Source organism: Pseudomonas sp. QE6, from assembly GCF_041379005.1.
Lineage (GTDB): Bacteria > Pseudomonadota > Gammaproteobacteria > Pseudomonadales > Pseudomonadaceae > Pseudomonas.
The window spans coordinates 2551370-2605330 of record NZ_CP166873.1 but is presented as its reverse complement, the minus strand read 5'-3'; the positions used below and the strand labels follow the sequence as shown (position 1 = coordinate 2605330).

56 protein-coding genes and 1 pseudogene (2 of these 57 only partly in view) are annotated in these 53961 nt (G+C 65.1%); 26 read left to right on the top strand and 31 right to left on the bottom strand.

The features are described 5' to 3' along the window. Positions 1 to 1023: the 3' end of an RNA polymerase-associated protein RapA gene (gene rapA, locus ACAW63_RS12020; RefSeq protein WP_371233898.1), read on the top strand. It extends 1830 nt beyond the left edge of the window; 1023 of the gene's 2853 nt are visible here — the last part of the coding sequence; its start codon lies off the left edge, out of view; the stop codon is at positions 1021 to 1023. Between the two features lie 223 nt (positions 1024 to 1246). After that, a complete protein-coding gene (locus ACAW63_RS12015; RefSeq protein WP_371233897.1) occupies positions 1247 to 1699 on the top strand; it encodes a universal stress protein in 453 nt (150 codons plus the stop codon). A 69-nt stretch (positions 1700 to 1768) separates the two neighbouring features. Here ACAW63_RS12015 and ACAW63_RS12010 read toward each other — a convergent pair whose 3' ends face one another. Beyond that, positions 1769 to 3427: a phosphoethanolamine transferase gene (locus tag ACAW63_RS12010; protein WP_371233895.1), complete on the bottom strand. Its 1659-nt coding sequence runs from the start codon at positions 3425 to 3427 to the stop codon at positions 1769 to 1771. Between the two features lie 299 nt (positions 3428 to 3726). Between ACAW63_RS12010 and ACAW63_RS12005 the strand changes: the two genes are divergently transcribed. Beyond that, positions 3727 to 5889, top strand: a complete 2163-nt coding sequence (locus ACAW63_RS12005) for a putative bifunctional diguanylate cyclase/phosphodiesterase (RefSeq protein ID WP_371233894.1) — start codon at positions 3727 to 3729, stop codon at positions 5887 to 5889. On the opposite strand, the gene ACAW63_RS12000 is transcribed toward ACAW63_RS12005, so the two are convergent. Both ACAW63_RS12000 and ACAW63_RS11995 read right to left on the bottom strand, forming a co-directional pair. Next, positions 5872 to 6660 (bottom strand): hydroxypyruvate isomerase family protein, encoded by a 789-nt coding sequence (locus ACAW63_RS12000; protein WP_371233893.1) that lies wholly within the window; start codon positions 6658 to 6660, stop codon positions 5872 to 5874. The two genes, ACAW63_RS12005 and ACAW63_RS12000, sit on opposite strands and share 18 nt — an antisense overlap. Continuing rightward, on the bottom strand, positions 6657 to 7553 hold the full coding sequence (locus ACAW63_RS11995; RefSeq protein WP_371233892.1) for an NAD(P)-dependent oxidoreductase: 897 nt from the start codon (positions 7551 to 7553) through the stop codon (positions 6657 to 6659). The genes ACAW63_RS12000 and ACAW63_RS11995 overlap by 4 nt, the downstream gene beginning before the upstream one ends. A 309-nt stretch (positions 7554 to 7862) precedes the next feature. Here ACAW63_RS11995 and ACAW63_RS11990 point away from each other — a divergent pair, with 309 nt between their 5' ends. The 4 genes from ACAW63_RS11990 to phnE are packed head-to-tail and all read left to right on the top strand — an operon-like array spanning position 7863 to position 11126. Beyond that, entirely contained in the window at positions 7863 to 8720 is an 858-nt protein-coding gene (locus tag ACAW63_RS11990; protein ID WP_275610680.1) for a putative selenate ABC transporter substrate-binding protein, read from the top strand. Beyond that, positions 8717 to 9523 carry a phosphonate ABC transporter ATP-binding protein gene (locus ACAW63_RS11985; RefSeq protein ID WP_371233891.1) on the top strand — a complete coding sequence of 269 codons (807 nt, stop codon included), beginning with the start codon at positions 8717 to 8719 and terminating at the stop codon, positions 9521 to 9523. Before ACAW63_RS11990 ends, ACAW63_RS11985 begins: the two co-directional genes overlap by 4 nt. Next, positions 9517 to 10359 carry a PhnE/PtxC family ABC transporter permease gene (locus ACAW63_RS11980; protein ID WP_371233889.1) on the top strand — a complete coding sequence of 281 codons (843 nt, stop codon included), beginning with the start codon at positions 9517 to 9519 and terminating at the stop codon, positions 10357 to 10359. The genes ACAW63_RS11985 and ACAW63_RS11980 overlap by 7 nt, the downstream gene beginning before the upstream one ends. Further along, positions 10356 to 11126 carry a phosphonate ABC transporter, permease protein PhnE gene (phnE, locus tag ACAW63_RS11975; RefSeq protein WP_371233888.1) on the top strand — a complete coding sequence of 257 codons (771 nt, stop codon included), beginning with the start codon at positions 10356 to 10358 and terminating at the stop codon, positions 11124 to 11126. The genes ACAW63_RS11980 and phnE overlap by 4 nt, the downstream gene beginning before the upstream one ends. A gap of 267 nt (positions 11127 to 11393) precedes the next feature. Here the strand turns inward: phnE and ACAW63_RS11970 are convergent, their stop codons facing one another. Continuing rightward, a complete protein-coding gene (locus tag ACAW63_RS11970; protein ID WP_275610676.1) occupies positions 11394 to 11750 on the bottom strand; it encodes a DUF5064 family protein in 357 nt (118 codons plus the stop codon). Positions 11751 to 11816: 66 nt separating this feature from the next. Then, entirely contained in the window at positions 11817 to 12134 is a 318-nt protein-coding gene (locus ACAW63_RS11965; protein ID WP_371233887.1) for a DUF2288 domain-containing protein, read from the bottom strand. 307 nt (positions 12135 to 12441) lie between these two features. Here ACAW63_RS11965 and ACAW63_RS11960 point away from each other — a divergent pair, with 307 nt between their 5' ends. The 5 genes from ACAW63_RS11960 (at position 12442) to ACAW63_RS11940 (ending at position 17325) form a co-directional block, all read left to right on the top strand. Next, the gene (locus ACAW63_RS11960) at positions 12442 to 13563 is read left to right on the top strand and encodes a branched-chain amino acid ABC transporter substrate-binding protein (RefSeq protein WP_371233886.1); all 1122 of its coding nucleotides are present in this window, start codon (positions 12442 to 12444) and stop codon (positions 13561 to 13563) included. A gap of 116 nt (positions 13564 to 13679) precedes the next feature. Next, positions 13680 to 14603: a high-affinity branched-chain amino acid ABC transporter permease LivH gene (gene livH, locus ACAW63_RS11955; protein WP_371233885.1), complete on the top strand. Its 924-nt coding sequence runs from the start codon at positions 13680 to 13682 to the stop codon at positions 14601 to 14603. After that, positions 14600 to 15856 (top strand): high-affinity branched-chain amino acid ABC transporter permease LivM, encoded by a 1257-nt coding sequence (locus tag ACAW63_RS11950; protein WP_371233884.1) that lies wholly within the window; start codon positions 14600 to 14602, stop codon positions 15854 to 15856. The genes livH and ACAW63_RS11950 overlap by 4 nt, the downstream gene beginning before the upstream one ends. Continuing rightward, positions 15853 to 16620 carry a high-affinity branched-chain amino acid ABC transporter ATP-binding protein LivG gene (livG, locus tag ACAW63_RS11945; protein WP_371233882.1) on the top strand — a complete coding sequence of 256 codons (768 nt, stop codon included), beginning with the start codon at positions 15853 to 15855 and terminating at the stop codon, positions 16618 to 16620. The genes ACAW63_RS11950 and livG overlap by 4 nt, the downstream gene beginning before the upstream one ends. Positions 16621 to 16623: 3 nt before the next feature. Next, on the top strand, positions 16624 to 17325 hold the full coding sequence (locus tag ACAW63_RS11940; protein WP_275610671.1) for an ABC transporter ATP-binding protein: 702 nt from the start codon (positions 16624 to 16626) through the stop codon (positions 17323 to 17325). Between the two features lie 147 nt (positions 17326 to 17472). Here the strand turns inward: ACAW63_RS11940 and ACAW63_RS11935 are convergent, their stop codons facing one another. Both ACAW63_RS11935 and ACAW63_RS11930 read right to left on the bottom strand, forming a co-directional pair. Next, positions 17473 to 18147 carry a GntR family transcriptional regulator gene (locus tag ACAW63_RS11935; RefSeq protein ID WP_371233880.1) on the bottom strand — a complete coding sequence of 225 codons (675 nt, stop codon included), beginning with the start codon at positions 18145 to 18147 and terminating at the stop codon, positions 17473 to 17475. Positions 18148 to 18229: 82 nt separating this feature from the next. Next, positions 18230 to 18964, bottom strand: a complete 735-nt coding sequence (locus ACAW63_RS11930; RefSeq protein WP_343574196.1) for an SDR family oxidoreductase — start codon at positions 18962 to 18964, stop codon at positions 18230 to 18232. Between the two features lie 277 nt (positions 18965 to 19241). Here ACAW63_RS11930 and ACAW63_RS11925 point away from each other — a divergent pair, with 277 nt between their 5' ends. From ACAW63_RS11925 to ACAW63_RS11915, 3 genes are all read left to right on the top strand, one after another. Next, the gene (locus tag ACAW63_RS11925; RefSeq protein ID WP_275610668.1) at positions 19242 to 20270 is read left to right on the top strand and encodes an ABC transporter substrate-binding protein; all 1029 of its coding nucleotides are present in this window, start codon (positions 19242 to 19244) and stop codon (positions 20268 to 20270) included. A 95-nt stretch (positions 20271 to 20365) separates the two neighbouring features. After that, positions 20366 to 21439, top strand: a complete 1074-nt coding sequence (locus tag ACAW63_RS11920) for a phosphotransferase (protein ID WP_371233877.1) — start codon at positions 20366 to 20368, stop codon at positions 21437 to 21439. Beyond that, positions 21436 to 22758 carry an aspartate aminotransferase family protein gene (locus ACAW63_RS11915; protein WP_371233874.1) on the top strand — a complete coding sequence of 441 codons (1323 nt, stop codon included), beginning with the start codon at positions 21436 to 21438 and terminating at the stop codon, positions 22756 to 22758. The genes ACAW63_RS11920 and ACAW63_RS11915 overlap by 4 nt, the downstream gene beginning before the upstream one ends. 79 nt (positions 22759 to 22837) lie before the next feature. Here the strand turns inward: ACAW63_RS11915 and ACAW63_RS11910 are convergent, their stop codons facing one another. After that, a complete protein-coding gene (locus ACAW63_RS11910; protein ID WP_371233872.1) occupies positions 22838 to 23302 on the bottom strand; it encodes a sn-glycerol-3-phosphate transporter in 465 nt (154 codons plus the stop codon). Positions 23303 to 23418: 116 nt separating this feature from the next. After that, positions 23419 to 24348, bottom strand: coding sequence for a LysR family transcriptional regulator (locus tag ACAW63_RS11905; protein ID WP_371233869.1), 930 nt, complete (start codon positions 24346 to 24348; stop codon positions 23419 to 23421). Between the two features lie 98 nt (positions 24349 to 24446). Here ACAW63_RS11905 and ACAW63_RS11900 point away from each other — a divergent pair, with 98 nt between their 5' ends. Beyond that, on the top strand, positions 24447 to 25046 hold the full coding sequence (locus ACAW63_RS11900; protein ID WP_371233868.1) for a short chain dehydrogenase: 600 nt from the start codon (positions 24447 to 24449) through the stop codon (positions 25044 to 25046). 178 nt (positions 25047 to 25224) lie between these two features. Here ACAW63_RS11900 and ACAW63_RS11895 read toward each other — a convergent pair whose 3' ends face one another. Next, on the bottom strand, positions 25225 to 25623 hold the full coding sequence (locus ACAW63_RS11895) for a DUF488 domain-containing protein (RefSeq protein ID WP_371233866.1): 399 nt from the start codon (positions 25621 to 25623) through the stop codon (positions 25225 to 25227). An 86-nt stretch (positions 25624 to 25709) separates the two neighbouring features. Here ACAW63_RS11895 and ACAW63_RS11890 point away from each other — a divergent pair, with 86 nt between their 5' ends. After that, positions 25710 to 26378 (top strand): COG3650 family protein, encoded by a 669-nt coding sequence (locus tag ACAW63_RS11890; RefSeq protein WP_371233864.1) that lies wholly within the window; start codon positions 25710 to 25712, stop codon positions 26376 to 26378. Between the two features lie 16 nt (positions 26379 to 26394). Here ACAW63_RS11890 and ACAW63_RS11885 read toward each other — a convergent pair. The 11 genes and pseudogenes from ACAW63_RS11885 to ACAW63_RS11835 all read right to left on the bottom strand — a co-directional run bounded on the left by ACAW63_RS11885 (position 26395) and on the right by ACAW63_RS11835 (position 35996). Further along, positions 26395 to 26638 (bottom strand): annotated as a pseudogene (locus tag ACAW63_RS11885) (hypothetical protein). Positions 26639 to 26651: 13 nt separating this feature from the next. Continuing rightward, complete coding sequence (locus ACAW63_RS11880; RefSeq protein ID WP_371233863.1) at positions 26652 to 27341, bottom strand: aspartate/glutamate racemase family protein; 690 nt, start codon at positions 27339 to 27341, stop codon at positions 26652 to 26654. A 4-nt stretch (positions 27342 to 27345) separates the two neighbouring features. Further along, entirely contained in the window at positions 27346 to 28446 is a 1101-nt protein-coding gene (locus tag ACAW63_RS11875; protein ID WP_371233860.1) for a PLP-dependent cysteine synthase family protein, read from the bottom strand. A 27-nt stretch (positions 28447 to 28473) separates the two neighbouring features. Continuing rightward, entirely contained in the window at positions 28474 to 29334 is an 861-nt protein-coding gene (locus ACAW63_RS11870) for a DMT family transporter (protein ID WP_371234650.1), read from the bottom strand. Between the two features lie 218 nt (positions 29335 to 29552). Then, on the bottom strand, positions 29553 to 29888 hold the full coding sequence (locus tag ACAW63_RS11865) for a Na+/H+ antiporter subunit G (protein WP_371233858.1): 336 nt from the start codon (positions 29886 to 29888) through the stop codon (positions 29553 to 29555). Beyond that, positions 29885 to 30154: a K+/H+ antiporter subunit F gene (locus ACAW63_RS11860; protein ID WP_371233857.1), complete on the bottom strand. Its 270-nt coding sequence runs from the start codon at positions 30152 to 30154 to the stop codon at positions 29885 to 29887. Before ACAW63_RS11860 ends, ACAW63_RS11865 begins: the two co-directional genes overlap by 4 nt. After that, positions 30139 to 30639: a Na+/H+ antiporter subunit E gene (locus ACAW63_RS11855; RefSeq protein WP_371233855.1), complete on the bottom strand. Its 501-nt coding sequence runs from the start codon at positions 30637 to 30639 to the stop codon at positions 30139 to 30141. Before ACAW63_RS11855 ends, ACAW63_RS11860 begins: the two co-directional genes overlap by 16 nt. Then, positions 30636 to 32141, bottom strand: coding sequence for a monovalent cation/H+ antiporter subunit D (locus ACAW63_RS11850; protein ID WP_371233854.1), 1506 nt, complete (start codon positions 32139 to 32141; stop codon positions 30636 to 30638). Before ACAW63_RS11850 ends, ACAW63_RS11855 begins: the two co-directional genes overlap by 4 nt. Further along, complete coding sequence (locus tag ACAW63_RS11845) at positions 32138 to 32479, bottom strand: Na+/H+ antiporter subunit C (RefSeq protein WP_371233852.1); 342 nt, start codon at positions 32477 to 32479, stop codon at positions 32138 to 32140. The genes ACAW63_RS11850 and ACAW63_RS11845 overlap by 4 nt, the downstream gene beginning before the upstream one ends. Beyond that, positions 32479 to 35280, bottom strand: coding sequence for a monovalent cation/H+ antiporter subunit A (locus ACAW63_RS11840; RefSeq protein WP_371233851.1), 2802 nt, complete (start codon positions 35278 to 35280; stop codon positions 32479 to 32481). The genes ACAW63_RS11845 and ACAW63_RS11840 overlap by 1 nt, the downstream gene beginning before the upstream one ends. Positions 35281 to 35531: 251 nt before the next feature. Further along, on the bottom strand, positions 35532 to 35996 hold the full coding sequence (locus ACAW63_RS11835; protein ID WP_207885162.1) for a glycine zipper 2TM domain-containing protein: 465 nt from the start codon (positions 35994 to 35996) through the stop codon (positions 35532 to 35534). 194 nt (positions 35997 to 36190) lie between these two features. Between ACAW63_RS11835 and ACAW63_RS11830 the strand changes: the two genes are divergently transcribed. Beyond that, positions 36191 to 36427: a hypothetical protein gene (locus ACAW63_RS11830; RefSeq protein WP_371233850.1), complete on the top strand. Its 237-nt coding sequence runs from the start codon at positions 36191 to 36193 to the stop codon at positions 36425 to 36427. Here ACAW63_RS11830 and ACAW63_RS11825 read toward each other — a convergent pair. The 6 genes from ACAW63_RS11825 to dinG all read right to left on the bottom strand — a co-directional run bounded on the left by ACAW63_RS11825 (position 36412) and on the right by dinG (position 45235). Then, positions 36412 to 37551 carry a glycerate kinase gene (locus tag ACAW63_RS11825; RefSeq protein WP_371233849.1) on the bottom strand — a complete coding sequence of 380 codons (1140 nt, stop codon included), beginning with the start codon at positions 37549 to 37551 and terminating at the stop codon, positions 36412 to 36414. The genes ACAW63_RS11830 and ACAW63_RS11825 overlap by 16 nt on opposite strands. Before the next feature lie 164 nt (positions 37552 to 37715). After that, positions 37716 to 38363 (bottom strand): pyridoxamine 5'-phosphate oxidase, encoded by a 648-nt coding sequence (gene pdxH, locus ACAW63_RS11820; protein ID WP_343574230.1) that lies wholly within the window; start codon positions 38361 to 38363, stop codon positions 37716 to 37718. A gap of 108 nt (positions 38364 to 38471) precedes the next feature. Next, positions 38472 to 39245, bottom strand: coding sequence for an OmpA family protein (locus tag ACAW63_RS11815; protein ID WP_371233848.1), 774 nt, complete (start codon positions 39243 to 39245; stop codon positions 38472 to 38474). Between the two features lie 228 nt (positions 39246 to 39473). Next, entirely contained in the window at positions 39474 to 40619 is a 1146-nt protein-coding gene (locus tag ACAW63_RS11810) for a serine hydrolase domain-containing protein (protein ID WP_371233846.1), read from the bottom strand. Between the two features lie 112 nt (positions 40620 to 40731). Then, complete coding sequence (locus tag ACAW63_RS11805) at positions 40732 to 43008, bottom strand: beta-galactosidase (protein WP_371233844.1); 2277 nt, start codon at positions 43006 to 43008, stop codon at positions 40732 to 40734. Positions 43009 to 43090: 82 nt separating this feature from the next. Next, complete coding sequence (gene dinG, locus ACAW63_RS11800; protein WP_371233843.1) at positions 43091 to 45235, bottom strand: ATP-dependent DNA helicase DinG; 2145 nt, start codon at positions 45233 to 45235, stop codon at positions 43091 to 43093. Between the two features lie 122 nt (positions 45236 to 45357). On the opposite strand from dinG, the gene ACAW63_RS11795 reads away from it, so the two are divergent. Beyond that, on the top strand, positions 45358 to 45822 hold the full coding sequence (locus ACAW63_RS11795) for a CopD family protein (RefSeq protein WP_331316378.1): 465 nt from the start codon (positions 45358 to 45360) through the stop codon (positions 45820 to 45822). Positions 45823 to 45873: 51 nt separating this feature from the next. Here ACAW63_RS11795 and ACAW63_RS11790 read toward each other — a convergent pair whose 3' ends face one another. The 3 genes from ACAW63_RS11790 to ACAW63_RS11780 all read right to left on the bottom strand — a co-directional run bounded on the left by ACAW63_RS11790 (position 45874) and on the right by ACAW63_RS11780 (position 47672). Continuing rightward, positions 45874 to 46638 (bottom strand): collagen-like protein, encoded by a 765-nt coding sequence (locus ACAW63_RS11790; RefSeq protein WP_371233842.1) that lies wholly within the window; start codon positions 46636 to 46638, stop codon positions 45874 to 45876. Next, positions 46631 to 46918, bottom strand: coding sequence for a DUF1145 domain-containing protein (locus ACAW63_RS11785; RefSeq protein ID WP_371233840.1), 288 nt, complete (start codon positions 46916 to 46918; stop codon positions 46631 to 46633). Before ACAW63_RS11785 ends, ACAW63_RS11790 begins: the two co-directional genes overlap by 8 nt. Before the next feature lie 121 nt (positions 46919 to 47039). Further along, positions 47040 to 47672 carry an OmpA family protein gene (locus ACAW63_RS11780; protein WP_275610642.1) on the bottom strand — a complete coding sequence of 211 codons (633 nt, stop codon included), beginning with the start codon at positions 47670 to 47672 and terminating at the stop codon, positions 47040 to 47042. A gap of 140 nt (positions 47673 to 47812) precedes the next feature. Between ACAW63_RS11780 and ACAW63_RS11775 the strand changes: the two genes are divergently transcribed. The 5 genes from ACAW63_RS11775 (at position 47813) to ACAW63_RS11755 (ending at position 52672) form a co-directional block, all read left to right on the top strand. Continuing rightward, positions 47813 to 48301, top strand: coding sequence for a DUF6231 family protein (locus tag ACAW63_RS11775; RefSeq protein WP_371233837.1), 489 nt, complete (start codon positions 47813 to 47815; stop codon positions 48299 to 48301). 620 nt (positions 48302 to 48921) lie between these two features. Next, a complete protein-coding gene (locus ACAW63_RS11770; RefSeq protein WP_371233835.1) occupies positions 48922 to 50418 on the top strand; it encodes an amino acid permease in 1497 nt (498 codons plus the stop codon). 183 nt (positions 50419 to 50601) lie between these two features. Then, positions 50602 to 51063, top strand: coding sequence for an Lrp/AsnC family transcriptional regulator (locus ACAW63_RS11765; protein WP_371233834.1), 462 nt, complete (start codon positions 50602 to 50604; stop codon positions 51061 to 51063). A gap of 342 nt (positions 51064 to 51405) precedes the next feature. Beyond that, a complete protein-coding gene (locus tag ACAW63_RS11760) occupies positions 51406 to 51879 on the top strand; it encodes a YchJ family protein (protein WP_371233832.1) in 474 nt (157 codons plus the stop codon). A gap of 166 nt (positions 51880 to 52045) precedes the next feature. After that, the gene (locus tag ACAW63_RS11755) at positions 52046 to 52672 is read left to right on the top strand and encodes a trimeric intracellular cation channel family protein (protein ID WP_152221280.1); all 627 of its coding nucleotides are present in this window, start codon (positions 52046 to 52048) and stop codon (positions 52670 to 52672) included. On the opposite strand, the gene ACAW63_RS11750 is transcribed toward ACAW63_RS11755, so the two are convergent. Continuing rightward, the gene (locus ACAW63_RS11750) at positions 52673 to 53206 is read right to left on the bottom strand and encodes a hypothetical protein (protein ID WP_371233830.1); all 534 of its coding nucleotides are present in this window, start codon (positions 53204 to 53206) and stop codon (positions 52673 to 52675) included. A 122-nt stretch (positions 53207 to 53328) separates the two neighbouring features. On the opposite strand from ACAW63_RS11750, the gene ACAW63_RS11745 reads away from it, so the two are divergent. Together ACAW63_RS11745 and ACAW63_RS11740 are read left to right on the top strand one after the other, a co-directional pair. Beyond that, positions 53329 to 53814 carry an LEA type 2 family protein gene (locus tag ACAW63_RS11745; protein ID WP_275610636.1) on the top strand — a complete coding sequence of 162 codons (486 nt, stop codon included), beginning with the start codon at positions 53329 to 53331 and terminating at the stop codon, positions 53812 to 53814. An 8-nt stretch (positions 53815 to 53822) separates the two neighbouring features. Continuing rightward, positions 53823 to 53961, top strand: the 5' portion of a protein-coding gene (locus ACAW63_RS11740; protein ID WP_207885179.1) for an SEC-C metal-binding domain-containing protein. The gene runs 62 nt beyond the window's last position; only the first 139 of its 201 coding nucleotides appear in the window; it begins with the start codon at positions 53823 to 53825; the stop codon falls past the right edge of the window.

Sequence of the window (53961 nt, the reverse complement as noted above, 5' to 3'; positions counted from 1 at the left end):
CACCAGGCGCTGAACGCCTTCCTCAACACCTGCCCCACCGGCAACGCCCTGCAGCACCGCTTCGGCCCGCGCCTGGTGGAGTTGCTCGACGGCGGCGACGACGAGGCCTTCGCCAGCCTGCTCAGCGAAGGCAAGGCCGCCCGCGAAGCGCTGGAAGCCGAGATGCACAGCGGTCGCGACCGCCTGCTGGAGCTGAACTCCGGCGGCGCCGGGGAAGGCGAGGCGCTGGTGGAGGAGATCGAGGAGCAGGACGACCAATTCGCCCTGCCGATCTACATGGAGCGCCTGTTCGACACCTACGGCATCCACAGCGAGGACCACTCGGAGAACGCGCTGATCCTGCGTCCGAGCGAGAAGATGCTCGACGCCAGCTTCCCGCTGGGCGACGACGAAGGCGTGACCATCACCTACGACCGCGCCCAGGCCCTGGCTCGCGAGGACATGCAGTTCCTCACCTGGGAACACCCCATGGTGCAGGGCGGCATGGACCTGGTGCTTTCCGGCTCGCTGGGCAACACCTCGGTGGCGCTGATCAAGAACAAGGCGCTCAAGCCCGGCACCGTGCTGCTGGAGCTGCTGTTCGTCAGCGAGGCCGTGGCGCCGCGCAAGCTGCAACTCGGCCGCTTCCTGCCGCCAGTGGCGCTGCGCTGCCTGATGGACGCCAACGGCAACGACCTGTCCGCCCGCGTGTCCTTCGAAACCCTCAACGACCAGCTGGAAAGCGTGCCGCGCGCCAGCGCCAACAAGTTCGTGCAGGCCCAGCGCGACGTGTTGGCCAAGCAGTTCGCCCTGGCCGAGACCAAGATCACCCCGCGCCATGCGGAGCGCGTGGAGCAGGCTCGCCAGCAGCTGACCGCCACCCTGGACGAGGAACTGGCCCGCCTGACCGCGCTCAAGGCCGTCAACCCCAGCGTGCGCGACAGCGAACTGGAAGCCCTGCGCAAGCAGCGCGACGACAGCCTGGCGATGCTCGACAAGGCGTCGCTGCGCCTGGAGGCGATTCGCGTGCTGGTCGCTGGCTGATCCGGAACCCGCGCAATGAAGAAGCCGCCACGGGGTGACCTGTGGCGGCTTTTTTCATGCTTGGCGGCGCATAGCGCACAACCCGCCCTAGGGCAACAGTGCGTTACACCGCTCTATTCCCGGAATTTTCAGACACACCGACTACCATTGACGCTGCGCAAGGGAATCTCGCCCTCGGAGGGATAGAGTTTTCTTACCAAGCCCACTGATTGAGGAACACATCATGTACGAGCGCATTCTGGTAGCGGTGGACGGCAGTCCGGTTTCCGACCGTGCCCTGGTCGAAGCAGCCAAGCTGGCCAAGCTGAGCGGAGGCGAGCTGCGCGTCATCACCATCGTCGACAGCCCGTTGCGGCACCTGCCCGACTACGCCGTGTACTACAACCCCGAGCCGCTGCGCGAAGCCGCACTGAAGGCCGCCGACGACATCCTGGCCAAGGCCAAGGAGCAGGTCGCCGATTTCCCGGTCAAGGCGGTGTTCGAGCGGGTCTGCCAGGAACGCGCCAGCGAAGAGATCGCCGAGCGCATCGAGATCGAAGCCGATGCCTCCAAGGCGGATGTGATCGTCATGGGCACCCACGGCCGTCGTGGCGTGCGCCGCCTGATGCTGGGCAGCGTGGCCGAAGGCCTGATCCGCGTCAGCAACCGCCCGGTGCTGCTGGTACGCGACAAGTAACTCAGGCCCCGGAAATGCAAAGGCCCTGCGGCGTTCGCCGCGGGGCCTTTCTTTTTGCTCCGCTCCTGCCTACTGGGCGGCGGTCATGTTGCGCCGGCAGGAATGGAAGATGTCCAGGTCCGGCTGGTAGAGACTGGTGCGCACGTCATACAGGCCAAGCACCGAGTGGAACAGGTTGTCGTGGCTCAGCTCGTCGGCCTTGGCCTTGGTCTCCAGGCAGCTACGATCGATGCCCAGGTCGCCCAGCGCGCCGTTGCCGAACCACATCACCATCGGCACATGGGTCTGCGCCTTCGGGGCAATGGCGTAGGGCGCGGCGTGCAGGTAGACGCCGTTCTCGCCCAGCGACTCGCCGTGGTCGGAGACATAGAGCATCGAGGTGTCGAAACGGCCTTCGTTGCGCTTGAGCAGTTCCACCACCTTGGACAGGAAGAAGTCGGTGTAGAGGATGGTGTTGTCGTAGACGTTCACCAGTTCCTCGCTGCTGCAGCTGCCCAGCTGGTTGGTGTGGCACACCGGCTTGAAGCGCTCCAGGGACTTCGGATAGCGGTCGTAGTACTCCGGACCATGGCTGCCGTCGGCATGCAGCACGATGATGGCGTTATCCTTCAGGCCGTCGATGTAGGCCTGCAGGTCCTGCAGCAGGGCTTCGTCCAGGCAGTTCTTGCCATCGCAGAACGGGCCGGGCTGGGTCTTGGGAATGTCGCGATTCGGCACGCGCAGGCAGGTGCCCTTGCAGTCGCTGTTGTTGTCCAGCCAGAGCACGGACACGCCGACCCTCTGGAGAACGTCGAGCAGCCCCTGGTAGGTCTTGCCCTTCTTGTCGCTGTAGTCCTCGCGGGGGAACTTGGAGAACATGCAGGGCACCGATACGGCGGTGGAGGTGCCGCAGGAGCTGACGTTGGCGAAGTTGATGATGTCGAGCTTCGCCAGTTCCGGGTTGGTCTCGCGGGCATAGCCATTGAGGGAGAAATGGTCCGCGCGGGCGGTTTCACCGACCACCAAGATCATCAGCGACTTCTTGCCGTCGGCGCGTACGCGCTGGGTCTGCACGGCGTCCTCGCCGATCGGCTGCACCACCAGGTTTTCCTTGATGCCCAGACGCTGCTTGGTGTACTTGCCCACCGCGTAGATGTAGTTGGTCGGGTTGATGAAGTGGGTCAGCTTGTCTTCCTGGCGGAACACCGGCGCGTAGGTGGAATAGAAGCTACCCACCGAGACCGCCACCACCGCCACGCAAGCGACGATCACCAGGACCTTGTTGAGCAGGCCGCGGAAGAACGGGCGATAGCTCACCGGGGTCAGCCAGACGATTGTCGCCGGCAGGACGCCCAGCACCAGCAGATAGCCGACCATCCGCGCACTGAACAGGGCCGCGGCTTCGCCCGGGTTGGTCTCGAACACGTTCTGCACCATCACCGTGTCGATCACCACGCCATAGGTGTTCATGAAGTAGGCCGCACCGGCGGAGACCAGCGCCACCAGGGTCAACGCCGGCTTGAGCAGCGGACGGAACGACACCAGCGTCAGCAGCAGGGTGAAGGCAGCCCAGAGGAAGAACGCGAAGGAGAGGAAGAATCCGGCCCCCTTCATACCCTCCAGCGGTACCAGGTTGTTCAGCGCCTTCCAGGTCGCGACGTTGTAGAACAGCACCAGGGCCAGGGAAAACAGCAGGACCAGCCGTGTGGAACTGACCTGCGGGATGAGGCGGCGTTTGCCCTCGGCCATCGAGTGCACTCCTTGAACTGCAAAAGTCGAATTGGAAACGTTAGTTGAGAAGGCCTCCCGGCCAGCGGCGGTACTCTAGCGGCAAGTTAGTCAAAAAAGCGTCAAGTCCGCTACATCTGCTGACACATGGGCAGGAGTGGAGAGGTGGTTGCCATCACGCGCTACCGTACGTCGGCAGCACTCCTTCACTTTGTCGGAATCCCCGGTCATGGCTTGCAGGGCAATCGTCGCCCCCTAGACTGACATCAAAGTGATATCTACTCGTGCTCGCCCCGTCTCGACACTTGGAGCTCCCAGCTATGGAATGGCAGAAGGACGCCGTACCCGACGCTGTGCTGTTGGAGTGCACCCACAATCCCGGTCTGGTGCTGCTGTCCATCCTGATCGCCTGTGCCGCCAGCTATGTTGCACTGAGCATCGCCGGACTGATGCTCCGCTCGCCCCAGCATGCGCGGCGCTGGCAGTGGGTGGGAGGCATCTGCCTGGGTAGCGGTATCTGGTCGATGCACTTCGTCGCCATGCTCGCCTTCCGCCCAGCCGTGCCGGTGCACTTCAGCAGCGGCCTGACCCTGCTATCGCTGCTCATCGCCATTGGCACCTCGGTCGTCGCGATGCGCCTGCTCATCCGCGCCGGGCTCAGCCCGCTGCAACACCTGCTGGCTGCCTGTTGCATCGGCACAAGCATCGCCGGCATGCACTACACCGGGATGGCGGCCATTCAGGCGCCGCCGATGCAGCACTACGACCCGTCGCTGGTGGCGCTGTCGGTACTGATCGCGATACTGGTGGCCTACACCGCGCTGGTCCTGACCCCCGTCCTCAACCGACAGCCCGCGGAACGCCAGTGGCTCTACCAGATCCTCGCCAGCCTGCTGCTCGGCGGCGCCATCGCCGGCATGCATTTCACCGGCATGGCGGCGCTGACCCTGACATTGCCCAGTTGGGTCGTGCCGGTGGCCGATGCCGCCCAGGGCAATGCCATCCAGCTCGGCCTGATGGTCGGCCTTCTGGCCCTGGCCGTGGTACTCGCCGGGCTCTGGGCTGCCTGGATCGACGAAAGCCTGACCAGCAAGGAAAGCGAGCTGAACCGCGTCAACACCCTGCTCAGCCAACTTGACCACGCCAATGCCTCCTTGCAGCAACTGGCCCGCTTCGACGGCCTGACCGGCCTGCACAACCGCACGGCGCTGAACGAAGAGTTCGCCCTGCGCCTGGAGCGCAACCGCAAGAAAGGCCAGGGCATGGCGGTGATCCTGCTGGACCTGGACCACTTCAAGCGGGTCAACGACTCCCTCGGCCACGCGGCCGGCGACGAGCTGCTGTGCATCGTTTCCGGGCGCATCCGCAGCGCCCTGCGCGGCTCCGATCTGCTGGCCCGCTTCGGTGGCGACGAGTTCTGCATCCTCGCCGACCTTGGAGAGGATCACGAAGCGCGCATCCTTGCCCAGCGCCTGATGCAACGCATGAAGGAGCCCATCACCACCGCCGGGCGCAACCTGGTGATGACCCTGAGCGTGGGCATCAGCCTGTTCCCCAATGACGGAGAGCAGGCGGAGGAGCTGCTCAAGCATGCCGACCTTGCCCTGTACCAGTCAAAGGGCAACGGGCGCAACGTCACCCACTTCTTCAGCCCGCACCTCAAGACCAAGGCCACCCAGGAGCTGCAGCTGGAAGAGGAACTGCGCAAGGCGCTGTGGGACGACGAGCTGGTGCTCTATTACCAACCGATCCTGCGCATCGACCATGGCGGAGTGGAGCAACTGGAGGCGCTGGTGCGCTGGAAGCACCCGGTCCACGGCCTACTGTCACCGGACCGTTTCATCAACCTGGCGGTCGCCAACGGCCTGATCGGCGCGCTGGATGCCTGGGTGCTCCGCCATGCCTGCAAGGACTTGCGCCGCCTGCATGACCTGGGCTTCGGCGACCTGCGGGTGGCAGTGAACTGCTGCGCCAGCAATCTGGGACGCGACAGCCTGGTGGAGGAAGTGCAGCGCACCCTGGATGATGCCGCCCTGGAGGCCCGCTACCTGGAGCTGGAGGTCACCGAGAATGCGGTAATGGCCAACATCGACCGGGCCATCCCGCTGCTCAATCGCCTGCGTGAACTGGGCGTGAGCCTGTCGATCGACGATTTCGGCACCGGCTATTCGTCGCTGTCGTACCTGCGCCAGCTGCCGCTGGACGCCTTGAAGGTGGATCGCTCCTTCATCTGCGACGTGCCCCAGTCCCAACGCGACAGCGAAATCGCCCAGGCGATCATCGCCATGGCGCAGAAGCTGCACCTGAAGGTGATCGCCGAAGGCGTCGAATACCCGCAGCAGTTGGCCTTCCTGCGCGAAAACCACTGCGAACTGGCACAGGGCTACCTGTTCAGCCGTCCCCTGCCCTTCTCCGCGCTGGTGGACTTCCTCGACGCCTACCACGCGGACAGCGATTCAGCACTGTTACGCAATCAGGCCTGAGCGCCAGCGCGGCAACCAGCGCAGTGAGTCGGCGGTGGTGCCGGTGGGGCGGTATTCCGCGCCCAGCCAGCCGTCGTAGCCGACATCGCCGAGCACCTGCAGCGGCACCTCGAAATCCATCTCGCCGGAGCCCGGCTCGCCGCGCTCGGGATAGTCGGCGAACTGCACGTGGCCGATCTGGCCCATCAGCGCGTAAATGCAATCCACCAGTTCCAGGCCCATGCGCGCCATGTGGTAGAGGTCCAGCTGCGCGCGCAGGTTCTCCCGCGCCACGCGCTCGAGCATGTCCTGCAGGTGCTCCGGGGTGTTGAGCAGGAAGCCCTTCATGTCGTGGCAGTTGATGGCCTCCAGCAGCACGTCGGTGCCGCTGCCGGCGAAGGCGTCACAGGTGGCGCGCAGCCGCTCGGCCAGGGTCTGCAGGGCGACCTCGCGCTCCAGTCCCTCGACCAGGCGGCCAGCCAGCACGTTCACATGTTGCGGCTTGACGATGCGCGCATAGTCCAGCGCCTGGGCCAGCGCCGCCTCGAACTCGGCAGCACATTCCGGCACGGCGGCGATACCCGGGCCGCCCTGCATCAGGTCACCGGCGGGCAGATTGATCAGCACCAGCGGCAGGCCGGCGGCGTCCAGCGCGGCTTTCAGGTCCTGCGCGAGCACGTCATAAGGGAACTGGATCTCCACGCCCTCGAAGCCGGCCTTGGCGGCGGCGTCGATACGCTGCAGCAGCGGGACTTCGGTGAACAGCAGGGACAGGTTGGCGCAGAGTTTCATGCTCGGGGTTCCTCCGACTGACGGTATTGCTCGACCAGGGTAGCCGGGTCGCGTTCGAGATTGCCCTGGCTGCCGTGCAGGCGCATCAGTTGCGCGGCAAGGCCGCTCATGGGTGTGGCCGAGCCTTCCTCGCGGGACAGCTTGACGGCGGTATCCAGGTCCTTGAGCAGCGTGCGCACGTGCCACTTCACCGGTTCGAAGCGACTTTCGGCCATCTGCGGGGCGAGGATCTGCAGGGGTTTGGAATCGGCGAAGCCACCGGCCAGCGCCGGGGCAATCAGGCTGGCGTCGACACCGGACTTCTCCGCCAGCGCCACCACCTCGGCGATCACCAGCGCGTTGCAGGCAACGATCATCTGGTTGCACACCTTGGTCACCTGCCCGGCGCCGACATCCCCCATGCGCGTCAGGCGTTGCCCCAGGTTGGCCAGGATCGGCCGAACGCGCTCGATGTCCTCGACCCGCCCGCCGGCCATGATCGCCAGGGTACCGGCCTCGGCGCCCGGCGTGCCGCCGGACACCGGCGCGTCGACCCAACGCATGCCGGTGCGGGCTTCCAGTTCGGCGGCCATTTCGCGGGTAGCGGCCGGCTCCAGGCTGGAGAAGTCCACCAGCACCTGGCCGGCGCGGGCGCTCTCGACAATGCCGCCTGCGCCGAATACTACCTCGCGCACGGCGGCGGTATCGGCCAGGCAGAGCATCACCACCTCGGCGTCTGTACACAGCTGCGCCGGCGTTTCCACGGTCAGGGCACCCTCCCCGGCGAGCAGCTCGCGCTTGCCGGCGGAGCGGTTCCATACGGTCAGCGGATAACCGGCGGCGAGCAGGCGGCGGGACATGGGCACGCCCATCAGGCCGAGGCCGGCGAAGGCGATGGAAGGCAGGGCAGACATCGGTAACTCCTGTGAGGCAAAATAGCGGGCACGGGGGCGACCATCTTAACCCCCGCGAAGGCAAAGAGCCTGCTGAGGATCTCGCGAGCTAGCGCAGAACAAGGCGAGAAGGGACGAGGAGCGGAGTTTACGAGAGTAAATGAGCATCCGAGGCCATTCTCAACGCTGTTCTGCCGACGCGCAGCAGATCATCAGCCGGCTCGAAGGCCGAGCCTGCCGGCAGTGCGTGCTCCCTAGGTCGGGGAATACGCGGGCAGACAGCCGCTAAACTTCCCAGGCTTTTTCCGCTATTGAACCGGAGACTGCTCCATGCTGAAACGCACCCTGGCGCTCGCCGCCTGCTTTGCGCTGTCCTTTGCTGCGTCCGTTACTCATGCCGAAGCCCTGAAAGAACTGAAGGTCTCGGCGATCCCCGATGAAGCCCCCACCGAGCTGCTGCGCAAGTTCAAGCCGCTGGGCGCCTACCTGGAAGAACAACTGGGCATGCCCGTGAAGTTCATCCCGGTATCCGACTACGCCGGCGTGGTCGAGGCCCTGGCCTCGGATCGCCTGGACATGGCCTGGCTGGGCGGCTTCACCTTCGTCCAGGCGCGCCTGAAGACCGGCAACGCCATCCCGCTGGTACAGCGCGAGCAGGACCAGCAGTTCACCAGCAAATTCATCACCGCCGACCCGAACGTGAAGTCGATCCAGGACCTCAAGGGCAAGACCTTCGCCTTCGGTTCCGTGTCGTCCACCTCCGGCAGCCTGATGCCGCGCTACTTCATGCAGAAGGATGGCGTGGTGCCCGAGCAGTTCTTCTCCCGCGTGGCCTACTCCGGCGCCCACGACGCCACCGTCGCCTGGGTCCAGGCCGGCAAGGTCGACGCCGGCGTGCTGAACGCCTCCGTGTGGCAGAAGCTGGTGGACGCCGGCAAGGTCGACACCAACAAAGTGAAGGTCTTCGCCACCACCCCGACCTACTACGACTACAACTGGACCGTACGCGGCAACCTCGACCCGGCTCTGGCCGAGAAGATCAAGAAGGCCTTCCTCGCCCTCGACCCGAGCAAGCCGCGCGACAAGGAAATCCTCGACCTGCAGGCGGCCAGCCGCTTCATCGAGACCCAGCCGGAGAACTACAAGGGCATCGAGGAGTCGGCGCGCGCCGCAGGCCTCCTGAAGTGACCCTGAAACTGACCGGCGTGGAGCACGTCCACGCCAACGGCCAGCATTCACTCGTCGGCATCGACCTTGCGGTCGAAGCCGGCGAACGGGTGGCGATCATCGGTCCTTCGGGTGCCGGCAAGACCACCCTGCTGCGCATCCTGGCCACCGCCCTGAAACCCTCGGCGGGTAGCTTCGAACTGCTCGGCGCCCAGCCCTGGGCGTTGGGCGACGCCGCACGCCAACGCCTGCGCGCCCGCGTCGCGCTGGTGCACCAGGCTCCGCCGCTGCCACCGCGGCAACGGGTGGTCACCGCCGTGCTCGCCGGCCGCCTTGGCCAGTGGTCGCTGGGCAAAAGCCTCGCCAGTCTGCTTTACCCCGTCGACAGCGCCGGTGCCCACGCCGAACTGCAACGCCTGGACCTGGGCGACAAGCTGTTCGAACGCTGCGACCAGCTTTCCGGCGGCCAACTGCAACGGGTCGGCATCGCCCGGGCGCTGTACCAGCAGGCCGAAGTGCTGCTGGCGGACGAGCCGGTCTCGGCCATGGACCCGGTACTCGCCAGCCATACCCTGGCGGTGCTCAGCCGCGAGGCGCAGAACCGAGGCGTGACGCTGTTGGCCAGCCTGCATGCGGTGGACCTGGCGCTGGAACACTTCCCACGCATCGTCGGTATCCGCGACGGCCGCATCGCCTTCGACAAGCCGGCGGAACGGGTCACCCCGGACGACTTGCGGGCGCTCTACGCCAATGAGCAACTCGGCCGCCAGGACAGCGCCTCGCCAGTGGGCAAGCCGATGGTGGTGCAGATTCCGCGATGTTGAACCCTGCCCTCTCGAAAAGCCCGCCCCGCGACCCCGCCGCGCTGCCGCGCCTGCTGCTCACGCTGCTCGCCGTAGCCCTGCTCTGGCCGGGCCTGCGCCTCTCCGAGCTGGACATCGCCGGCCTGTTCAGCGGCGACAACGCGCGGACCATGGCCAGCTTCCTCGGCGGTTTCTGGCCGCCAGCCCATGACCGTGAGTTTCTCGGCCTGCTCGGCCGCGCCACCCTGGAAACCCTCGCCATCGCCACCGCCGGCATGGCCCTGGCCTGGCTGATCGCCTTCCCCGCCTCGCTGCTAGCCACCCGCGCGCTGTCGATCTCCGCCCTGCCCCGCGGCGGCCTGCCCGCCTGGTGGGCCCGCGCGTTGCGCTGGCCGGTGCGTGGCCTGCTGATCCTGCTGCGCAGCGTGCCGGAAATCGTCTGGGCCCTGCTGTTCGTCCGCGCCGTGGGCCTGGGTCCCACTGCCGGCGTGCTGGCCATCGCCATCACTTACGGCGGCATGCTCGGCAAGGTCTATGCGGAAATCTTCGAATCGGTGGACCCGCGCCCGACCCGAGCCGTGCTGCTGGGTGGCGGCTCGCGCCTGCAAGCCTTCGCCTACGGCGTGCTGCCCTCGGCGGCGCCGGAACTGATTTCCTACACCGTCTACCGCTGGGAATGCGCGATCCGCGCCTCGGTGGTGATGGGCTTCGTCGGCGCCGGCGGCCTCGGCCAGCAGATCGACCTGTCGCTGCGCATGTTCGCCGGCGGCGAGGTGGCGAGCATCCTGCTGACCTTCCTGGTGCTGGTGCTCGGCGCCGACCTGCTCAGCCGCTTCCTGCGCGGGAGGCTCGAATGAGCGGATTGCTGCGCAGCCTGGCCTGGCTGCTTGCGGTGGTGATCGCCGTGGTCGCCTCGTTCGGCTATCTGGAAATGGATACCGGCGGACTGTTCAGCGCGCGTGGGGCCGGGCAGATGCTCGACTACGCCAAGGACTTCCTCTCCCCGGACCTGTCCACCTCGCACCTCACCGCCATTGGCCGCGGCGCGCTGGAAACCCTGGCCATGTCGGCCATCGGCACCCTGCTCGCGGCGCTGCTCGGCATGCTGCTGGCATTGCCGGCAGCCGGGCGTTTCGGCCGCGTCGGCCAGAGCCTGTCCCGGCTGCTGCTCAACGCCCTGCGCGCGGTGCCTGAGCTGGTGTGGGGCGCGCTGATGGTGCTGGCCGCCGGGCTGGGACCGAACGCCGGCACCCTGGCCCTGGCGCTGCACACCGGCGGCGTGCTCGGCCGGCTGTTTGCCGAGGCGCTGGAGAATACCCCGACCGCTCCCGCCGAGGCCGTGCGCCTGGCTGGCGGAGGACGAGTCGCCGCGTTTGCCTACGGCACCCTGCCGGCGGTCTGGCCGCAACTGGTGGCCTACATGCTGTACCGCTGGGAGAACAACATCCGCATGGCCAGCGTGCTGGGCTTTGTCGGCGCCGGCGGCCTGGGGCAGATGCTCTATTTCAGCCTCAGCCTGTTCCAGCAGGCCCAGGCGGCGACGGTGATCCTCGCCATGCTGTTGCTGGTGCTGGGCGTCGATACGCTGAGTGCCTGGGCGCGGCAGCGCTGGGTGAGCCATTGAGACGACTCTTGTAGAGCAACTGTCTGCGAATTCGTAGGGCGTACAACCGTTCGCGGTTGTACGCCGACTCACCCGGATCGGCAGTTGACGCATTGGTCGAGGGTGACAGTTGCCAGGCGAAGCCCGTGCGGCCGGCAGCCAAGGTCAGACGGCGTATAACGTCGAACGTTATACGCCCTACGCTCCCGGTCAGGCTGTTGTAGGAAACAGCGCGCCAAAAAAAAAGCCCGGCACATGGCCGGGCTTTTACATTCTGTCCGCTTCGCCTCAACGAATGACCTCATCGAGGTCCACCGGGTCGCCATAGTGCGTACCCAGTTTCTGACGGATGTCCTCGAACATCGCGTCGTATTCCTTGTGATTGCGCACCACGGCGCCAAAGCGCGGGTGCAGGCCATGCTTTTGCGCAATGCGGGTCGCATCGCTGGCGAAGTTGAAGGCCTGTTCCTTGGGCATGTCCCACTCTTCGCTGAAGGCATTGCGGTCGATTTCGCCTTTCATGGTGAAGTGCACATAGGTGCCCTTCTCCGCATCCTTGCGAATTTCGTAGTAGATGTGAGCGTCAATTTCCTGCTGGTCCAGCCCCGGCATGGCCTGGAGGTGCAGATGGCCCGGTTCGAACATGGCGAATCTCCTTCTATGGAATCCAGACAGTCTAGCGCGCCTTGATGAATTGGAAATCGTCTTGTGTCAGTGCAGGACGTCTTTTCGAACTCTTTCCTGGACCAGCACCCAGGGTGCGATCACCACGGCCCAGAGCTCCGGATCACGGTTGAGGAAATCCTCCGCCTGGATTTCATCGACCTTGCTCAGCTCACCGCTGGCCAGCCACGCAGCAACCTTCGCCTTGTCATCCTCGGCCACGCCCACCGCGACCTCCACCAGATCGGCGCCAGCCCCGACCTTGAGCAGGTTGCCGCGGGCGAAGAAGGGCGCGAGCTCCTGCCAGGAAATCTTCGCGGTTTCGCCAAGCAACTTGGCATAGAGGGTGCTAGCTTGTTCAGTCATGAATCTCACCTGGAAAACGATCGGCGCCATGATAGCGCCGAGGCCGCGCCAGGCAAGGTTCGGACGGCACTTTCAGGATGACGGAACCCTCAGGGGGAAAAATCAGAGAGGCGCCGTTTTTCTGTACGTTTGTGTCAATGTTGCGACATGCGCTCGGCCAGCCCGCCGCCCCCCGCTTTTCAAGCGGTAAAGCGGCACTCTACACTGTACCGGTACAGTTGCCGGTGGGCCTGCCGGGGCAATCCCGGTCCGGACGTCCAGGCGACCAGGACTACAAAAACGAATAACACAAGAAGAGTGGAGCACTATGAAAAAGGGTACTCAGCGTCTTTCCCAGCTGTTCACCGCCATGGCACTCGCCGGCGTTGCCAGCTACTCCATGGCCGCCGACACCATCAAGATCGCTCTGGCCGGCCCGGTGACCGGCGCCGTCGCCCAGTATGGGGAGATGCAGTTCGTTGGCGCGAAAATGGCCATTGAGCAGATCAACAAGGCGGGCGGCGTAGACGGCAAGCAACTGGAAGGCGTGGTCTACGACGACGCGTGCGATCCGAAACAAGCCGTGGCCGTTGCCAACAAAGTCGTCAACGATGGCATCAAGTTCGTGGTTGGCCACCTCTGCTCCAGCTCCACTCAACCGGCATCCGACATCTACGAAGACGAAGGCGTGATCATGATCACCCCGGCGTCCACCAGCCCGGACATCACCTCCCGCGGCTACAAGCTGATCTTCCGCACCATCGGCCTGGACAGCCTGCAGGGCCCGACCGCCGGCAAGTTCATCGCCGAGCACATCAAGCCCAAGTCCGTGGCCGTGATCCACGACAAGCAGCAGTACGGCGAAGGCATCGCCACTGCCGTGAAGAAGACCCTGGAAGGCGCCGGCATCAAGGTGCCGCTGTTCGAAGGCATCAACGCCGGCGACAAGGACTTCTCCGCGATGATCGCCAAGCTGAAGCAGGCCAAGGTCGACTTCGTCTACTACGGCGGCTACCACCCGGAACTGGGCCTGCTCCTGCGCCAGGCCAGCGAGAAGGGCCTGAAGGTAGGCTTCATGGGTCCGGAAGGCGTCGGCAACAAGGAAATCTCCGCCATCGCCGGCCCGGCTTCCGAAGGCCTGTACGTGACCCTGCCGAAGTCCTTCGACCAGGACCCGAAGAACAAGGGCCTGGTTGACGCCTTCAAGGCCAAGAACGAAGACCCGAGCGGCCCGTTCGTATTCCCGGCCTACGCCGCTGTCCAAGTCATCGCCGAAGGCATCAAGAAAGCCGGCAGCGAAGACACCGACAAGGTTGCAGCGGCCCTGCGCGCGAACACCTTCGCTACCCCCACCGGCGACCTGGCCTTCGACGAGAAGGGCGACCTGAAGAACTTCAACTTCGTGGTCTACCAGTGGCACAAGGACGGCACCAAGACCGAAGCCAAGTAAGCCACCCGCCGACACACAAAGCCCACTGCACCTGCAGTGGGCTTTGTTTATCCGAGTATTCCGGGGGTCCGTCGCGCCACAAGCGCCGCTTCACGCGACGCCCGAGGAGTTAGGTAATGCCTGATCTCTATCACTATCTGCAACAGCTGATCAACGGCCTCACCGTCGGCAGCACCTATGCCCTGATCGCCATCGGCTACACCATGGTCTACGGCATCATCGGCATGATCAACTTCGCCCATGGCGAGGTGTACATGATTGGCTCGTACGTAGCCTTCATCGTGATCACGGGGCTGGCGATGATGGGAATCGTAAGTCTTCCTGTCGTCATCATCTGCACCTTCGCCGCCAGCATCATCGTCACCAGTGCCTACGGCTACGGTATCGAACGGATCGCCTACCGCCCGCTGCGCGGAAGCAACCGACTGATTCCGCTGATCTCCGCGATCGGCATGTCGATCTTCCTGCAGAACGAGGTCCTGCTCGCCCAGGACTCCAAGGACAAGGCCATCCCCAACCTGCTGCCGGGCAACTTCATCATCGGCCCGGATGAAATGAGCGGCGTGACCATCTCGTACATGCAGGTGCTGATCTTCATCATCACCCTGCTGACCATGTACGGCCTGTCCATGTTCATCTCCCGTTCCCGCCTGGGCCGCGCCTGCCGCGCCTGCGCCGAGGACCTGAAGATGGCCAACCTGCTGGGCATCAACACCAACAACATCATCGCCCTGACCTTCGTCATCGGCGCCACCCTGGCCGCCGTGGCCGCGGTGCTGCTGGGCATGCAGTATGGCGTGATCAACCCGCACATCGGCTTCCTGGCCGGCATCAAGGCGTTCACCGCCGCGGTGCTGGGTGGCATCGGCAGTATCCCGGGCGCCATGCTCGGCGGGCTGGTGCTCGGCGTTGCCGAAGCCTTCGGCGCCGACGTGTTCGGTGACCAGTACAAGGACGTGGTGGCGTTCACCCTGCTGGTGCTCGTCCTGCTCTTCCGCCCCACCGGCATCCTCGGCCGCCCGGAGGTGGAAAAGGTATGAGCCAGAAACTCAAGACTGCGTTCTTCAGTGCCCTGCTGGTCATGGCCGTGGCCTACCCGGTGCTCGGCGTGAAGCTCAGCGTGATCGGCATCGGCCTGCAGCTGGAGGGGGTCAGCCCCACTACCCTGTGGATCATCGCCGCCTGCGCCGTGGCCATGTTCGTCTGGCAACTGGTACGCGACAAGTTCCACTTCGTGACCAGCACCCGCCAGTACCTGTCCAGACCGCATACCAAGCTCGCCGAACGCCTGACCCACTCCTCGGTACAACGCAAGATCATCTTCGGCCTGATCATCCTCGCCCTCGCCTGGCCGTTCTTCGGCTCGCGCGGCGCGGTGGACATCGCCACGCTGATCCTGATCTACGTGCTGCTGGGCCTGGGCCTGAACATCGTGGTGGGCCTGGCGGGCCTGCTCGACCTGGGCTACGTCGGCTTCTACGCAGTGGGCGCCTACAGCTACGCGCTGCTGTCGCACTACTACGGCCTGGGCTTCTGGACCTGCCTGCCGATCGCCGGCCTGATGGCAGCCTTCTTCGGCTTCATCCTCGGCTTCCCGGTGCTGCGCTTGCGCGGCGACTACCTGGCGATCGTGACCCTGGGCTTCGGCGAGATCATCCGCATCCTGCTGCGTAACCTCACCTGGCTGACCGGCGGTCCCAACGGCATCAGCAACATCGAGAAGCCCAGCCTGTTCGGCCTCTCCTTCGAGCGCCGCGCCCCCGAGGGGATGCAGACCTTCCACGAGTTCTTCGGCATCGCCTACAACTCCAACTACAAGGTCGTGTTCCTCTACCTGGTCGCGCTGCTGCTGGTGCTGCTGGTGCTGTTCGTGATCAACCGTCTGCTGCGCATGCCCCTGGGCCGTGCCTGGGAAGCCCTGCGCGAAGACGAGATCGCCTGCCGTGCCCTGGGTCTGAACCCGACCATCATCAAGCTCTCCGCCTTCACCCTCGGCGCCTGCTTCGCCGGTTTCGCCGGCAGCTTCTTCGCCGCGCGCCAGGGCCTGGTGACCCCGGAATCCTTCACCTTCATCGAGTCGGCGACCATCCTCGCCATCGTCGTGCTGGGTGGCCTGGGTTCGCAGTTGGGTGTGATCCTCGCCGCCGTGGTGATGATCCTGCTGCCCGAACTCATGCGTGAGTTCAGCGAGTACCGCATGCTGATGTTCGGCGCCATCATGGTGCTGATGATGATCTGGCGTCCGCAGGGCCTGCTGCCCATGCAGCGCCCGCATCTGGAGTTGCGCAAATGAGCCAGACCATTCTTGAAGTAAACGGCCTGACCATGCGCTTCGGCGGCCTGCTGGCCGTCAACGGCGTGGCGCTGAACGTGAAGGAAAAGCAGGTGGTCTCGATGATCGGCCCGAACGGCGCCGGCAAGACCACCGTGTTCAACTGCCTCACCGGTTTCTACCAGCCCACCGGCGGTGAAATCCTCCTGCGTGGCGAAGCCGTACAGGACCTGCCGGGTCACAAGATCGCCCACAAGGGCGTGGTGCGGACTTTCCAGAACGTTCGTCTGTTCAAGGAAATGACCGCGGTGGAAAACCTGCTGGTCGCCCAGCACCGCCACCTCAACACCAACTTCTTCGCCGGCCTGCTGAAGCTGCCGTCCTTCCGCCGTAGCGAGGCGGAAGCGCTGGACTACGCCGCGCACTGGCTGGAGATCGTCAACCTCAAGGACGTCGCCAACCGGCCGGCGGGTACCCTCGCCTACGGCCAGCAGCGCCGCCTGGAGATCGCCCGCTGCATGATGACCCGTCCGCAGCTGCTGATGCTGGACGAACCGGCGGCCGGCCTGAACCCGCGGGAGACCGAGGACCTGAAGGCGCTGATCGCCATGCTGCGTGCCGAACACGGCGTCACCGTCCTGCTCATCGAGCACGACATGAAGCTGGTGATGAGCATTTCCGACCATATCTACGTGATCAACCAGGGCACCCCCCTGGCCGACGGCACCCCGGAAGAAATCCGCGGCAACCCGGATGTGATCAAAGCCTATCTGGGGGAGGCCTGAGTCATGCTGAAGTTCGACAAGGTTTCCACCTTCTACGGCAAGATCCAGGCGCTGCACGACGTCAGCATGGAGGTCCAGCAGGGCGAGATCGTCACCCTGATCGGCGCCAACGGCGCCGGCAAGTCGACCCTGCTGATGACCCTCTGCGGCTCGCCGCGAGCCTCCTCGGGCAGCATCACCTATCTGGGCGAGGAACTGGTCGGCAAGGAATCCTCCGTGATCATGCGCAAGAGCATCGCCGTCGTGCCGGAAGGCCGCCGCGTGTTCGCCCGCCTGACCGTGGAAGAGAACCTGGCCATGGGCGGCTTCTTCACCAGCAAGGGCGATTACCAGGAGCAGATGGACAAGGTCCTGGCACTCTTCCCGCGCCTGAAGGAACGCTTCAACCAGCGCGGCGGCACCATGTCCGGCGGTGAACAGCAGATGCTCGCCATCGGCCGTGCGCTGATGAGCAAGCCCAAGCTGCTGCTGCTCGACGAGCCGTCCCTGGGCCTTGCGCCGATCATCATCCAGCAGATCTTCGACATCGTCGAACAGCTGCGCCAGGAAGGCGTGACCGTCTTCCTCGTCGAGCAGAACGCCAACCAGGCGCTCAAGCTCGCCGACCGTGGCTACGTGCTGGAAAACGGCCGCATCGTCATGCAGGACACCGGCGCCAACCTGCTGGTGAACCCCAAGGTGCGCGACGCGTATCTCGGCGGCTGACGCGCGCTGTAATGAAAACGGCCCTTCGGGGCCGTTTTTTATTGGCGGGCGAGTACTGCTTTTCGTAGGAGCGAGCGTGCTCGCGAACAAGCTCGCCGGTGAGTTCTGCGTATAGAGATTCGCGAGCAAGCTCGCTCCTGCAAAGCCTCAGTTCTGCGCCTCGGACTGGGCAATGAACTCCAGCATCTTCTCGCTACCGTCGACCAGGTCGGTATGGATGGCCGCCCGCGCGGCGGCACCGTCGCCTTCGCGCAGCGCCAGCAGCACTTCCCAGTGATGCTCCACGGCCATGCGCTCGTTGAAGTCGGCGTAGGCCTGGGCGATCAGCGGGCCGGTGCGCATCCACAGGCTGTCGAGGAAACCGCGCAGCAGCGGCATGCCGGCGATGTCGGCCAGGGCGAAGTGGAAGGCCTGGTTGAGCTTGAGCGCCGACACCATGTCCTCGGCGTGGATCGCATCGAGGTTCTCACGGATGTTGGCTTCCAGCTCATCCAGTTGCTCGACGCTGGCCCTGGCGGCAGCCGTCTCGGCCGCCAGCCCTTCGAGGGCCACGCGGATGCTGCGGATTTCCAGGTACTGCTCGCGGGTGAGCAGCGGCACGCGGATGTCGCGTGGCGTCTTGAGCACCAGCGCCTGTTCCTTGGCCAGTTGCAGGATCGCATCGCGCACCGGGGTCACGCTGGTGCCCAGTTGCTGCGCCAGGTCGCGGATGCGCAGGCGGTCGTCCGGCTTGAAGCGGCCGGTGATCAGCGCCTCGCGCAGCAGCGCATAGACGCCGCTGCCCAGGTAGGAATGGTTCAGCCCTTCGATCGGGTAGTTCATCGCGTTCTCGTCGCAGTCTCGTCACATGGCGCGGCATGCCGGCGCGCATGATGCGGATTGGGCGCCGGGGATGCCAGCGAGATTACACATGCTGCCCGCCGTTGACGTGGATTTCCGCGCCATTCACATAGGACGCGCCGCTGGTGCAGAGGAAGTGGATCAGCGAAGCGACTTCCTCCGGCTTGCCCAGGCGGTGCATGGGAATGTCGCGCTCGACGATCAGTTCGGTCCCCGAGGACAGGATCGCGGTGTCGATCTCTCCCGGAGCGATGGCGTTGACGCGCACGCCGTGCGGGCCGAAGTCGTGGGCCATCTCGCGGGTCAGCGCCGCCAGCGCGGCCTTTGAGCAGGCGTAGGCGACCCCGGCGAAGGGATGCACCCGCGAACCGGCGATGGAGGTGACGTTGATCACCGAACCCTTGGCCGCCTTCAGCTCGTCGAACAGCCCGCGCGCCAGCAGCGCGGTGGAGAACAGGTTGACGTTGAACACCTTCAGCCAGGTGGCGTAGTCGCTCTCCAGCACACCCAGGCGTTCCCCCTCCGCCCCCTTGGGCGAGATGCCAGCATTGTTCACCAGCGCATGCAGCTGGCCGCCGAGCTTTTCGCGGATCTGCGGCAGGCTGGCCTGCACGCTGTCGATGTCCTCCAGGTCCAGGTGGATATGGTTGATCAGCCCTTCGGCCCAGGGGCATTCGGCGCTCCAGTCCTGGCGCGAGGCGGTGAACACGCGCCAGCCGGCGGCGTTGAAATGCTTCACCGTGGCATGGCCGATGCCGCGGCTGGCACCGGTCAGTAACAAGGTCTTGCTCTGGTTCATGGCGAATCCCCCTGCGAAGTGCAACGTCCGTGGTAAGCGATGGCTCAAATAAAAACATGATGCATCATGTTTGGGAAGATGTTTAAATCGACCTCGCGTCAGCCAAACAACAACAAGAAACTGGAGGACATCCCATGCTCGACCGTACCTGTTCCGCGCGTTCCTCACCCTGAGCCAACGGGCGACCGGTCGGCCTTCCAGCTCGGGCCGTCCCAGCCCCTCTCTTGAAGCTGCCCTCTTTTCGATGGGCCGGATTGGCCCGACCTGGAGTAATCGCATGTTCAAGAAAGCCGTAGCACTGATGATGCTGGCCGGCGGCGCCGCCCAGCTCCACGCCGAGACACTGACCGTGGTGTCCTTCGGTGGCGACAACAAGGTGGCCCAGGAAAAGGCCTTCTACAAACCCTTCGAGCAACAGGCCAAGGTCACCGTGCAGGGCGCCGAGTACAACGGCGAGATGGCCAAGATCAAGGTCATGGCCGACACCGGCAAGACCAGCTGGGACGTGGTCGAAGTGGAGTCCCCGGAACTGATGCGCGGTTGCAGCGAAGGCCTGTTCGAGCAGCTCGACTGGTCGAAGCTGGGCAAGCGCGAGGACTTCCTCGATGCCGCCGTGAGCGACTGCGGCGTGGGCATTTTCATCTGGTCCACGGTGCTCACCTACGACGCCAAGAAGCTGGCCAGCGCACCGACCGGCTGGGCCGACTTCTGGGACGTGAAGAAATACCCGGGCAAGCGCGGCCTGCGCCGTGGCGCCAAGTTCACCCTGGAGTTCGCCCTGGAAGCCGACGGCGTGAAACAGGCCGACCTGTACAAGGTGCTGGGCACCAAGGAAGGCGTGGACCGCGCGTTCAAGAAGCTCGACGAGATCAAGCCCTACATCCAGTGGTGGGAAGCCGGTGCGCAACCCCTGCAGTGGCTGGCCGCCGGCGACGTGGTCATGACCAGCGCCTACAACGGCCGCGTCGCCACCGCGCAGAAGGAAGGCCGCGACTTCGCCATCCAGTGGAACGGCAGCATCTACGACCTGGACCACTGGGCCATCGTCAAGGGCAGCCCGAAGAAGGAGCTCTCCGAGCAGTTCATCGCCCTGGCCAACAAGCCCGAGCACCAGAAGGTGTTCGCCGAGAACATTCCCTACGGCCCGACCAACAAGAACACCATCCCGCTGATCGATCCGGCCATCGCCGGCAAGCTGCCCACCGCGCCGCAGAACCTGGAAAACGCGCGCGCCATGGACACCGAGTTCTGGATCGACCACGGCGAGGAACTGGAACAACGCTTCAACGCCTGGGCGAGCAAATGACCACCGGCGCACCGCCCGACCTCATGTCGGACGGTGCGCCGCGACTCGCCAGGCCGCTGCACGATTGACCTGCCGGACCCGCTGGAGAAGTACCTGTGCCCCTCAATACCGCCCCCGTCCAAGACCACCTGCTGGAAGCGGCCCCCGCCCGGGTGAGCGACGCCCAGGCCGCCGCGATTGCCGAAGAGTACTTCGGCCAGCGCGGAACCCTGAACCGGCTCGCCGGCGAACGCGACCTGAACTTCCATATCAGCCACGGCCACGGCGATGACCGCCTGCTGAAACTCTCGCACCCGCTGGAAGACCCGCAGGTAGTGGACTTCCAGACCCGCGCCCTGCTGCGCGTCGAGGCCGCCGACCCGACCCTGGCGGTGCAGCGCGTCTACCCCTCGCTGAGCGGCGAGTACCAGATTCAGGTGGTCGTCGACGGCCAGCCGATGCTCGCCCGCCTGTTCTCCTTCGTCGACGGCCTGCCGCTGCACCGCGTGCCACAACGCAGCCGCGCCCTGCGCGAGAACCTCGGTGACGCCCTGGCCCGCCTGGGCCTGGCCCTTGATGGCTTCGAACACCCGGCGTCGGGCCACGAGCTGCTCTGGGACCTGAAGCACGCCTCGCGCCTGCGCCGCCTGCTGGCCTACATCGAGGACCGCGAGCAGCGCACGCTGGTCGAGCGCTTCCTCGACAACTTCGAGCGCCATGCCCTGCCCCGCCAGGCCAGCCTGCGCGCCCAGGTGATCCACAACGACCTGAACCCGCACAACGTGATCGTCGATGCCGCGCACCCTGATCAGTTGCGCAACATCCTCGACTTCGGCGACATGGTCCACGCGCCGCTGATCAACGACCTCGGCGTCGCCGCCGCCTACCAGGTGGGCGAGCCGGACGCGCCGCTGGCCACCGCCTGCGAGATGATCGCCGCCTACCATCGCCGCCGCCCGCTGCTGGAGCCCGAGCAGGAAATCCTCGCCGACCTGATCGCCACGCGCCTGATCATGACCCTGTGCATCACCGCCTGGCGCGCCAGCCTGCACCCCGAGAACCGCAATTACATCCTGCGCAACACCCATCACGCCTGGCAGAGCCTGCAAGGCTTGGCCCGCCTGAGCCGGGAACAGGCGCAGGAGCAGATCTTCACCGCCTGCGCCAACCATGAGGAGTCCCGTCCATGACCATGCCCAACGGATTCAGCCCGACCGACGCCGACCGCCTGAGCGACGAGGAGCGCCGCCTGATCGAGCGCCGCGAGCGCCTGCTCGGCCCGGCCTACCGGCTGTTCTACGAGCGCCCGCTGCACACCGTGCGCGGCGAAGGGGTCTGGCTCTACGACAAGCAGGGCAACCGCTACCTAGACGCGTACAACAACGTCGCCTCCATCGGCCACTGCCACCCGCGCGTGGTGCAGGCCATCGCCCGCCAGGCGGCGGTGCTGAACACCCACACCCGCTACCTGCAGGAAGGCATCCTCGACTACGCCGAGGACCTGCTCTCGACCTTCCCCGCCGGCCTCGAACAGGTCATGTTCACCTGCACCGGCAGCGAGGCCAACGACCTCGCCCTGCGCATCGCCCGCCACTTCACCGGCGGCACCGGAGTGATCATCACCCGCTTCGCCTACCACGGCGTCACCGGCGACATCTCCGAACTCTCGCCAGCCCTGGGCTCCGGCATCACCCTGCCCGCCCATGCGCGCACCGTGCGTGCGCCGGACGCCTACCGGCTGGGCGCAGAGAACGTCGGCAAGATCCTCGCCGACGACGTGCGCGCCGCCATCGCCGACCTGCGCGCCCAGGGCATCAAGCCCGCCGCGCTGCTGCTCGACGGCATCTTCGCCAGCGACGGCGTGCTGCCCGACCCTGTCGGTTTCCTCGCCGAAGCGGTGAAGGTCGCCCAGTCGGAAGGCCTGCTCTACATCGCCGACGAAGTACAAAGCGGCTTCGCCCGAACCGGCCGGACCCTGTGGGGCTTCCAGCGCCACGGCGTGCAGCCGGACCTGGTCACCCTCGGCAAGCCCATGGGCAACGGCCAGCCCATCGCCGGCGTGGTGGCGCGCGCGGACATCCTCGAAAGCTTCGGGCGCAACGTGCGCTACTTCAACACCTTCGGCGGCAACCCGGTGTCCTGCGCGGCGGCCCAGGCGGTGCTGGACGTGATCCGCGTCGAGAAGCTGCAGGAACGCTCGCAGCGCATCGGCGACTTCATGCTGGAGGGCATCCGCCGGTTGGCCGAGCGCCATGAACTGATCGGCGACGTGCGCGGCGCGGGGCTGTTCCTCGGCGTCGAACTGGTGAGCGACCGTGCTGAAAAGACTCCGGCCGCCAACCAGACCCGCCGCGTGGTCAACGCCATGCGCGAGCGTGGCGTGCTGATCAGCGCCGCCGGCCCCATGGAGAACATCCTGAAGATTCGCCCGCTGCTGGCCTTCGAACAGGAGCACGCCGAGCTGTTCATCGACTGCCTGGACCAGGCCCTGCAGGAAGTGGCCGGCTGATTCGCCGCGCAAGCAGAAACGGGCGGGGCCTGCGGAGTTCACCCTCCGCCAGCCCCACCCGTTTTCCATTCAGGGATGATCAGAAACCTATGCCGACGTTGACCATCGCCGCGGAGTTGCCCAACACCACCAACTCAGTGCCGACCGGCCCCAGGCGAGCGCCCAGCGAAGGAATGATCGCCGGCGCCACGCCGTAGTGGTTCAGCGGGATCTTGTCGCGGTACTTGCCGTGATAGCCCTGCAGCGCGCCGCCGGTGACCTTGGCGTAGAACGGCGTGCCTTCCCAGTCGAAGCGCTTGCCGGCATAGACGTAATTGGAGCGCTGGCTGAAGGAGTTACGGAAAGTCGCGCCACCGAACACCACGCCATCGGCGCGGTTGCGCTCGAGGCCAATCAGGTCCTGGTGATTGTTGTGCTCCGGGTCGTTACTCCAGTGGGTGGTGTAGACGCTGGTCTGCAGGTACCAGAAATCCCCGCTCTCGGCCTGGGCGGCAGCGCAGCCGAGTGTCAGCAGCAGTGCGATCAGCAGAGTGGAACGGTTCATGGCAACTGCCTCAAGGAGCTTTCCGGAAGAAGAGAGGCAAAGCCTAAGCCTCCCTCCCTGAACTCCCCCTGAACCCTCTCTGAACCAATCCTGAACGAAGCTGAACGAAGCTTCCTTCAGCCTTCCAGCGCGACCAGCTGCTGCCGGCTCTGCTCGAACCAGCGCAGCAGGTAGCCCGCCAGCAACTGCGTGCGACGCGGCAGGCGGCCCTGGTACGGATGGATGAGGAACACCGGCTGGCTGCGCGTCTGATAGTCACGCAACAACCAGACCAGACGGCCGTCAGCCAATTCCTGCTGAATCATGTAGGACGGCAGCCGGCTGATGCCTGCACCAGCCAGGGCTGCCTTCTTCAGCAAGGTGTAGTGGTTGCTCGCCAGCAGGCCGCTGACCGTCACGCGGAACAGTTCATGCTGTCGCTGGTAGAGCCAGGTGCCGCTGTCCTGGTAGTGGGTATTCTGCAGGCAGGAATGCCCGGCCAGTTCCGCCGGTGAGCGCGGTACCCCATGGCGCGCCAGGTAATCCGGCGTGGCACAGGTCAGCTCCTGAAGCGCGAACAGTGGCCTTGCCACCAGGCGCTCGTCCGCCGCCAGGCTGCCGGAGCGGATCGCCAGGTCGAAGCCATCTGCGACCAGGTCCCTCAGGGTGTTGGAGAGGTCCAGCTCCAGGCGGATTTCCGGGTACTCGCGGGAGAACTCCATCAGCCAGGCATCGAAGAAGGTCTCCCCCAGGGATACCGGCAGGCTCAGGCGCACCGTGCCCCGCGCCTCGTCCTGCAGCGCCAGCACCGCCTGCCGCGCCCGCGCGGCCTGGGCGTTGAGCGCCTGGGCCTCGGGCAACAGCGCAGCCCCCGCGGCGGTCAGCGACAGACGCCGGGTGGTGCGGTGCAGCAGGGTCGTGCCCAGCGCCTGCTCCAGCACGGAAATGCGCTTGGACAACTGCCCCTTGCTGCAACCGAGCTTCTCCGCCGCGCGGGTGAAGCTGCCGCACTCCAGCAGCACGGCAAAGGCGGAAAGGTCTTCCAGATCGCTGGCTATTGTTTCCATATGAAAACCAAAGGTTGTCGATTGGCATGATTATCAAAACAGAAGGTCACTCTAGACTGAATTCACTTTCAGCCAAACCACCTCAGTGGAGAGCCTTCATGAAAATCATCCTGATCGGTGCCAGCGGTACTCTCGGCCAGGCCGTCGCCAACGAACTGGGCCCGCGTCATGAAATCATTCGCGTCGGCCGCAACAGCGGCGATTTCCGCGTGGACATCACCGACAGCGCCTCGATCCGCGCCCTGTTCGAGCAGACCGGCGGCTTCGACGCGCTGGTCAGCGCCGCCGGCAAGGTGCACTTCGGCAAGCTCTCGGAGATGGGCGAGGCGGAAATGGAGATCGGCCTGAAGGACAAGCTGATGGGCCAGGTGAACCTGGTGCTGATCGGCAGCCAGTACGCCAACGACGGCGCGTCCTTCACCCTCACCACCGGCATCCTCAGCGAGCAGCCCATCGTGCTGGGCAGCTCGGCCAGCCTGGTCAATGGCGCGGTGGAAGGCTTCGTGCGCAGCGCCGCCCTGGAGCTGCCGCGCGGCCAGCGGATCAACGCGGTAAGCCCGAATGTGCTGGTGGAGTCGATGGAGGGCTACGCGCCGTTCTTCCGCGGCTTCAAGCCGGTGCCTGCAGCCGACGCCGCCCTGGGCTTCGCCCGCAGCGTGGAAGGCGCGCAGACCGGGCAGGTGTACAAGATCTGGTGAGCCGGGAGCGTCATTGCGTGCGATGACGTAGGGCGTACGACCGTTCGCGGTTGTACGCTGATAAACCTGAAATCGGCATCAGCCGTTGGCCCTGGTTCGCGAGCAAGCTCGCTCCTACAGGTGCCGGCGTGTAGCGCGGTGCTTTTCGTAGGAGCGAGCTTGCTCGCGAACAAACCCCCTACTCGGTTTTCCCGGCATAGCAGACGGGCGAACTCCCATCCCCCTGCTTCTCCAGCTCATCCTCGAGGAAATCCGCCAGCACCTGCGCGTTGTTGTGCGCCTCGTCCTTGGCCGCATAGAGCAGCGTCAGCGTGCCCTTGCCCGCCAGGTCGAGCAGCCCCATCCAGTGTTCCGGATGAGCATTCAGTTCGCGCTGGTAGGCCTTGCGGAATTCCTCGAACAGACTCGGATCGTGATGGAAGCGCTGGCGCAGTTCGTTGGACGGCGAGGCGTCCTTGGCCCACTGCTCCATGTGCAGGTCTTCCTTGCGAATCCCGCGTGGCCACAGGCGGTCCACCAGCACCCGGTAACCATCGTCCTGCGTCGCCGGCTCGTAAGCACGCTTGCAACGAATCATCCGATTTCCTCCCCGAGCCTGGCATTGCCCTTGAGATAGCCGGCTTCGCTGGGTAACGTGGGCCCACTTTCGAGGGAGCCCGTTCCATGCGATCCAGCCGTTTCATTCTGTTCAGCCTGCTACCCCTGTTCGCCGCCTGCCAGGTGTGGACGCCGAACAAGACCGATCTTAACGCCTCCACCCGCCTGCAAGGCGAACTCAGCCAGCAGGACGGCAAGCTGATGTTCCGTGGTTGCACCGAGCAGCGCCGCTTCAGTGTCGAGGATAGCGCCAATACCGGCCTGCCCCGCGACGCCCGCAGCCTGTTCGAGGACGGCGCCAGCAAGCTGTTCGTCGACCTGCGCGGCAACTTCAGCGGCAGCACCGCCGCCGGCACCGACGGCAAGCTGGAAGTGACCAAGGTCCTGCGCCTGCAGAACGAAGGCCCCGGCTGTGACGATCCGAACTTCAAGCGCAGCATCGTCCGCGCCCACGGCAACGAGCCGGGCTGGAGCGTGCTGGTCAACAACCAGGGGCTGCTGCTCGAACGGCCCGGCAAGGAGTCGCTGGTGGTGCCCTACATCGCCGAGGGCCTGCCCAATGGCAGCACCAGCTATTCCAGTGAAGCCAATGGCGAGAAGCTGGAACTCTGGGTCGCCCCGGCACGCTGCCAGGACGGCATGAGCGGCGCACTGACCAACCTGTCCGCCGAGCTGCGGGTGGACAGCCAGGTCATGCAGGGCTGCGCCTACCCGGGCGGCGCCAGCAACGACTGAGCCGGCGCGGCAGGGCTCAGAACAGCAGCCCTGCCGCCCGCAACCGCGCCTTGAGCGCGACGAGCCCGCCCTCGTATTCCCAGTAGACCACCCGACCGTGGCTGGACGTCACCAGCACATACTTCTCGCTCACCGACTGGATACGTTCCAGACGCACCAGTCGACTCCGGCTCGTTGAGCTGCTCCACCACCTCGCGGTTCTGCTCGTCGTAGCCGTGGACCATGAAAGCCGCACGCACCTTCAGACTGATGAAGCTCATCGACTCTCCCCGCTCACAGCGCCCGCTCGGCAGCGCGCCGCGCGTGGATTGCCGTGGTGTCGAACAGCGGCACTGACGCATCCTGCGGGCCGACCAGCAGGGAAATCTCGGTGCAGCCGAGGATCACCGCCTGCGCGCCGCGCTCCACCAGCGATGCGATGATGCGCCGGTAGGCTTCGCGCGACTCGTCAAGAATCCGCCCCAGGCACAGCTCCTCATAGATGATCCGGTGCACCACCTGGCGCTCCTCGTCCGAAGGCGTGAGCACCTGCAGGTCGAACTTCTCCTGCAGGCGGTCCTTGTAGAACGCCTGCTCCATGGTGAAGCGCGTGCCCAGCAGGCCGACCTTCGTCACTCCCGCCTCGCGGATCGCCTCGGCGGTCGGGTCGGCGATGTGCAGCAGCGGGATGTCCACCGCCGCCTCGATAGCCGGCGCCACCTTGTGCATGGTGTTGGTGCAGAGCACCAGGAAGTCCGCGCCGGCCGCCCGCAGCGAACGCGCGGCCCCCGCCAGGAGCGCCCCGGCGGCGCCCCAGTCGCCGGCGTGCTGCAGGCGCTCGATCTCGTGGAAGTCCATGCTGAACAGCACGATCTTCGCCGAGTGCAGGCCGCCCAGGCGCTCCTTGATGGTCTGGTTGATCTGCCGGTAGTAGGGAATGGTGGACTCCCAGCTCATACCGCCGATCAGGCCGATAGTCTTCATGGGCTCACTCCAGCCCGCAGTGGGGAACACTGCCCGGCAGCGCCGCACCGTGCTCGACGCACTGGCGCAGGCCTTCGATCAGCGGGTCGAGGTCGAAGCCCTGGGACAGCAACCACAGCGCGTTGTAGTAGGTGGTCTCGTAACGCTCACCGCTGTCGCAGAGGATCGCGACGATCGAGCCACTCTCGCCGCGCTCCACCATCTGCCGCGCCACCAGCAGCGCACCGATCAGGTTGGTGCCGCTGGAGCCGCCGACATGCCGTCCGAGACGCTGGGCCAGGTAATGCATGGCCGCCAGCGACAGCTCGTCCGGCACCTGGCAGCAGGCATCGATCACCGCGGGCAGGAAGGACGCCTCGACGCGCGGCCGGCCGATGCCCTCGATGCGCGAGCCGTAGCTCAGGGTCAGGTCGCGATCGCCGGTGCGGTAGGACTCGAAGAACACTGAACGCTCGGCATCGGCGCAGAGTACGCGGGTCTCGTGGCGACGGTAGCGGGCGAAGCGGCCGAGGGTGGCGAGGGTGCCGCCGGTGCCCGGGCTGGACACCAGCCAGGACGGTTCGGGGAAGCGCTCGTGGCGCATCTGCTGGAAGATCGACTCGGCGATGTTGTTGTTCGCCCGCCAGTCGGTGGCCCGCTCGGCGTAAGTGAACTGATCCATGAAGTGCCCGCCGGTTTCCTTCGCCAGGCGCTCCGACTCGGCGTAGATCTGCGTCGGGTCTTCCACCAGATGGGCCTGGCCGCCATAAAAGGCGATCTGCGCGATCTTTTCCTTGGACGTGCTGGAGGGCACCACGGCAATGAACGGCAGGCCGAGCAGCCTCGCGAAATAGGCTTCGGAGATCGCCGTGGAGCCGCTGGACGCCTCGATCACCGGCGCGCCGGGACGCAGCCAGCCATTGCACAGCGCATAGAGGAACAGCGAACGCGCCAGGCGGTGCTTGAGGCTGCCAGTGGGATGACTGGACTCGTCCTTGAAATACAGGTCGACACCCGGCAGGCCAGGCATCTCCAGGGGGATCAGGTGGGTATCGGCGCTGCGCTGGAAATCCGCCTCGATGATGCGGATCGCCTCGCGGGTCCAGTTACGGTCTTGGGCGGACATGCTGTTTCCTCGTCGAATGGCAGAAGGTCAGTCCAGCACACCGGCGGGCGGCGTGGGCGGCGCACTGCGCCACTGGCTGAAGGCGACCCCGATGAACACCAGCCCGGCGGCCAGCGCCTGTTGGCCGCTGAGCACTTCGCCCAGGAACAGGGCGGCGAAGATCAGGGTGAACACCGGGATCAGGTTGATGAAGCCGGTCGCCTGGCTCGCCGGCAGCCGGCTGACGCCGAAGTTGTACAGGCCGTAGGCACCGACGGTGACCACGCTGCCCAAGTAGATCAGCGCGAACCAGCCGGTCGGACCGGGCGCCGGCGGCAGGCCTGAGGTCGCCAGCGCCAGCGGCAGGAAGAACAGCGAACCGATGAAGGCTTGCATGGCAGTCAGGATGAAGGGCGAGTAGCGCGCCGACAGGTGCTTGAGCAGCAAGGTGTAGCCGGTGGCGCAGAGCATCGCCAGCAGCTCGTAGAAGTTGCCCAGCAGCGGATTCGGTGCGTGGCCGTTCGCTTCGCTGGCCAGGGTCAGCCAGAGCGCCCCGAGTACCGCCAGGGCGAACCCCAGCCAGGTGTTGCGGGCGATCATCTCATGCAGCAGGAAGAACGCCCCCACCGCCACCAGCAATGGCAATAGCGCCGTGATCATGCCGGCCTGGGCGGCGCTGGTGTGCTGCAGCGCCAGGGACTCGAAGATGAAATACAGGCAAGGCTCGCAGGCGGCGAGCCCGAGCAGCCACTTCCAGTCACCGGCGCGGTAGTCGATGCGTCCGCGCCAACGCCAGGCGGCGAGGAAGATCAGGCTGCCCAGCGCCATACGGGCGAAGATCACCCACATCGCCGGCAATTCCTGGAAGGCGAATTTCAGCGCGATGAAGGAACTGCCCCAGAGCGCCATGGCCAACACCAGGCACGCGAGGGCGAACGGCCGGGATTGCTGCACGGGACGCTCCAGTCAAAAGATCCCCGGAGTATAGGAGGCGCCCGGTGCGGGCCGACAGGTACAGAACGCAGGGGAAACTGTATGGGCCGCCTTTCGCAGGACCGAGGGGGACGCCCTGTCCTTGCTCGCGAACCAAGATTCGGGGAACTTCGGCGCCGCGGCCACAAAGAACATCAGTCCCAAGGCTTGCCCTTGGTCCCCCGCTCCACCGGCGTGCGCTGCTGCATCGCTGCCTTGGCCAGCAGGTGGGCGCTGATCGGCGCGGTGATGAACAGGAACACGGTGATCAGCAGTTCATGCAGGCTGACGCCCTCGCCACGGGTGCTGAAATACAGCATCGAGGCCAGGATCACCCCGCCGACGCCCAGGGTCGAGGCCTTGGTCGGCGCATGCAGACGGGTATAGAAATCCGGCAACCGGTACAGACCGATGGCGCCGAGCAGGGCGAACAGGCTGCCGGCCAGCAGCAGCAGGCAGACCAGCGCTTCGATCACGACGTCTGCGCTCATTCGATGATGTCTCCGCGCAACAGGAACTTGGACAGTGCCACGGTGCTGACGAAGCCCATCACCGCGATCAGCAGCGCCGCCTCGAAGTAGAGTCCGGTGCCCTTCCAGATGCCGAACAGCACGATCAGCGCGATGGCCTCGATCGACAGGGTATCCAGCGCCAGGATACGGTCTGCGGTGCCCGGCCCGCGGATCAGCCGCGCCACCGTGAGCAGCAATGCAAGGCCAAGGAGCACCAGGCACAGGGGAATCACGTAGCCGAGCATTCGAACACCTCCTTGAGCGGCGCTTCGTAGCGGGCCTTGATATCCGTCGCCAGGGCCTGCGGGTCCGGCACATCGAGGCCGTGGACCAGCAGGGTGCGGCGGTCATCGCTGAGGTCGGCGGACACGGTGCCCGGCGTCAGGGTGATCACGCTGGCGAGGATGGTAATGGCCAGGTCGTCGGTGAGCTCCAGCGGAATCTCCACGAAGCCCGGCTGCAGCCTGGACTTCGGCCCCAGCACCAGCCTGGCCACCTGCAGGTTGGCCACGACGATGTCGTACAGCACCAGCGCGATGAAGCGCAGCAGCAGGCCCGGCCGACGGATGCGCGGCGTGGACAGCAGCAGGTTGCGGCACAACAGCGGCAGCACCAGAGCGAGAAAGGCGCCGAGCAACCAGTGACCGAGGGAGAAATCGTTGACCATCAGCAGCCAGGTGAACAGCAGGATGGCGCTGAGCAACGGGTGCGGGAGAATGCGGCGGATCATGCGCCACCTCCCAGCAGTATTGCCTGGCGGTACAGGTCGACATCCAGCAGTTGCGCGGCGGTAGCCTGGGCATAGGCCAGCAGCGGCCGCGCGGCGACCACCATCAGCGGCGCGCTGGCCAGCAGGCCGAAGGTCGCCAGCAGCTTCACCGGCTCACGCTCGGCGCTGCCCAGCACGGTGCGGCCGGTGCGCCAGAACAACGTGCTGCCGGCGCGGCTCAAGGCGACGATAGTGACCAGACCGCTGACCAGTACCACGCTCCACAGGGCGACGGCCTCGCTGCCGCCGCTTACCGAGCGCAGCAGCATCAGCTTGCCGAGGAACCCCGACAGCGGCGGCAAACCGGCCACGGCGATGGCGCCGAAGAAGAAGGCGCCGCCCAGCAGATGCGGTTGCAACAGCGCCGGGCCCTGCACCAGACGCCCCGCCTTGTCGCCACGCTGGCGGGCGATCAGGTCGGCGAGCAGGAACAACCCGCCGGCCACCCAGATGCTGTGCAGCAGGTAGTACATCGCAGCGGACAGTGCCTCCGGCGTACCCAGCGCAATCGCCGCCAGCAGCGTACCGGCGGACACCACCACCAGGTACGACAGCAGCCCCTGCAGCGTGGTCGCCGCCAACGCGCCCAGCGCACCGGCGGCGATGCCGGCCAGCGCCAGCGGCCAGAGCCAGGCCTGGGCCAGGTTCGCCAGCTCGCCGGCCTGCTCGCCGAAGATCAGCGTGTAGACCCGCAGGATCGAGTAGATGCCGACCTTGGTCATGATCGAGAACAGCGCCGCCACCGGGGCACTCGCCTCGGCGTAAGCCTTGGGCAGCCAGAAGTACAGCGGCAGCAGCGCCGCCTTGAGGCCGAACACCACCAGCAGCAACAGCGCGGCGGCGCGCACCAGCGGCGCCTGTTCGGCACTGAGCTGGGCGACGCGCTCGGCCATGTGCGCCATGTTCAGGGTGCCGGTGATGCCGTAGAGCACACCCACCGCGATCAGGAAGAACGCCGAACCGACGAGGTTGAGCACCACGTAATGCACGCCCGCACGCACCCGCCCTGCCCCGCCGCCGTGCAGCAGCAAGGCGTAGGAAGCGATCAGCAGGATCTCGAAGAACACGAAGAGGTTGAACAGGTCACCGGTAAGGAAGGCCCCATTCAGACCCAGCAACTGGAACTGGAACAGCGCATGGAAGCGCTTGCCGCGCCGGTCGTCGCCGCACAGGGCATAAATCAGCGACAGGCTGGCAAGCAGCGCGGTGGCGGCGAGCATCAGCGCACTGAGGCGGTCCAGCACCAGGATGATGCCAAACGGCGGTTGCCAGTTGCCCAGCGCGTAGAACTGCACGACACCACTGTCGGCCTGTTGCAGCAGCACGGCGGACAACGGCACCAGGGCCAGGGTGGCGAGCAGCGACAGGCCACGCTGCAGACGCTCGCCCATGGCGCTGGTGAGCAGCAGCAGGCAGCCGGCGAACAGCGGCAGCAGGACGGGCAGGATCAGCCAGTGGTTCATCGGCCCGGCTCTCCTTCGTGGCCATTGCCGCCATCGACGTGATCGCCGCCGGTCTCGGCCAGCCCGCGCAGGGCCAGGACGATGACGAAGGCGGTCATGGCGAAGCCGATGACGATGGCGGTCAGCACCAGCGCCTGGGGGATCGGGTCGCCGGCGTTGGCAACCTTGCCGATCACCGCCGGGTCGCCGGCCAGCCGGCCCATGGCGAAGAGGAACAGGTTGACCGCGTAGGACAACAGGGTGAGTCCCAGCACCACCGGGAAGGTCCGCGCCCGCAGCAGCAGGTAGACGCCGCTGGCGGTCAGCAGGCCGAGGGTGACGGCGAACAGCGCTTCCATCAATGCGCCTCCTTGGACAGCGTCGGAACATCCGGCGGCGCGCTGACCGAACCGAGTCCCGAAAGGATCAGCAGGGTCGCGCCGACCACGGTGAAGTACACGCCGAAGTCGAAGAGCATCGCCGTGGCCAGTTCGATCTCACCCACCAGCGGGAGGTTGAAATGGCCGAAGGACGAGGTCAGGAACGGGAAGCCGAAGAACCAGCTGCCCAGCCCGGTGAGACCGGCGATCAACACACCGAGCCCGGCCAGGCGCCCGTAGTCCAGCGGCAGGCGCGTGCTCACCCAGCGGCTGCCGCAGGCGATGTACTGCAGGATCAGCGCGACCGAGGTGATCAGCCCGGCGATGAAGCCGCCGCCCGGCAGGTTGTGCCCGCGCAGGAAGATGAACACCGAAACCAGCAGCGCCAGCGGCAGCATCAGCCGCGACAGCACGCCGAGGATCGGCGGGAAGCGCTCCGCCGCCCAGGCGCGGCCTTCGTCGTCGCGCTCGGCGCGCAGCAGGCGCAGGCCGTCGAGCAGCGCGAAGATGCCGACGGCGGCGATCGCCAGCACGGTGATCTCGCCGAGGGTGTCGAAGCCGCGGAAATCGACCAGGATCACGTTCACCACGTTGTGCCCGCCACCGCCGGAAACACTGTTTTCCAGGTAGTAGCCGGCGATGCTGTCGTACGGACGGGTCAGCACGGCGTAGGCCAGCAGGGTCACCATCACCCCGGCGCCAACCGCCACCACGAAGTCGCGCAGACGACGCAGGCTGCTGGACGACGCAGGCGTGCGCGCCGGCAGGTAGTACAGCGCCAGCATCAGCAGGACCATGGTCACCACTTCCACCGACAACTGGGTCAGTGCCAGGTCAGGCGCGGCGAAGCGGGCGAAGGCCAGCGCCACCAGCAGGCCGGCGATGCTGAGGATGATCAGCGCGGTCAGGCGCTGACGGTGGAACCACACGCTCAGCGGCCCGCACAGGGCGAGCAGGACCAGCCCGAGCGCCGTGATGCCATCCAGCGGCGCCTGCGCCCGCGTGCCTTCGATGCCCGGCAACGGCGCGAGACCGGCGAACACCACGATCACGGCGGCCAGTACCAGCAGCATGGCGTAGCGTTGCAGCGAACCATTTTCGAGAACTGCGGTAATCCGAGCGGCAACGCGCACCACACGCTGTACCTGCTGCTCGAACACCAGCTTGGCGTCCATCGCCGGCAGCCCGGCGTACCAGTCGAACAGCGGCTTGCGCAGCACGTAGAGCAGCACGCCGCCGGCGGTGGCGACGAAGCTCATCGCCAGCGGCGCATTGAAGCCGTGCCAGATCGCCAGGCTGTACTGGGGCAGCGCGCCGTTCAGGCTCGATGCGGCGGCGCCGGCGAGCAACGGACCGACGATCAGCGACGGCATCACGCCCACCAACAGGCAGATCAGTACCAGGATCTCCACCGGCACCTTCATGTAGCGCGGCGGCTCATGGGGATGAGGGTTGGGCAGATTGATCGGTTCGCCGTTGAAGAACACGTCGTGGATGAAGCGCACCGAGTAGCTCACCGAGAACAGCGCGCCGAGGGTCGCCAGGGTCGGGATCAGCCAGTTGAAGCTGCCCATCATGTTCTGCGCCAGGGTCTCGCCGAAGAACATTTCCTTGCTGAGGAAGCCATTGAGCAGCGGCACGCCGGCCATCGACGCCGAGGCCACCATCGCCAGCACGGCGGTGTGCGGCATGTACTTCCACATGCCGTTGATGCGGCGCATGTCGCGGCTGCCGGTCTCGTGGTCGATGATCCCGGCGGCCATGAACAGCGAGGCCTTGAAGGTGGCGTGGTTGATGATGTGGAAGATCGCCGCGACGTTGGCCAGGGGCGAATCCAGGCCGAACAGCAGGGTGATCAGGCCCAGGTGGCTGATGGTGGAGTACGCCAGCAGGCCCTTGAGGTCGTTCTGGAACAGCGCCATGAAGGCGCCCATCAGCAGGGTCGCAAGACCGGTGAGACTGACCAGGTAGAACCACAGGTCATTGCCCGACAGCAGCGGATACAGGCGCGCCAGCAGGAACACGCCGGCCTTCACCATGGTCGCCGAGTGCAGGTAGGCGGAGACCGGCGTCGGCGCGGCCATCGCGTGGGGCAGCCAGAAATGGAAGGGGAACTGCGCGGACTTGGTGAACACGCCCAGCAGCACCAGGCACAGCGCCAGCGGGAACAGCGGACTGCCCTGCAGCACGTCGCGCGCGCCGAGCACCGTGGAGAGCTCGAAGCTGCCGACCACATGGCCAATCAGCAGGATGCCGGCGAGCAGTGCGAGACCGCCGCCACCGGTGACCGCCAGCGACATGCGCGCCCCCTTGCGCGCATCCGAGCGATGCCCCCAGAAGCCGATCAGCAGGAACGACGACAGGCTGGTCAGCTCCCAGAACATCAGCATCAGCAGCAGGTTTTCGCTCAGCACCACGCCGAGCATGGCGCCCATGAACAGCAGCAGGAAGGCGAAGAAGCGCCCGGCGGGTTCTTTCTCCGACAGGTAATAGCGGGCGTAGAGGATCACCAGCAGGCCGATGCCGAGAATCAGCAGGGCGAAGAGGAAGCCCAGACCGTCCAGGCGCAGGCTGAGGTTCAGGCCAAGCTCCGGCAGCCACTGAATGCGGGTGACCTGGGCTGCTCCGCCCAGCACCGCGCGCTGGCTCAACAGCAGGAGCAATCCCGCCAGCGGCACCAGGCCGGTGGCGGCAGCACAGGCACTACGGCCGAAGCGTTCGCTCAGGAGGGGCAACATTACCCCGAAGAAAGGCAGCGCAATGATCAGCGCCAGCATCATGACCCACTCCTATCCACCGCCGGGCGGCCCCCATACAAACGCCCTCGCGCCTAGTGCGCCGGCGTACGAAGGCCACGATTATCCATATCTATCGATGACGTGTCATGGATTGAAATATTACTAAAATTCAGGCCGCCCGCGCCGGTAACGCCCCGCGCGGAGGAAATCTTTTCCCCAAAAACAATAGCGCGCGACAGCCGAAATGGCTGTCGCGCGCTGAAGCCGGCCACCCGGAGGTAGCCGGGGATAGCTTAGTGGGAAACGCGGCTGGTGCCGTTGACGGTCAGGATGCGTACACGCTCACCAACGCGGAACACGGCGCCCTCATCGACTTCCTGGACGTAGGCGCGGGTGCTGCCGTCGTCTTCGCGAACGGTGATTTCCACACCCTGGGTACGGGTCAGGCCTTCCTCGGTGGCCGCACCGAGCAGGCCGCCAGCCACGGCGCCGATGATGGCGGTAACGTAGCTACCCTTGCCGCCACCGATGGAGCTGCCGCCGATACCACCAACGGCGGCGCCGGCAACCGAACCGATCGGGGTCTTGGTGCCCTCGATCTTCACCGGACGCAGGGCCTGGATGGTACCCATGCGAACGTTCTGCACGGTACGTGCCTCTTCGCGGGTGTAGGTGTCGCCAGTCAGGCTGGACTGGCAACCGCCGAGGGTCAGGGCCAGTGCAGCGAACGTCACGGCGAACAGGGCAGATTTACGCATGTATGAAACCTCCGGATAGGGCTACGAATATTAGACTCCGACGACAGCCCCGCTGTCACGCCAGGCCTTGCAACAAACTCATTCGGTTCAGCTTTCGTACAGTCTTAGCCAACAAAAGCGAAAATGCCTGTCCCGGCTCAGCTTTATGTGAATCGACGGATCGGCTAGGGTAGGCGCCCGCACGAGGAGCGCCCATGGATTACTTCATCATCGTCGTCACCACCGCTGCCGGCCTGTACTTCCACTGGTGGATCTACTGGCGCATCCGCCGCTGGATGGACCGCGACCTGGCACTGTCGCTGGCTGGCGACGATCCAGCCAAGCGCAGCTACCTGCTGGAGAGCCTGGAAGAAGCCAAGCGCCAGCGCGTCAAGCGCCGCGACCTGCCACAGTGGTTGCAGCAGGCCGCCGACGATTACCGCGCCGCCTGAGCCAGCGTCCAGAATCGCGCCAAGGCCTCGGCGCGACTCTCCAGCTCCACTGCCGCCTGCGCACAGGCCTGTGCCAGGCTCATCGGCCCCGGCACCAGGCTGAAGGCGGCCTCGATCGCCTCCTCGCGCAACCCGGCCACCCCCTCGCCCAGGCTGCCGGCCAGCGCGATCACCGGAATCCCGGCGCGACGCGCCAGGCGCGCCACGCCGACCGGCGTCTTGCCGTGAAGGCTCTGGCCATCCAGGCGCCCCTCCCCGGTGATCACCAGCGCGGCGCCTTGCAGGGCCTGTTCGAGCCCGGACAGCTCGGCAACCAGTTCGATGCCGGGGCGGAACCGTGCCTTGAGGAAGGCCCGGCTGGCGAAGCCCAGGCCTCCTGCCGCTCCGACACCGGGAAACAGGCTGTGATCCTCGCCCAGGGTTTGCGCGGCGACCTCGGCGAAATGCCGCAGCGCCGCATCCAGTTGCTCCACCTGCGCCGGGCTTGCGCCCTTCTGCGGCCCGAATACCGCCGATGCACCGTGCGGTCCGCACAAGGGGTTGTTCACGTCGGCGGCGACTTCGACTTCCACCTGGTGCAATCGCGGATCGAGGCCGGACAGCTCGATCGCCATCAGCGTGCCCAGCGCCGCACCGCCGGCACCAAGCTCTGCGCCCTGGGCATCCAGGAAGCGCGCCCCCAGCGCCTGCAACAGGCCGAGCCCGGCATCGTTGGTGGCGCTGCCGCCCAGCCCGAGAATGATCTTCCTCGCGCCGGCCCCAAGCGCCTCTCGTATCAGCTCGCCGGTGCCACGACTGGTGGTGCGGGTCGCATCGCGCTTGCGCTGCGGCACCCAGTGCAAACCACTGGCGGCGGCCATTTCGATCACCGCGGTGCCGTCCTCCAGCCATCCCCAGTGCGCCGTCACCGGCTGACCGAGCGGGCCGCAGACCCGGCACTCGCGCCGCTCTCCCGGCTTGGCAGCGAGCACGGCGTCCACCGTGCCCTCCCCGCCATCCGCCATCGGCCGCAGCAGCACCTCGTCGGTTGGACGCGCACGCTGCCAGCCACGGGCGATAGCCTGCGCGACCTCGGGAGCGGAAAGACTTTCCTTGAAGGAGTCCGGAGCGATGACGACTTTCATGGGGACGGGACCGTTGTGCGGAAGGATGAAGGCATCCTACACCGCACGAAAGACGACTGGCCTGTAGGAGCGAGCTTGCTCGCGAACAGCCCCACAGCGAGCGGGTTCGCGAGCAAGCTCGCTCCTACGAAAAGCGCATCGTCGTAACGGTCAAGCGTGGCAAGTCAGGGAGCGAGGCGCTCGCGTACCCAGGCACCATTCTCGACGCGGAAGTTGAGGCGGTCGTGCAGGCGGCTCGGCCGGCCCTGCCAGAACTCGATACGACTAGGCAGCAGACGGTAACCACCCCAGAACTCCGGGCAGGTCGGAGCGGAATCGGCGAAGCGCCTTTCGGTTTCCGCGAGCAACTGCTCCAGCTCGCCACGTCCATCGATCACCCGGCTCTGCGGTGAAGCCCAGGCACCGAGTCGACTGCCCAGCGGTCGCACCCGGTAATAGGCAGCGGACTCTTCGCTGGACACCTTCTCGACCTGCCCCTCGATGCGCACCTGGCGTTCCAGGGCCGGCCAGAAGAAGGTCATGGCCGCACGCGGGTTCTCGCCCAGCTGTTGCCCCTTGGCACTTTCATAATTGCTGAAGAAGGTGAAGCCGCGCTCATCCAGGCCCTTGAGCAGGAGCACCCGGCAATGCGGCTGGCCCTGGGCGTCCACGGTGGCGAGCATCATCGCATTGGGTTCGACTGGCAGTTGCTCGGTCTTCACGGCCTCTTCGAACCACTGGTGGAACAGGCTGAAAGGCTCATCGGGAGCCTGGGACTCATTCAGTCCGTCACGGGTGTATTCGCGGCGCATATCGGCCAGGGTCTGAGCCATCGGAAGTCTCCTCGGAACGAAGGCCCCAAGCATATCCAGAGTTGCGTCTTCGCGCTTGATCCACGACAAGCGACATTCCGGCCGGAATGCCGCTTTCGCGAGGTGGGATCAGTTCTTCTGCGCCAGCGCCAGCAGGCTGGTGCGCTGGGTCACCAGCACTTCGACGCGGCGGTTCTGCGCGCGGCCCTCGGCACTGCCGTTGTCGGCGCGCGGCAGGCTCGAACCGACGCCCTTCAGGCGCAGACGATCGGCGCCCAGGCCGCTCAGGCGGAAGATCGACGACACCGCCTGGGCGCGCTGCAGGCTGACCTTGTCGTTGAGTGCCTTGTCGCCCGAGCTGTCGCTGTGGCCCAGTACCAGCACGCCGCTTTCCGGGTCGTTCTGCAGCATCTTCGCCACATTTCCCAGCGGGCCGAGGGTGATCGGCAGCAGCAACTCAGGACGCTTGGGGTTGAACGAGCTGTCAACCGGCGCGATCAGCACCAGCGCATTCTCACGCCGCTCGACGGTGAACTTGCTGCCGGCCACGGCGGTACGCAGGGCCTGTTCGTGCTGATCCAGCCATTCCTTGCTGACCTGCAGACTCTGCGGGCTTGCAGCCTTGACCCCGGCGGCCTGGCTGTCGTCAGCGCCGAACGGCCACCACCAGTGGCCACCCGGTTGCTTGCTGCCCGCGTCAGCGACCCTTGGCGCCTCGACGGTTTTCTTCTCCGCCGCTGGCGCCGCGGCAGTCGTTTCTTGTTCGGCACCGAAGGGCCACCACCAGTGGCTGCTACCTGCGGTGGGCGCGGCGGCGGTGCTGTCCTTGTCCTTGGACTGGAACTGACTGCAAGCCGAGAGGCCGATGCAGAGGGCGAGTGTGGAGATCTTCAGCACGTTCATGGGGCGGTACCATCAGTCGGGACACGAAGCGAGGCCTGGGCGCGACAGGCAGAAAGTGGCGCCCTGACTTCAACCATCAGCTTAGAAATTGATCATAACTTACTCAGTTGGAACGAGATTTTAAGCTCCAACTGACGAGCGGTGCATGTCCACGCTAATGAGATGACCGTCACGCTTGTGGACGACCCTTCGAAGGCGCAGCTGAAGGAAGGTTCCTCCCGTCCGTCGCTACAGGCATTCGCCAACGATGCGCGCCAGACGTTGTGCACGCGGATCCATCAGCACATAGGGGCCGAGGGTGTTGGTGACGAAGCCGAAGGCCAGGTCGCGTTCGGGGTCGGCGAAACCGATGGAACCTCCAGCTCCCGGATGACCAAAGGCGCGCACTCCCAGGCCGTAGGTGGCGTTGGCCACGTCCGGCTGGTCAAGCATGGTTCCCAGGCCGAAGCGAGTGCAAGTCAACAAGGTTCGATCTTCACCCACCGCGTGTTCGCGAGTGAGTTCGGCCAGCAGCGCCTCATCCAGCAGCTCGCCCTGCAGCAGTCCGCTGTAGAAACCCGCCAGCGAGCGCGCATTGCCATGGCCATTCGCCGCTGGCTGCTGCATGCGCCGCCACTCGGGCTTGTTGGTGCTGGTCAGCACCGACGGCGGGTTGGTGAAGGCACGGGTGGAGAGCGCCGCAGGTTCGGTCATCATGGTCCTCAGCAGGCGCTGGGCGGCGGCATCGCCGAGGTTGCCCTTGCCACGGGCGATATGGGCCACGCGGTGGAATTCGGCGTCATCCAGACCGATATGGAAATCGAGACCGAGCGGTTCGGCCGTGCGCGCGACGATGGCGGTGCCCGGCTCGCGACCATCGACGCGGCGGATCACCTCCCCCACCAGCCAGCCATAGGTGATCGGTGCGTAACCGTGCTCGGCGCCCGGCGTCCACCAGGGTGATTCGGCCGCCAGTGCGGCGGTCATGGTCGACCAGTCGTAGAGCGCTTCCGGCGCCAGTTGCTCGCGGATCGCCGGCAGGCCGGCACGGTGGCAGAGCAGTTGACGCACGGTGATGGCCTGCTTGCCGGCCTGGGCGAATTCCGGCCAGTAGCGCGCCACCGGAGCGTCGAGCTCCAGCTTGCCCTCCCCCACCAGTTGCAGGGCGGCGACGGCAGCGAAGGTCTTGGTGCAGGAGAACAGATTGAGCAGCGTATCGGCCTGCCAGTCCTGGCCAGGCTCCTTGCCCGCGCTGCCGGCCCACAGATCGACCAGCGTCTCGCCGCCAACCTGGATGCACAGCGCCGCACCGCGCTCCTGCGGGTCTTCGAACAGGGCGCTGAAGGCATCGGCAACAGGGGTAAAGCGGTGGTCGCAATGGCCGTGCAGGGTCATCGGAATCTCCAGTGGGCGGGACGAAAACGAAGGGGCGGAGACAGCATTCTTCCAGTGCCCTCCGCCCCTGTGAACCCCGCTTAAGGCGGGTATTGGCCCTACGAATGCCGAGTCATTGGCTGTCGGCCTGCTCCTCGTCGGCACCGCTGTCGTCCACCGGTGTGGGCTTGGGCTCCGGTGCCGCCTTCGCCGCCGCGCGGGCCTGCTCGTCAATGGCCTTGAGCGCCTGCTGGTTGGCCTTGCGCACGGCGTCGACGAAGCCGGTGAAGGGCAGATCGGTGATGCCGACCAGGCCGATGTGGCCATTCTCGCCGTCGAGCAGGCGGCCGGTCACCGGCTGGTCGAGGTACTGGAACCAGTGCGCGCCGACGACGTTCGGGGCCTTCACCGCCTCGGCGAGGAAGCGCTGGTAGGCTTCGCCGCGCTGCTGCTCGTTGTACACCTCGGCCACCCCGCCCCAGAACGGTCCGCGGTCACGGGAGCCGAAGTGGAACTCGGTGATCAGCACCGGCTTGTCCAGGCTGTTCAGGTAGGCGGCGTCGTACCCCTGGTGCGGCAGCGGCACGTAGAGGTTGAAGCTGAGCAGGTCGCAGTACTGCGCGCAGGACGCCAGCGCCTCCGGGGTGCTGACGGCGAAGCGCGGGCCGAGCAGCAGGTGGTTCGGCGCGTGCCACTGCAGCGCATCCTTGAGGGTCTTGAAGTACTGGTCGGCATACAGGCGCAGGAAGGCGCTGTAGTCCTGGGCGATGGCCGGGCGCTCGGCGCTCGGCTGCGGCGCCTGGTAGCCCGGCGCGTCGAGGTCCTCCCAGGCGGCGATGGGAACGCCCCAGGCTTCGGCCAGCGCCTCGTGATCCTTGTACTTGTCCTTCAACTGCTTGATGAAGGCGCGCTTTGCCGGGCTGTCGGTGGACAGCTTCAGCGCGCCGAAGGCCAGCGCGTAGTGCGACTGTGCGTCGTCGCCGCGTCCGGCCCAGGCCAGTTCGTTGTCGGCGTAGTAGCCGAGCAACCAGGCGTCCTCGCGATGGTCGCGGGCGGCGATGGCGATGGCGCGCTCGGCAGCCATGGCGAAACGCGGGTCGAAGGGGTCGGGCATGGCGCCCCACCAGTCGTAGCCGGTGCTGACGGTGGCGTAGTCGCCGCTGATCGACAGCGGCACGCTGTACGGCAGGCGCGGCTCCTCCGCGAAGGCCGGATCGCTCCAGTCGCCCAGGGAGTTGAAGCCCCAGGCGCCGAGGCGCTGCAGGGTGCGCTCGCGCCAGGAAGCGGCGGCGGCATCGCCGGTCAGCCCGCCATTGGCGCGGAAGCGGTTGGCGGCATAGAAGTCATACCAGCGGCCATTGCCGAAGGCGCGCCCCTGCTGGGCGCCGACACCGTTGCGGTCATCGCTCTGGCCGTAGAAGGCGGCCAGCGGGTCGCCCTCCTTGGGCAGGCTGGCGAACATGTATTCGCGGCCCTCGACGTAGGTCTGGCTGCTGTCGGCATTCACCGCGTTGACGCCCAGGGACCAGAAGGAGTGCCCCTCGGGTGTCACCAGCCACCAGCGGCCGTTGCGCTTCTCGGTGCGGAAGAACCCGGTGCCTTCGAAGGCAGGGCCGTCCAGCAGGCCGCCAAAGGCATCGCGTCCCGCCGCCGGCTGCTGCTTTTTCAGTTGCTCGCCTTCGGCCTCCCAGGCGCTGGCGAGCTGTTCGGCGCTTTTCACCTTCTCCGGCCAGTCGCCACGGTTGGCCTGGCCGAAGCCATCGACGATGCCGGTATAGGCCTTGCGCCACTGGTCACCGTCGGCGTTGGTGCCGAAGCGGCCCAGCAGGATGTCCTGTGCCGCCTTGGGCGAATTCAGGTAGAGCTTCACGGCGCCGACCTGGCTGCGGTTCAGCTCACCGGTCACCTTGCTGGCCAGCAGCAGGCGCTGGCCGTCCTGGGTGACGGGCATGGGCACGCCGGCGCGCATGCCGAAGTCCTCCGGCGCGGTGGCCCGCAGCGGGATCAGCAGGGTCTGCGCGGGGCCGGGCGGCAGGGCGATGCTGGCATGCAGGCCCGGTGCGCCGGCGACACCTTCGATCGCCACTTCCAGGGTGATGGCCCAGTCCATGGCGTTCTGGATACGCAGGCTCACGCTGTCGGCCTGGGACCAGTCCCAGCTGCCGCTGGACGGCGCCAGGCTCAGGGTCGGCTGCGGCGCCGGGCTGAAGTTCACCCGGCGCAGGATCTCGCCCTCGGGCGTGGCTTCGGCCGTGGCGCTGGGCAGGTCGGCGTTCTGCGTGGTGACCGTGACCACGGCCATGGGCTTGACGAAGTTGAACAGGGTTTGATTGCCGCCGGCCGACCAGGCCGGGGCACTGGCGATCGCCAGACTGAGCAGCAGTGGCAGGTGCCAACGCGAAGGGGTCATGTGTACGTGTCCTTGAACCTCGCCCGCCGGCTGGCGGGCGCTCGTTTGACAGCAAGTGCGGGATTACGCTCCCGCACACGACTCAGGCGATTTCGCGGCGGAACGGGGGCAGCGCGTTAAGGATGGCCTTGCCGTAGCGTTGCGTCACCACGCGGCGGTCGAGCAGCGTGATGGTGCCGCGATCCTGCTCGGTACGCAGCAGTCGGCCGCAGGCCTGGACCAGGCGCAGCGAGGCGTCGGGCACGGCGATTTCCATGAAGGGATTGCCGCCGCGCGCCTCGATCCATTCCGACAGCGCCGCTTCCACCGGGTCGTCCGGCACGGCGAAGGGAATCTTGGCGATCACCACGTGCTCGCAGTAGGCGCCCGGCAAATCCACACCCTCGGCGAAACTGGCCAGGCCGAACAGGACGCTCGACTCGCCGTCGTCGACGCGGGAGCGGTGCTTGTTCAGGGTCTCCTGCTTGGACAGGTTGCCCTGGATCAGCACGCGCTTGCGCCAGTCACGCTCGAGGCCGTCGAAGACTTCCTGCATCTGCTTGCGCGAGGCGAACAGCACCAGCGAGCCGCGCGAACCTTCGACCATTGCCGGCAGCTCGCGAATGATGGCGGCGGTGTGGGCGGCGGCATCACGCGGGTCGGCCTTGAGGTCGGGTACCCGCAGCACGCCGGCATCAGCGTGGTGGAACGGGCTCGGCACCACGGCGGTGACCGCCGAACGTGGCAAGCCGGCGCGCATGCGGTAGCGGTCGAAGGTGCCCAGCGCGGTCAGGGTCGCCGAAGTCACCAGCACGCCGTAGGCGACGTTCCACAGGTTGCGGCGCAAGGTCTCGGCGGCGAGGATCGGGCTGGCGTTGGCCTCGATGTCATAGAAGGTGCCGCTCTCGGCCAGGGTCAGCCAGCGCGCCATGGGCGGGCTGTCCTGAGGGTCCTCGCAGGTGAAGGCGGTCCACAGCTCCCAGTTGCCCTGGGCGCGGGACAGCAGGCTGCCGAACAGCGGGTACCACTCTTCGGCCTGGTAGCTGGCGATGCCGATGCTGCCCTCCCCGTCCATCGCCTCCTTGAGCAACTCGGTGAGGCGGGTGAAGAGGTCGGTGAGCTTGGAGAAGCCCTTCTTCAGCTCGATGCCCATCTCGCGGATGTGTTCGGGGATCACTCCGCCCTCGAAGCGATGGCGTGGACGCTCGCGGCCTTCCATGTCCTCCCCGGCGCGGAAATCGCCGATCTCCTCGCAGGCGGTGAACATGAACTGCTGGTGCGTACGCAGTTCGCGGGCCAGCTCCGGTACCTGCTCGATCAGCCGACCGAGGTCGCCCGGCAGCGGGTTCTGCGCCAGCAGCTTGGTGAGGTTCTTGTCCACCTGGGCCAGCCAGTCGGCGGTGGCACGCAGGCGGGTGAAGTGGGCGAAGTGGCCGATGGCCTTGTCCGGCAGGTGATGGCCTTCGTCGAACACATAAATGGTGTCGCGCGGGTCGGGCAGGATCGCGCCGCCGCCCAGGGCCAGGTCCGCCAGCACCAGGTCATGGTTGGTGACGATCACGTCGACCTTGGTCATGCCTTCGCGCGCCTTGTAGAAGGCGCACTGCTGGAAGTTCGGGCAATGGCGGTTGGTGCACTGGCTGTGGTCGGTGGTGACCTGCGCCCAGTGCGCGTCCTCGATGGCCTCGGGCCAGGAGTCGCGATCGCCGTCCCAGCGGTTGCCGGCCAGGCGTTCGATCATCTGGTTGAACAGCTTGCTCGACGTCTCGTCCACGTCGAGGCGGAAGCCTTCCTCTTCGAACAGCTGGGCGGTGGCGCTCTGCGCCTGGCCTTCCTGCAGCAGATGGTCGAGCTTGGACAGGCACATGTAGCGCCCGCGCCCCTTGGCCAGGGCGAAGCTGAACGACAGGCCGGAGTTGCGCAGCAGGTCGGGCAGGTCCTTGTGGACGATCTGCTCCTGCAGGGCAACGGTGGCGGTGGCTACGACCAGGCGCTTGCCGGCGGCCTTGGCGCAGGCGATGGCGGCCAGGCTGTAGGCAACGGTCTTGCCGGTGCCGGTGCCGGCTTCCACGGCAACCACGGCGGCATCGCCCAGGCGATGGCCTTCCTCGTCACTGGAGATGGTGCCGAGGACCTTGGCCACTTCGGCGATCATCAGGCGCTGGCCGTAGCGCGGCTTGAGTTCCTTGGCCTCGAGGAAGCGCGAGTAGGCGCCCTGGATCGTGGCCTTGAGTTCGGTGCTGAGCATGGACTTCCCGGGCCCCGGAGCGCGCCTTGCGGACACATCCGGATGCTGGATAAATTTTCAGTGGTTCGAATCGGCGGCTATGATAGCGCGCTTGACTTCAATCGCCAGCGGAGATCGTCCGAATGACACCCTTTGCCCCCGTCTATGCCCTGCACGTCCTGGCCGCCCTGGTCTGGGTCGGCGGCATGTTCTTCGCCTGGATGGTGCTGCGCCCGGCCGCCGTCGCCGCGCTGGAGCCGCCGGCAAGGCTGAAGCTGTGGCTGGAGGTGTTCCCGCGCTTCTTCCGCTGGGTGTGGGCCGCGGTGATCCTGCTGCCGGTGACAGGCGTGGGTATGCTGCACCTGAGCTTCAACGGCATGGCCGGCGCGCCGCGCTACGTACAGGTGATGATGGGACTGTATGTCGCGATGCTCGCGCTGTTCCTGCGCATCCAGGCCTTGCAGTTGCCGGAGCTGCGCCGCGCGGTGGAAGCACAGGACTGGCCGGCCGGCGGTGCCGCGCTGGGCAAGATCCGCAAGACCGTGGGCCTCAACCTGCTGATCGGCATGGCGCTGGTGGCGTTCGTCGCCGCGCGCCCGCACTGGTAAACCAGAAGGCCCGCCCGCTTGCGGGGCGGGCCTTTACTCAAGAACGACGGCTCAGAAACGCTGTACTTCCAGGCGACCTTCGCGCCCCGCCTGCCCCTCTGCGCCAGCCTCGCCATCCGACCCCGGGCGCTCGCCAGCCACCGAATAGAACCAGCAGCCACGCTCGCTACTGCGCGGGCCGGCCTTCCCAGGCTTGCCACCCGCACCGCCCGCGCCGCCTTCCAGGCGCACTTTCACCCGATTGACGTCGAACTGCTCCGGCACTTCCAGGCGCACCACGCCACCGGCCGCACCGGAACGGCCATTGGCGCCATTCTGGCCGTCACCGGCAGGCCGGCCGCTGCCCCACAGGCAACCGGAGGTCTTGGCGCTACCGCCGTCCAGGCCGTCATAACCCGGCGCGCCGACGCCACCGCGGACATCGATCAGGAGGTTTTCCACCTGTACGTCCTGCAGACGCAGCACCAGGTTCCGACCGCCGCTGGCCGGCTTCTCGAAGCTGCCCGAGCTACCCTGTGCGGCGATCACGCTGCCGTCGGCCAGGTTGCCGTGCTGAACCTCGATCTGCAGCGTATCGCCGCCAGGGAACACCCCCAGGCGCGCATTCTTCGCCAGGTCCAGTTCTCCGACCTTCAGCACCTTCACCTGCGATGGGATCAGCAAGGCCCCTTCCGCACCGACGCTGATGCGATCCAGGCTCAGGCTGTCGCCCTTCACCGGCAGACGCAGCACGGTGTTGGGCTGGACCGAGACATTTCCTGCAGCCGAGCACACCAGCGGCGCGAACAGCGCCAGGCCCAGCAACGACTTACGCATGAGTATCTCCTTCTACTTTCGCGGATGCCGGTTGCGGCAACGTGGCGAAATGGAATACGCCGAACAGCAGTATCTGCAGACGATCCATCCGCGGATGAGGACGGCCGCGCAGGCGATTGCGCAGCGCCATAACCTCGATGATGTGGATCAGCAGAATCAGCGCGCCGGCCACATTGAGCAGTGTGCTGAAGGGATGTGCGAAGGGCTGGATCAGATTGGCCAGCACCGCCAGCCAGAACAACAGGGCAATCAGCTTGCCCAGGCCCAACAACGCTTTCATGAAATGCCCCCAAGTTTTCCTTGCCGGGGAACATACTCTGCCGCCGGGGGCGATGCCAGTGGCAGGCCACTATGACAAAGGGGGCCAAATGGCCCCCTTTGAGTACTTCATCACGCCTGGATCATTGACGGGTGATCTTGATTTCTACCCGACGGTTCTCGGCACGGCCTTCCTTGGTCTTGTTGTCGGCAACCGGCTGGCTCTCGCCATAGCCTTCGACCGACTTGATGCTGCTGGCCGGAACGCCCGCGTCCACCAGATAGTTGGCCACCGCGTGGGCGCGGCGCTCGGACAGTTTCTGGTTGTAGGCATCGCTGCCGACGCTGTCGGTGTGACCCGCGATGTTCAGCTCGGTGGTCGCCGCTTCGCCCTTCAGGCGGGAGGCGATTTCGTTGAGCTTGTCCTTGTCCTGCGCATCGACTTTCGACGAGTCGAAGGCGAAGTGCAGATCGCGCACGACGATGGTCTCTTCCTTGGGCAACGGAGCCGGAGCGGGCTCAGGAGCCGGAGCGGGCGGCGGAACCTCCGCCACTTGTTCCTCTGCACCATGCACCCAGCAATAAGATGCCCCCAGCACACCACCAATCAAGGCGCCCCAGCCAGCCCAGGTGCTGCTTTCAATGGAACCCAGACCAGCGCCGCCGACACCGCCAACCACGGCGCACGTCGGCCAATCGGACTTCTGCAACCCTGCGCAACCGGTAAGCAACGTGCTGACCAGCAGCAGGGGTAAAGCGGTCCTTGTGATACTCATAAATTCATCTCTCCTCTAATGATCGGGTCTTGACCGACACTTACGGAGTAAAGACGGCACTGGAAGAATGCGCCAGCACTAGGCCACAGGGGTGTCACACGCTAGTCTTCGTCCATTCCTCCTCGCCCTCGACGGACCCCATGATCTCATCACGCACACCGCAACAAGCCCTCGCCGCCCTGCTCGACCGCTACGCACCGCAGCGCCTGCTGCTGGTGGGCGCCAGCCAGATTCCGGCCGTGGACGCCTTCTGCGCGGCGCACCCGGATTGCGAATTGTTCCATGCCCCCGCCGGTGCCCTGCCGGCAGAAATCGCCGCGCAGCGCTACGACCTGGCGCTGCTCGCCGACTGCCTGGAGCATCTGCCGCGTCGCGAGGCGCAGCAACTGGTGGGGGGGATCCGCAACCTCAACAGCAGCAAGGTCGCCGTGCTGGTCGACCTCGACGCCGCGCAGGCACAGGACACCGATTTCTACGCCCTGGCCATGCAAGCCAGCGAACGCTTCCAGCGCGACTCGCAGGTGCTCACCCTGTTCACCTACGATCTGCATGAATACAAGCAGGTCCCGGACTGGCTCAATGCCAAGTTCTGGGCCAACCCGGAAAACTTCGGCAAGTACTGGTGGTAAACCCATGAACATCAAGGGCTTACCTCGCAATGACCGACCTCAACGCCATGCCCGGGCAGGGCCAAGGGTCACCAGCCTGTAACCAACACTGTCACCAGCCCCGGCAAAGACTGTCGGTTTGGCACTACCGCCGCTCAGGAATCTACTACCTCAGGGCCCGCCCTCGGGCTGCTCCTCGCGTAGCTTCACGCTCTCCCTCCGCTCCACCAATAGGCCGACCGCAATGCCGTTCTCCAAGGTCATCTTCGGAGTAACGCTGACTGCTCATGGCACCTCGTGATGGGCCTTATCGTGGGGCCTGGATATGGCTACGCGACCAGGGAAACCTTGTCATTATGATCAACGCCATCATCAAAATGACGAAAATCGCGTCAAAACGCTGCATATTGCGTCTTCTTTATGAACCCTACCAATTTTAGAATTCATTAGGTGAGCCTAATTTGATGGTGTACTGCATGCCAGCGGTAGCCTAAATAGCTCATTGCCTTACATGCACCCGCCGCCTTCCCGGCACAGGCGGAATTATAATAAATCCAAAAATGAAGTTTAATAATGACCACACCAAAGTTAAGTATTAAACCAAAACCCGATCCTGACTACCTGAAGCAGGAGACGGGAAAATGAGCACACCAGAAAACACTCTGAAACGAACACTATCAACACGCCACCTAAACATGATCGCCATAGGTGGCTCAATTGGCACTGGGCTATTTGTAGCAACAGGCGCTTCCATTGCCAGTTCGGGTCCCGGGGGAACACTCCTAGCGTACGCACTGATCGGGGTAATGGTTTACTTCCTGATGACCAGTCTTGGCGAAATGGCCGCGTACATGCCTGTCGCCGGCTCATTTAGCACTTACGGAAGCAAATTTGTTGAGAGCGGCTTCGGATTTGCACTAGGCTGGAACTATTGGTTTAACTGGGCCGTGACTATCGCCGCCGAACTTGTAGCCGCCCAGCTAGTTATGGAGTTCTGGTTCCCCGACACTCCAGGAATTTATTGGAGCGGCGCTTTCCTGGCAATAATATTCTTGCTAAATTTTGTCTCAGTACGTTGCTTTGGTGAAAGCGAGTTCTGGTTCGCATTGATTAAAGTCTTAGTGGTAATCGTATTCATCATTATAGGATTAGCCACTATTTTTGGATTGATGCACGGAATAGAATCACCCGGATTTAAAAACTTCACAACTGGCGACGCACCGTTCGCAGGCGGATTCCAAGCCTTGGTTGGAGTTGTAATGATTGCCGGCTTCTCGTTCCAAGGCACGGAAATCGTAGGCGTTGCGGCAGCAGAATCCAAAAATCCCAGTAAGAACATACCTATTGCTGTCCGCCAAGTATTCTGGCGCATCACGTTATTCTATATTCTTGCAATCTTTGTGATTGGAGCAATGATTCCATACACTGACCCAAGTCTATTACGCAACGAAACAACGGACATTAGTGTCTCCCCATTCACATTGCTTTTCGAACGTGCCGGTTTTGCATCAGCGGCTGCGCTGATGAACGCCGTCATCCTAACCGCCATTCTCTCGGCAGGTAACTCAGGGATGTATGCATCCACCCGCATGCTCCATAGTCTTGCCGAGCAGGGTAAAGCGCCTAAGATTTTCTCTAAAATCTCGCGCAACGGGGTGCCGCGCAATGCACTTTATGCAACCACATTGATCGGCGCACTGTGCTTCCTGACTTCCGTATTTGGCGACAAATTCATATATAACGCACTACTCAACACTTCGGGCATGTGCGGATTCATTGCATGGCTGGGGATTGCCGTCTCTCATTATCGCTTTCGAAAAGGCTTCCTTGCTCAAGGAGGACGCTTAGAAGAACTGCCTTACCGAGCCACTCTCTTCCCGTTTGGCCCGCTGTTTGCCTTTAGCCTCTGCATGATAATTGTTCTTGGCCAGAACTATAGCGCATTCATCGGCGAGCATATCGACTGGAGTGGTCTCGTAGCCACCTATGTTAGCCTGCCACTATTCCTTGCAGTCTGGATTGGTTATCGAATCAAGCACGGCACTCGACTGGTAAGTTATAATGAAATGGATGTAGAAGGGAATCGGGTAGACGAATCCCTACCCTTACAAGCACATCTACAGCCAAGCCATCGCTAGATTGCCAGGCACCAATACTGACGAAAATCTGGGCGCTGTGTTACCTGACCGCAGCAGCGCCCAGACAGCAATTCAACATCCACTGCGCAGCACACTGATATTTCTATATAGATTCAAGAATCAAACGTAACCGGCAAAAACAATACATATCCGTGTATTTTTCAAACATGAGACTGACCACCCATGTCCGAATTGCGCCCGGCCACCCTTGATGAGATTGACCTTCAGCTCATTGCAGCCCTGAAGATAAACGCCCGTGAAGCCGTGGCTGTCCTTGCCCGAAATCTAGGCATCGCCCGCACAACTGTTAACTCACGACTATCCAAACTTGAAAGTGCCAAAATCATCACTGGATATGGAGTTCGCCTAGGGCAGCAGTTGCTGGATGGTGGTTTGCAAGCTTACGTCGGGATCACCGTCCACTCGCGATCAGGGAAAGATATCATAAAGCGACTAAGTGCAATGTCAGAGGTAGAGCAACTGTGTGCTGTTAGCGGCGAGTTCGACTATGTCGCCTGGTTACGTTCAAACTCGCCCGAGCGCCTTGATCAAATTTTAGATCAAATTGGAAGTCTAGAAGGCGTTGCAAAGACTACCACTTCCATTATCCTTAGCAGTAAAATTGATCGCGGACATCCTCTTTGATCTGCTTCTTCGGAATTGTAAATAGTTTTACAAAACCGCCTCCTTACCAATACAACTGCCTCTGACCATATTCTGCCAGTCATGCCTCGCGGACTGGTTCCATCGACACTTCTGGCTACAGCGCTCCCATCGCGAAGCGATCTCGAAAGCTCACACGGGATGAATTACCCCGGACGGCCCTCCGAGCCCTTGAGCTCCTCGCGAACCGTCACCAATGGTGTAACCTTCGTGTCACCAGAACACTTTGAGGACCGCCATGAAGCTCGCTACGCTTGGCCTGCAGCCAGCTGTGTCCCAGTTCTGGGCCAACCCGGAAAACCTCGGAAAGTACTGGTGGTGACCATGAGCGAACCGACCTGCCCCTGCGGCAGCGGCCGTCCGCTGCCCGAGTGCTGCGGACGCTTCCATGCCGGCGTTGCGGCCCCCACCGCCGAGGCCCTGATGCGCTCGCGATACAGCGCCTATGCGCTGGGCCTGGTGGATTATCTGCGCGACACCACGCTGCCCGCCCAGCAGCAGGGCCTGGACCTGGACGCCATTCGCGCCTGGAGCCTGGGCAGCACCTGGCTGGGCCTGGAGGTGGAGAACCACGAGGTGCTCGGCGGTGAGCCCGAGCACGCGCGGGTCACCTTCGTCGCCCGCTGGCACGACGGCAACGGCGAGCACAGCCACCGCGAATGCTCGGGCTTCGTCCAGCGCGAGGGCCGCTGGTACTTCCTCGATCCGACCGTGCCCATGAAGCTGGGGCGCAACGATCCCTGCCCCTGCGGCGCCGGCGGCAAGCTGAAGAAATGCTGTGGCCCCTGGATCGAATGATGGAGCGCAGGGCATGCGGCCGCTCGCGAATGTGCGCCCGATGCCCCGGCCCCGACTAAGGTGTGAAGGTGCCCTACTTGGGGCCGGCAGGCGTCTCGGCTAGAATCCGCGCCTTTTTCGGGGCGGCGGCCGTTCGCCGCACCGGTTTTCCCTGCCGGACCTTGCCATGCTGCTGACCGTTCTCTACATCATCGCCATCACCGCCGAAGCCATGACCGGCGCGCTTTCCGCCGGCCGCCGCAGCATGGACCTGTTCGGCGTGGTGCTGGTGGCCTGCGTCACCGCCCTGGGTGGCGGTTCGGTGCGCGACATGCTGCTGGGCCACTACCCGCTGACCTGGGTGCGTCACCCGGAGTACCTGGCACTCACCGCGGCCGCGGCGCTGGTCACCGTGTTCATCGCCCCGCTGATGCGCCACCTGCGCTCGCTGTTCCTCGCGCTGGACGCCGTGGGCCTGGTGGCCTTCACCCTGATCGGCTGCCAGGTCAGCCTGGAGATGGGCCACAGCCTGCTGATCGCCGCGGTCAGCGGGGTGATCACCGGGGTCTTCGGCGGCATCCTGCGGGATATCTTCTGCAACGACGTGCCGCTGATCTTCCGCCGCGAGTTGTACGCCAGCGTCTCCTTCGCCAGCGCCTGGTGCTACCTGATCTGCCTGCAGATCGACCTGCCCAAGGAACAGGCCATGCTGATCACCCTGTTCGCCGGCTTCCTGTTCCGCATGCTGGCGATCCGCTTCCGCTGGGAAATGCCCAAGTTCGTCTACAAGGACGATCCGCAGCAGGGCGACTGATCAGTCCGCCAGCTTGAGATGGCTGGTGTCCGGTGCGGGACCTGCCGGCTCCGCCCTGGCCTGGCCCATGTCGCTGCCGACCGGCGCCAGGCTGAACTGGCTGAGGTCCACGCTCGGCGCCGGGACTTCAGGCTTGTCGTCCTGCAGGTCGGCGCCCACCGGCGCGAGACCGAAGTCCAGCGCCTCGACATCGGCGAACGCCGCCATGTACCCGTCACGCGGCGCAACCTGCAGGCGCCCCGGCGCTGCAGGCTGCTGAGGATCGGCAGCCGGCGGCGGCGCCAGCTCGATCTCCTCGATCGGCGCGTCCATGTCCACCACCTCGACGATGGCGCCGGCGCGCTCGATCACGCTGCGGTACTTCTCCGCCGCCTCCGCATCCAGGTTGTTCTTGATCACCATGCGCCGGCCGGAGAACAGCAGCTCGATGCGCTGCGCATCGGCCTGGAACAGCCGGGCCAGGTTGGCCTTCACGCCGTCGAGCTGGGCACCCGGTACGGTCCGCCCGGAAAAGGCGATCTCATAGCGGCTCATCTTCACTCTCCTGTGTTAACCCGCCGGTTACATTTGGCCAGTATGGTGCAGCTTTTTTTAACCTAACAACAACTTGCAGCCGAGCAGGTGCTTGGTACACTGGGGCATCCTGGGGGATAGACATGAATTATCAGGCGCAAATGATAAGAATTCTCAGCCTGTTCTGGCTGGTCAGCCTCGTTTCCGGCTGCGGCTGGATGGCTGGCGACTTCCAGCAGCCCGACGTGAAGCTGCAGAAGGTCGACGTGGTGAAAGCCCGCCTGCTGGAGCAGGAATTCATCCTGCATTTCCGCATCGACAACCCGAATGATTTCAGCCTTCCGGTTCGCGGCCTGGCCTACAAGGTCAAGCTGAACGATATCGACCTGGCCGAAGGCGAGTCGAATAACTGGTTCACAGTGCCGGCCAACGGCCACGAGACCTTCGAAGTCCCGGTGACCACCAACCTCTGGCGGCACATGAAGTACATCGTCAAGCTGCTGGAAGATCCCGACAAGCCGATCCGCTACCGCCTCGACGGCGAGGTGAAGACCGGCCTGCTGTTCGGACAGAGCGTGCACATTGCCCGCAATGGCGAGATAATTCCCGGCGATTTCATCCCCGAGTGAGCTTCACCATGAGCCAGGAACCCCACGTACACGGTCCGAACTGCAACCACGACCACGATCATGACCACCACCATGACCACGGTCACGTGCACGGCCCGCACTGCAACCACAGCCACGAGCCGGTGCGCAACCCGCTCAAGGACGTGG

Excerpts from the sequence above, each read along its gene's own strand:
- ACAW63_RS12015 (WP_371233897.1), top strand. The coding sequence starts at position 1,247 with ATGTACGAGCGCATTCTGGTAGCGGTGGACGGCAGTCCGGTTTCCGAC.
- ACAW63_RS12010 (WP_371233895.1), bottom strand. The coding sequence starts at position 3,427 with ATGGCCGAGGGCAAACGCCGCCTCATCCCGCAGGTCAGTTCCACACGG.
- ACAW63_RS12005 (WP_371233894.1), top strand. The coding sequence starts at position 3,727 with ATGGAATGGCAGAAGGACGCCGTACCCGACGCTGTGCTGTTGGAGTGC.
- ACAW63_RS12000 (WP_371233893.1), bottom strand. The coding sequence starts at position 6,660 with ATGAAACTCTGCGCCAACCTGTCCCTGCTGTTCACCGAAGTCCCGCTG.
- ACAW63_RS11995 (WP_371233892.1), bottom strand. The coding sequence starts at position 7,553 with ATGTCTGCCCTGCCTTCCATCGCCTTCGCCGGCCTCGGCCTGATGGGC.
- ACAW63_RS11990 (WP_275610680.1), top strand. The coding sequence starts at position 7,863 with ATGCTGAAACGCACCCTGGCGCTCGCCGCCTGCTTTGCGCTGTCCTTT.
- ACAW63_RS11980 (WP_371233889.1), top strand. The coding sequence starts at position 9,517 with ATGTTGAACCCTGCCCTCTCGAAAAGCCCGCCCCGCGACCCCGCCGCG.
- phnE (WP_371233888.1), top strand. The coding sequence starts at position 10,356 with ATGAGCGGATTGCTGCGCAGCCTGGCCTGGCTGCTTGCGGTGGTGATC.
- ACAW63_RS11970 (WP_275610676.1), bottom strand. The coding sequence starts at position 11,750 with ATGTTCGAACCGGGCCATCTGCACCTCCAGGCCATGCCGGGGCTGGAC.
- ACAW63_RS11965 (WP_371233887.1), bottom strand. The coding sequence starts at position 12,134 with ATGACTGAACAAGCTAGCACCCTCTATGCCAAGTTGCTTGGCGAAACC.
- ACAW63_RS11960 (WP_371233886.1), top strand. The coding sequence starts at position 12,442 with ATGAAAAAGGGTACTCAGCGTCTTTCCCAGCTGTTCACCGCCATGGCA.
- livH (WP_371233885.1), top strand. The coding sequence starts at position 13,680 with ATGCCTGATCTCTATCACTATCTGCAACAGCTGATCAACGGCCTCACC.
- ACAW63_RS11950 (WP_371233884.1), top strand. The coding sequence starts at position 14,600 with ATGAGCCAGAAACTCAAGACTGCGTTCTTCAGTGCCCTGCTGGTCATG.
- livG (WP_371233882.1), top strand. The coding sequence starts at position 15,853 with ATGAGCCAGACCATTCTTGAAGTAAACGGCCTGACCATGCGCTTCGGC.
- ACAW63_RS11940 (WP_275610671.1), top strand. The coding sequence starts at position 16,624 with ATGCTGAAGTTCGACAAGGTTTCCACCTTCTACGGCAAGATCCAGGCG.
- ACAW63_RS11935 (WP_371233880.1), bottom strand. The coding sequence starts at position 18,147 with ATGAACTACCCGATCGAAGGGCTGAACCATTCCTACCTGGGCAGCGGC.
- ACAW63_RS11930 (WP_343574196.1), bottom strand. The coding sequence starts at position 18,964 with ATGAACCAGAGCAAGACCTTGTTACTGACCGGTGCCAGCCGCGGCATC.
- ACAW63_RS11925 (WP_275610668.1), top strand. The coding sequence starts at position 19,242 with ATGTTCAAGAAAGCCGTAGCACTGATGATGCTGGCCGGCGGCGCCGCC.
- ACAW63_RS11915 (WP_371233874.1), top strand. The coding sequence starts at position 21,436 with ATGACCATGCCCAACGGATTCAGCCCGACCGACGCCGACCGCCTGAGC.
- ACAW63_RS11910 (WP_371233872.1), bottom strand. The coding sequence starts at position 23,302 with ATGAACCGTTCCACTCTGCTGATCGCACTGCTGCTGACACTCGGCTGC.
- ACAW63_RS11905 (WP_371233869.1), bottom strand. The coding sequence starts at position 24,348 with ATGGAAACAATAGCCAGCGATCTGGAAGACCTTTCCGCCTTTGCCGTG.
- ACAW63_RS11900 (WP_371233868.1), top strand. The coding sequence starts at position 24,447 with ATGAAAATCATCCTGATCGGTGCCAGCGGTACTCTCGGCCAGGCCGTC.
- ACAW63_RS11895 (WP_371233866.1), bottom strand. The coding sequence starts at position 25,623 with ATGATTCGTTGCAAGCGTGCTTACGAGCCGGCGACGCAGGACGATGGT.
- ACAW63_RS11890 (WP_371233864.1), top strand. The coding sequence starts at position 25,710 with ATGCGATCCAGCCGTTTCATTCTGTTCAGCCTGCTACCCCTGTTCGCC.
- ACAW63_RS11880 (WP_371233863.1), bottom strand. The coding sequence starts at position 27,341 with ATGAAGACTATCGGCCTGATCGGCGGTATGAGCTGGGAGTCCACCATT.
- ACAW63_RS11875 (WP_371233860.1), bottom strand. The coding sequence starts at position 28,446 with ATGTCCGCCCAAGACCGTAACTGGACCCGCGAGGCGATCCGCATCATC.
- ACAW63_RS11870 (WP_371234650.1), bottom strand. The coding sequence starts at position 29,334 with ATGGCGCTCTGGGGCAGTTCCTTCATCGCGCTGAAATTCGCCTTCCAG.
- ACAW63_RS11865 (WP_371233858.1), bottom strand. The coding sequence starts at position 29,888 with ATGAGCGCAGACGTCGTGATCGAAGCGCTGGTCTGCCTGCTGCTGCTG.
- ACAW63_RS11860 (WP_371233857.1), bottom strand. The coding sequence starts at position 30,154 with ATGCTCGGCTACGTGATTCCCCTGTGCCTGGTGCTCCTTGGCCTTGCA.
- ACAW63_RS11855 (WP_371233855.1), bottom strand. The coding sequence starts at position 30,639 with ATGATCCGCCGCATTCTCCCGCACCCGTTGCTCAGCGCCATCCTGCTG.
- ACAW63_RS11850 (WP_371233854.1), bottom strand. The coding sequence starts at position 32,141 with ATGAACCACTGGCTGATCCTGCCCGTCCTGCTGCCGCTGTTCGCCGGC.
- ACAW63_RS11845 (WP_371233852.1), bottom strand. The coding sequence starts at position 32,479 with ATGGAAGCGCTGTTCGCCGTCACCCTCGGCCTGCTGACCGCCAGCGGC.
- ACAW63_RS11840 (WP_371233851.1), bottom strand. The coding sequence starts at position 35,280 with ATGATGCTGGCGCTGATCATTGCGCTGCCTTTCTTCGGGGTAATGTTG.
- ACAW63_RS11835 (WP_207885162.1), bottom strand. The coding sequence starts at position 35,996 with ATGCGTAAATCTGCCCTGTTCGCCGTGACGTTCGCTGCACTGGCCCTG.
- ACAW63_RS11830 (WP_371233850.1), top strand. The coding sequence starts at position 36,191 with ATGGATTACTTCATCATCGTCGTCACCACCGCTGCCGGCCTGTACTTC.
- ACAW63_RS11825 (WP_371233849.1), bottom strand. The coding sequence starts at position 37,551 with ATGAAAGTCGTCATCGCTCCGGACTCCTTCAAGGAAAGTCTTTCCGCT.
- pdxH (WP_343574230.1), bottom strand. The coding sequence starts at position 38,363 with ATGGCTCAGACCCTGGCCGATATGCGCCGCGAATACACCCGTGACGGA.
- ACAW63_RS11815 (WP_371233848.1), bottom strand. The coding sequence starts at position 39,245 with ATGAACGTGCTGAAGATCTCCACACTCGCCCTCTGCATCGGCCTCTCG.
- ACAW63_RS11810 (WP_371233846.1), bottom strand. The coding sequence starts at position 40,619 with ATGACCCTGCACGGCCATTGCGACCACCGCTTTACCCCTGTTGCCGAT.
- ACAW63_RS11805 (WP_371233844.1), bottom strand. The coding sequence starts at position 43,008 with ATGACCCCTTCGCGTTGGCACCTGCCACTGCTGCTCAGTCTGGCGATC.
- dinG (WP_371233843.1), bottom strand. The coding sequence starts at position 45,235 with ATGCTCAGCACCGAACTCAAGGCCACGATCCAGGGCGCCTACTCGCGC.
- ACAW63_RS11795 (WP_331316378.1), top strand. The coding sequence starts at position 45,358 with ATGACACCCTTTGCCCCCGTCTATGCCCTGCACGTCCTGGCCGCCCTG.
- ACAW63_RS11790 (WP_371233842.1), bottom strand. The coding sequence starts at position 46,638 with ATGCGTAAGTCGTTGCTGGGCCTGGCGCTGTTCGCGCCGCTGGTGTGC.
- ACAW63_RS11785 (WP_371233840.1), bottom strand. The coding sequence starts at position 46,918 with ATGAAAGCGTTGTTGGGCCTGGGCAAGCTGATTGCCCTGTTGTTCTGG.
- ACAW63_RS11780 (WP_275610642.1), bottom strand. The coding sequence starts at position 47,672 with ATGAGTATCACAAGGACCGCTTTACCCCTGCTGCTGGTCAGCACGTTG.
- ACAW63_RS11775 (WP_371233837.1), top strand. The coding sequence starts at position 47,813 with ATGATCTCATCACGCACACCGCAACAAGCCCTCGCCGCCCTGCTCGAC.
- ACAW63_RS11770 (WP_371233835.1), top strand. The coding sequence starts at position 48,922 with ATGAGCACACCAGAAAACACTCTGAAACGAACACTATCAACACGCCAC.
- ACAW63_RS11765 (WP_371233834.1), top strand. The coding sequence starts at position 50,602 with ATGTCCGAATTGCGCCCGGCCACCCTTGATGAGATTGACCTTCAGCTC.
- ACAW63_RS11760 (WP_371233832.1), top strand. The coding sequence starts at position 51,406 with ATGAGCGAACCGACCTGCCCCTGCGGCAGCGGCCGTCCGCTGCCCGAG.
- ACAW63_RS11755 (WP_152221280.1), top strand. The coding sequence starts at position 52,046 with ATGCTGCTGACCGTTCTCTACATCATCGCCATCACCGCCGAAGCCATG.
- ACAW63_RS11750 (WP_371233830.1), bottom strand. The coding sequence starts at position 53,206 with ATGAGCCGCTATGAGATCGCCTTTTCCGGGCGGACCGTACCGGGTGCC.
- ACAW63_RS11745 (WP_275610636.1), top strand. The coding sequence starts at position 53,329 with ATGAATTATCAGGCGCAAATGATAAGAATTCTCAGCCTGTTCTGGCTG.